This is a genomic window from Escherichia sp. MR, from assembly GCF_005280595.1.
Taxonomy (GTDB): Bacteria; Pseudomonadota; Gammaproteobacteria; order Enterobacterales; family Enterobacteriaceae; genus Escherichia; species Escherichia ruysiae.
Genome location: NZ_SZVK01000009.1, coordinates 56,798 through 114,468, shown reverse-complemented (window position 1 = coordinate 114,468; position 57,671 = coordinate 56,798). Strand labels below are relative to the sequence as shown.

General features: G+C 50.1%; 47 protein-coding genes (2 of these 47 running past the window's edge). 39 read left to right on the top strand and 8 right to left on the bottom strand.

Annotated elements, in window-relative coordinates; genetic code table 11:
• The 5 genes in view from baeS to mdtA are tightly spaced (each overlapping or abutting the next) and all read right to left on the bottom strand, a layout consistent with a single transcriptional unit that may run on beyond the window.
• A protein-coding gene (gene baeS, locus FC814_RS06390; RefSeq protein ID WP_000675167.1) for a two-component system sensor histidine kinase BaeS crosses the window boundary here: on the bottom strand, positions 1-685 show its beginning. The gene continues 719 nt to the left of window position 1, outside the view; the window shows 685 of its 1,404 coding nt (coding positions 1-685); the start codon lies at positions 683-685; its stop codon lies off the left edge, out of view.
• Complete coding sequence (locus tag FC814_RS06385; RefSeq protein WP_032225638.1) at positions 682-2,097, bottom strand: MFS transporter; 1,416 nt, start codon at positions 2,095-2,097, stop codon at positions 682-684. The genes baeS and FC814_RS06385 overlap by 4 nt, the downstream gene beginning before the upstream one ends.
• Positions 2,098-5,175 carry a multidrug efflux RND transporter permease subunit MdtC gene (gene mdtC / locus FC814_RS06380; RefSeq protein ID WP_137325678.1) on the bottom strand — a complete coding sequence of 1,026 codons (3,078 nt, stop codon included), beginning with the start codon at positions 5,173-5,175 and terminating at the stop codon, positions 2,098-2,100.
• The gene (mdtB, locus tag FC814_RS06375; protein ID WP_137325677.1) at positions 5,176-8,298 is read right to left on the bottom strand and encodes a multidrug efflux RND transporter permease subunit MdtB; all 3,123 of its coding nucleotides are present in this window, start codon (positions 8,296-8,298) and stop codon (positions 5,176-5,178) included.
• Entirely contained in the window at positions 8,298-9,545 is a 1,248-nt protein-coding gene (gene mdtA, locus FC814_RS06370) for a multidrug efflux RND transporter subunit MdtA (protein ID WP_137325676.1), read from the bottom strand. The genes mdtB and mdtA overlap by 1 nt, the downstream gene beginning before the upstream one ends.
• A 278-nt stretch (positions 9,546-9,823) precedes the next feature.
• On the opposite strand from mdtA, the gene FC814_RS06365 reads away from it, so the two are divergent.
• The 4 genes from FC814_RS06365 to FC814_RS06350 all read left to right on the top strand — a co-directional run bounded on the left by FC814_RS06365 (position 9,824) and on the right by FC814_RS06350 (position 13,452).
• Positions 9,824-9,880: a type I toxin-antitoxin system Ibs family toxin gene (locus FC814_RS06365; protein ID WP_100733667.1), complete on the top strand. Its 57-nt coding sequence runs from the start codon at positions 9,824-9,826 to the stop codon at positions 9,878-9,880.
• 217 nt (positions 9,881-10,097) lie between these two features.
• Positions 10,098-10,757, top strand: a complete 660-nt coding sequence (locus FC814_RS06360) for a VWA domain-containing protein (RefSeq protein ID WP_137325675.1) — start codon at positions 10,098-10,100, stop codon at positions 10,755-10,757.
• Positions 10,754-11,515, top strand: coding sequence for a PP2C family serine/threonine-protein phosphatase (locus FC814_RS06355; protein WP_000119109.1), 762 nt, complete (start codon positions 10,754-10,756; stop codon positions 11,513-11,515). Before FC814_RS06360 ends, FC814_RS06355 begins: the two co-directional genes overlap by 4 nt.
• The gene (locus FC814_RS06350) at positions 11,512-13,452 is read left to right on the top strand and encodes a helix-hairpin-helix domain-containing protein (protein WP_137325674.1); all 1,941 of its coding nucleotides are present in this window, start codon (positions 11,512-11,514) and stop codon (positions 13,450-13,452) included. The genes FC814_RS06355 and FC814_RS06350 overlap by 4 nt, the downstream gene beginning before the upstream one ends.
• A 12-nt stretch (positions 13,453-13,464) precedes the next feature.
• Here the strand turns inward: FC814_RS06350 and yegD are convergent, their stop codons facing one another.
• Positions 13,465-14,817 (bottom strand): molecular chaperone, encoded by a 1,353-nt coding sequence (gene yegD / locus FC814_RS06345; RefSeq protein ID WP_137325673.1) that lies wholly within the window; start codon positions 14,815-14,817, stop codon positions 13,465-13,467.
• A gap of 133 nt (positions 14,818-14,950) precedes the next feature.
• Between yegD and alkA the strand changes: the two genes are divergently transcribed.
• The gene (alkA, locus tag FC814_RS06340) at positions 14,951-15,799 is read left to right on the top strand and encodes a DNA-3-methyladenine glycosylase 2 (RefSeq protein WP_024165192.1); all 849 of its coding nucleotides are present in this window, start codon (positions 14,951-14,953) and stop codon (positions 15,797-15,799) included.
• Between the two features lie 79 nt (positions 15,800-15,878).
• On the opposite strand, the gene FC814_RS06335 is transcribed toward alkA, so the two are convergent.
• Entirely contained in the window at positions 15,879-19,196 is a 3,318-nt protein-coding gene (locus FC814_RS06335) for a diguanylate cyclase (RefSeq protein WP_137325672.1), read from the bottom strand.
• Positions 19,197-19,514: 318 nt separating this feature from the next.
• Here FC814_RS06335 and udk point away from each other — a divergent pair, with 318 nt between their 5' ends.
• The 3 genes from udk (at position 19,515) to asmA (ending at position 22,704) form a co-directional block, all read left to right on the top strand.
• On the top strand, positions 19,515-20,156 hold the full coding sequence (gene udk / locus FC814_RS06330) for a uridine kinase (RefSeq protein ID WP_000132077.1): 642 nt from the start codon (positions 19,515-19,517) through the stop codon (positions 20,154-20,156).
• Positions 20,157-20,247: 91 nt separating this feature from the next.
• Entirely contained in the window at positions 20,248-20,829 is a 582-nt protein-coding gene (gene dcd / locus FC814_RS06325; protein WP_001234767.1) for a dCTP deaminase, read from the top strand.
• Between the two features lie 21 nt (positions 20,830-20,850).
• Entirely contained in the window at positions 20,851-22,704 is a 1,854-nt protein-coding gene (gene asmA / locus FC814_RS06320) for an outer membrane assembly protein AsmA (RefSeq protein WP_001252250.1), read from the top strand.
• A 67-nt stretch (positions 22,705-22,771) separates the two neighbouring features.
• On the opposite strand, the gene FC814_RS06315 is transcribed toward asmA, so the two are convergent.
• Positions 22,772-24,355 carry a TerC family protein gene (locus FC814_RS06315; protein ID WP_137325680.1) on the bottom strand — a complete coding sequence of 528 codons (1,584 nt, stop codon included), beginning with the start codon at positions 24,353-24,355 and terminating at the stop codon, positions 22,772-22,774.
• Positions 24,356-25,005: 650 nt separating this feature from the next.
• Between FC814_RS06315 and wza the strand changes: the two genes are divergently transcribed.
• From wza to gmd (FC814_RS06160), 31 genes are all read left to right on the top strand, one after another.
• The gene (gene wza, locus FC814_RS06310) at positions 25,006-26,145 is read left to right on the top strand and encodes a polysaccharide export protein Wza (RefSeq protein ID WP_000978081.1); all 1,140 of its coding nucleotides are present in this window, start codon (positions 25,006-25,008) and stop codon (positions 26,143-26,145) included.
• A 5-nt stretch (positions 26,146-26,150) separates the two neighbouring features.
• The gene (gene wzb, locus FC814_RS06305) at positions 26,151-26,594 is read left to right on the top strand and encodes a low molecular weight protein-tyrosine-phosphatase Wzb (RefSeq protein ID WP_105280182.1); all 444 of its coding nucleotides are present in this window, start codon (positions 26,151-26,153) and stop codon (positions 26,592-26,594) included.
• A gap of 2 nt (positions 26,595-26,596) precedes the next feature.
• A complete protein-coding gene (gene wzc, locus FC814_RS06300) occupies positions 26,597-28,759 on the top strand; it encodes a tyrosine-protein kinase Wzc (protein ID WP_137325671.1) in 2,163 nt (720 codons plus the stop codon).
• A gap of 92 nt (positions 28,760-28,851) precedes the next feature.
• Entirely contained in the window at positions 28,852-29,691 is an 840-nt protein-coding gene (gene wcaA / locus FC814_RS06295) for a colanic acid biosynthesis glycosyltransferase WcaA (RefSeq protein WP_000654494.1), read from the top strand.
• A 2-nt stretch (positions 29,692-29,693) separates the two neighbouring features.
• Complete coding sequence (gene wcaB / locus FC814_RS06290) at positions 29,694-30,182, top strand: colanic acid biosynthesis acetyltransferase WcaB (RefSeq protein WP_000888740.1); 489 nt, start codon at positions 29,694-29,696, stop codon at positions 30,180-30,182.
• Positions 30,179-31,396 carry a colanic acid biosynthesis glycosyltransferase WcaC gene (wcaC, locus tag FC814_RS06285; protein WP_137325670.1) on the top strand — a complete coding sequence of 406 codons (1,218 nt, stop codon included), beginning with the start codon at positions 30,179-30,181 and terminating at the stop codon, positions 31,394-31,396. Before wcaB ends, wcaC begins: the two co-directional genes overlap by 4 nt.
• The gene (wcaD, locus tag FC814_RS06280) at positions 31,371-32,588 is read left to right on the top strand and encodes a colanic acid polymerase WcaD (protein WP_000107803.1); all 1,218 of its coding nucleotides are present in this window, start codon (positions 31,371-31,373) and stop codon (positions 32,586-32,588) included. Before wcaC ends, wcaD begins: the two co-directional genes overlap by 26 nt.
• A gap of 10 nt (positions 32,589-32,598) precedes the next feature.
• Complete coding sequence (wcaE, locus tag FC814_RS06275; RefSeq protein WP_137325669.1) at positions 32,599-33,345, top strand: colanic acid biosynthesis glycosyltransferase WcaE; 747 nt, start codon at positions 32,599-32,601, stop codon at positions 33,343-33,345.
• A gap of 15 nt (positions 33,346-33,360) precedes the next feature.
• Positions 33,361-33,909 carry a colanic acid biosynthesis acetyltransferase WcaF gene (gene wcaF, locus FC814_RS06270; protein WP_137325668.1) on the top strand — a complete coding sequence of 183 codons (549 nt, stop codon included), beginning with the start codon at positions 33,361-33,363 and terminating at the stop codon, positions 33,907-33,909.
• Between the two features lie 26 nt (positions 33,910-33,935).
• A complete protein-coding gene (gmd, locus tag FC814_RS06265) occupies positions 33,936-35,057 on the top strand; it encodes a GDP-mannose 4,6-dehydratase (protein ID WP_000048207.1) in 1,122 nt (373 codons plus the stop codon).
• Between the two features lie 2 nt (positions 35,058-35,059).
• On the top strand, positions 35,060-36,025 hold the full coding sequence (fcl, locus tag FC814_RS06260; protein ID WP_000043606.1) for a GDP-L-fucose synthase: 966 nt from the start codon (positions 35,060-35,062) through the stop codon (positions 36,023-36,025).
• Positions 36,026-36,027: 2 nt separating this feature from the next.
• A complete protein-coding gene (gmm, locus tag FC814_RS06255; RefSeq protein ID WP_137325679.1) occupies positions 36,028-36,507 on the top strand; it encodes a GDP-mannose mannosyl hydrolase in 480 nt (159 codons plus the stop codon).
• Positions 36,504-37,727, top strand: a complete 1,224-nt coding sequence (gene wcaI / locus FC814_RS06250) for a colanic acid biosynthesis fucosyltransferase WcaI (protein ID WP_137325667.1) — start codon at positions 36,504-36,506, stop codon at positions 37,725-37,727. Before gmm ends, wcaI begins: the two co-directional genes overlap by 4 nt.
• A gap of 2 nt (positions 37,728-37,729) precedes the next feature.
• Positions 37,730-39,166, top strand: a complete 1,437-nt coding sequence (gene cpsB / locus FC814_RS06245; RefSeq protein WP_000079280.1) for a mannose-1-phosphate guanyltransferase — start codon at positions 37,730-37,732, stop codon at positions 39,164-39,166.
• 155 nt (positions 39,167-39,321) lie between these two features.
• Positions 39,322-40,659, top strand: a complete 1,338-nt coding sequence (gene cpsG / locus FC814_RS06240) for a colanic acid biosynthesis phosphomannomutase CpsG (RefSeq protein WP_137325666.1) — start codon at positions 39,322-39,324, stop codon at positions 40,657-40,659.
• 127 nt (positions 40,660-40,786) lie between these two features.
• A complete protein-coding gene (wcaJ, locus tag FC814_RS06235) occupies positions 40,787-42,181 on the top strand; it encodes an undecaprenyl-phosphate glucose phosphotransferase (RefSeq protein WP_137325665.1) in 1,395 nt (464 codons plus the stop codon).
• A 1-nt stretch (position 42,182) separates the two neighbouring features.
• On the top strand, positions 42,183-43,661 hold the full coding sequence (wzxC, locus tag FC814_RS06230) for a colanic acid undecaprenyl disphosphate flippase WzxC (RefSeq protein WP_137325664.1): 1,479 nt from the start codon (positions 42,183-42,185) through the stop codon (positions 43,659-43,661).
• Positions 43,662-43,732: 71 nt separating this feature from the next.
• Positions 43,733-45,013 (top strand): colanic acid biosynthesis pyruvyl transferase WcaK, encoded by a 1,281-nt coding sequence (wcaK, locus tag FC814_RS06225; protein ID WP_137325663.1) that lies wholly within the window; start codon positions 43,733-43,735, stop codon positions 45,011-45,013.
• The gene (gene wcaL / locus FC814_RS06220) at positions 45,010-46,230 is read left to right on the top strand and encodes a colanic acid biosynthesis glycosyltransferase WcaL (protein ID WP_105289995.1); all 1,221 of its coding nucleotides are present in this window, start codon (positions 45,010-45,012) and stop codon (positions 46,228-46,230) included. The genes wcaK and wcaL overlap by 4 nt, the downstream gene beginning before the upstream one ends.
• A gap of 10 nt (positions 46,231-46,240) precedes the next feature.
• On the top strand, positions 46,241-47,635 hold the full coding sequence (gene wcaM, locus FC814_RS06215) for a colanic acid biosynthesis protein WcaM (protein ID WP_137325662.1): 1,395 nt from the start codon (positions 46,241-46,243) through the stop codon (positions 47,633-47,635).
• Positions 47,636-47,809: 174 nt separating this feature from the next.
• Entirely contained in the window at positions 47,810-48,703 is an 894-nt protein-coding gene (gene galF / locus FC814_RS06210; protein WP_000183032.1) for a UTP--glucose-1-phosphate uridylyltransferase GalF, read from the top strand.
• A gap of 371 nt (positions 48,704-49,074) precedes the next feature.
• Complete coding sequence (gene rfbB / locus FC814_RS06205) at positions 49,075-50,160, top strand: dTDP-glucose 4,6-dehydratase (protein WP_105289997.1); 1,086 nt, start codon at positions 49,075-49,077, stop codon at positions 50,158-50,160.
• On the top strand, positions 50,160-51,059 hold the full coding sequence (gene rfbD / locus FC814_RS06200) for a dTDP-4-dehydrorhamnose reductase (protein ID WP_032225613.1): 900 nt from the start codon (positions 50,160-50,162) through the stop codon (positions 51,057-51,059). Before rfbB ends, rfbD begins: the two co-directional genes overlap by 1 nt.
• A gap of 58 nt (positions 51,060-51,117) precedes the next feature.
• Positions 51,118-51,996, top strand: coding sequence for a glucose-1-phosphate thymidylyltransferase RfbA (gene rfbA, locus FC814_RS06195; RefSeq protein WP_137325661.1), 879 nt, complete (start codon positions 51,118-51,120; stop codon positions 51,994-51,996).
• A gap of 4 nt (positions 51,997-52,000) precedes the next feature.
• Positions 52,001-52,543: a dTDP-4-dehydrorhamnose 3,5-epimerase gene (gene rfbC, locus FC814_RS06190; protein ID WP_001100714.1), complete on the top strand. Its 543-nt coding sequence runs from the start codon at positions 52,001-52,003 to the stop codon at positions 52,541-52,543.
• Between the two features lie 15 nt (positions 52,544-52,558).
• The gene (locus FC814_RS06185; protein WP_000023341.1) at positions 52,559-53,803 is read left to right on the top strand and encodes a flippase; all 1,245 of its coding nucleotides are present in this window, start codon (positions 52,559-52,561) and stop codon (positions 53,801-53,803) included.
• Positions 53,800-54,510, top strand: coding sequence for a hypothetical protein (locus FC814_RS06180; protein ID WP_000701379.1), 711 nt, complete (start codon positions 53,800-53,802; stop codon positions 54,508-54,510). The genes FC814_RS06185 and FC814_RS06180 overlap by 4 nt, the downstream gene beginning before the upstream one ends.
• A 6-nt stretch (positions 54,511-54,516) precedes the next feature.
• Positions 54,517-55,326 carry a glycosyltransferase family 2 protein gene (locus FC814_RS06175; protein WP_001087210.1) on the top strand — a complete coding sequence of 270 codons (810 nt, stop codon included), beginning with the start codon at positions 54,517-54,519 and terminating at the stop codon, positions 55,324-55,326.
• An 8-nt stretch (positions 55,327-55,334) separates the two neighbouring features.
• A complete protein-coding gene (locus FC814_RS06170) occupies positions 55,335-56,591 on the top strand; it encodes an O-antigen polymerase (protein WP_137325660.1) in 1,257 nt (418 codons plus the stop codon).
• Positions 56,591-57,616: a glycosyltransferase family 1 protein gene (locus FC814_RS06165; protein ID WP_000256236.1), complete on the top strand. Its 1,026-nt coding sequence runs from the start codon at positions 56,591-56,593 to the stop codon at positions 57,614-57,616. The genes FC814_RS06170 and FC814_RS06165 overlap by 1 nt, the downstream gene beginning before the upstream one ends.
• Before the next feature lie 18 nt (positions 57,617-57,634).
• Positions 57,635-57,671, top strand: the 5' portion of a protein-coding gene (gene gmd / locus FC814_RS06160; protein ID WP_024165189.1) for a GDP-mannose 4,6-dehydratase. The gene runs 1,088 nt beyond the window's last position; 37 of the gene's 1,125 nt are visible here — the first part of the coding sequence; the start codon lies at positions 57,635-57,637; its stop codon lies beyond the right edge, outside the window.

The following is a 57,671-nucleotide window of genomic DNA, read 5'->3' as shown; positions in this document are numbered from 1 at the left end:
GGTTGAAGTCTTGTGCCAGTTTGCCCAGTTCATCTTCACTGGTGGGCGTCACGCGGGTTGTGAAATCGCCCGCCGCCAGTTTGTGCGTGCCATCCACCAGCCGTTTCACTGGAGCGAGCAAACCGCGCGCCAGTGGGAATGTCGCCAGCGCCGCCAGTAAGGTAGATAAAGCGACAATCAGCCAACTGGTTTGCCGCTGTTGTTTATCGAAATTGATATCGGTATTGCGGGTTAACCGTTCAACGGGTGAGGCGATCACCGCGCCAACTTCAACACCATTGACCAGAATAGGGCGCCTTGTACCGTCCGGTGGAATGGGAGAGCGTGGGCCAACCAGCACTTTGTTGTTTTGATCGACCACCCAGAACTGAGTACGCCAGCCGTGTGGCGGCATACCGGGCCCCGGTTTGTCTTCATTATTATCATGTTCAAATGAGCGCAGTATCTGAAATACAAAACGATCGTTATTACGCAGAAAGCGCCAGTTACCGTGCTGGGCGTACTGCTCGCCAAGTGCATCTCCGAGCATTTGCAGCCGCTGTTCATTACCATGCTTAATGTAATCGATAAAGCCGCGCTCAAAACTGATCCGTACCGCCCAGTGCATCGTTATCAATAACACAATGCAGGTGGCGAAGATCGCCAGAAACAGTTTGCCGGTAATGCCGGGTCGCCAGAACTTCATTGCGCGCTCCTTTTTCTCCGCGAAATAGCCACGTTTTGATGCGTATCGTTCGGAACTCTGGCAAAGATGAACGCCGGAAGGGCGATGAGAAACGCCATGCTAAGCCAGGTGTACATAAAGACGGTTTGTGTGGTGCCGCTGTCAACGCTGACATGTTGGGAGCCAAAAAGACCCAGCAGCAGCCCGGCGATGGTCACACCGATACTCATCGACAATTGCATAATCATCGACAGCAGGCTGTTGCCGCTGCTCGCCAGATTGTCTGGTAGATCTTTCAGCGTCAGGGTGTTCATGGAGGAGAAACGCGTTGAGTTGACCATTCCTTGTAAAAACAGAACGAATGGCAAAACGTAGTACCAGCCAAGCATCGCGGTGGCCATAAACAGCAATGTGACCAGCGACAGACCCAGCGTGGTTGCCACCAGCACCCGACGATAACCAAAGCGGTTAACCACCTGCACCACAATACGTTTCATTCCCATGCTGCCGAGCACCATGGGGATCATCATCAGTCCGGCATGGAACGGCGAAAAACCGAGGCCGATTTGCAGGAAAACCGGCGTCATAAAGGGCAACATACCGCTGCCAATACGTCCGGCAAAACTTCCCGCCAGACCCAGCGAAAAGGTGCGGGTGTGGAACAGTTTCAGACTGAAAAGGGCGCGGTTGTTATTTCTGGCGTGCAGCAGATAAAGCACCAGTGCCACTACGCCAACCGCCACCAGGCCGACAATCGCCAGCGGCGAAAGTCCTGTGCCTTTACTGCCATCCAGCGCCAGCGTTAACACTGCCATGCCAACCGCCAGCAACAGAAAGCCGGAGAGATCGAAGCGCCGCGTCTGCATGGTGTAGTTTGGCATTAACATTAGCGTGGCGATCGCACCGATAATCCCCACCGGAATGTTGATCAAAAAGATCCAGTGCCACGACGCGTACTCCACCAGCAGACCGCCAAGCGCCGGACCGAGCAGCGGGCCGACCTGACCGGGCAGCGTGACAAAGGTCATCGCCGCCATATATTGCTCGCGCGGAACAATTTTCATCACCGTTAGCCTGCCGACCGGCACCATCATCGCACCGCCTACGCCCTGTAACGCACGTGCCAGCAACAGTTCATTAAGGGTGCCGGAAAGCGCGCAAAACAGCGAACCGAGGGTAAACAGCACGATAGCGGTAAAGAAAATATTGCGCACGCCGACTTTGTCCGCCAGCCAGCCGCTGGCAGGCAGCATCACCGCCACGGTCAGCACATAAGAGACAATGACCATGTGCATATGCAGCGGGCTTTCCCCCAGGCTTTGCGCCATTGAGGGAAGGGCGGTGTTGACGATGGTGGTGTCCAGCGACTGCATAAAGAAGCCGAAAGCCACAATCCACAATTGCCAGCGGGTGCTGTCAGGAAGATCTGTCATTTACTCGGTTACCGTTTCTTTAGATTTTCGCGAAAAACGCAGCCGCAGACGGTCGAAAAAAAGATACACCACCGGCGTGGTATACAGCGTCAGGAGCTGACTCATTACCAGACCGCCGACAATGGTGATCCCTAATGGTTGACGCAGTTCCGAGCCGTCGCCGCCAGATAACACCAGCGGCAGCGCACCAAACAGCGCCGCCAGGGTAGTCATCATAATCGGACGAAAACGCAGCAGACAGGCCTGGAAAATGGCTTCCTGCGGCGTCAGATTTCCATTCCTTTGAGCTTCGAGCGCAAAATCGACCATCATGATGGCGTTTTTCTTCACAATGCCGATTAATAACATGATCCCTATCAGGGCGATTAGGCTGAACGGGGCATTGAACAGCTCCAGCGCCAGCAGCGCCCCAACGCCCGCCGAGGGTAGGGTGGAGAGAATCGTCAACGGATGTACGTAACTCTCGTAAAGGATACCCAGCACGATATACACCGTGGCGATCGCCGCGATAATCAGGATCACCTGCGAGTTCATTGTCTCCTGGAACACCTGCGCCGTTCCGGCAAAACTGCCGCGCACCGTCGAAGGCACGCCAAGCTGCGTCATCGCACGATCGATTGCCGCACTGGCGTCCGAAAGCGATTTCCCGGTCGGCAGGTTGAACGAGATGGTCGAGGCCGCCGATAATCCCTGATGATTCACCGACAGCGGCGCGTTTGCCGGTTGCCATTTGGCGAAATACGACAACGGGATCGCTTTGCCTTCGTTATTAATGACGAACATTTTTTCCAGCGCGCTGATGTCCTGGGTATAGCGCGGATCCACTTCCATCACCACTTTATACTGGTTCATTGGCTGGTAAATGGTCGAGATTTGCCGCTGACCAAAGGCGTTATTCAGCAGGCTGTTGGCGGCCTGCACATCGATCCCCAGCCGCGCCATCGTGTCGCGATCGTAAACCAGGTTCATCTCCGCGCCGTTATCCTGCTGGTCGGAGTTAACGTCCGCCAGTTCCGGCAACGTTGCCAGTTTTTTGCGGATTTTCGGCTCCCATTCGCGCAGCGCCGCCAGGTCGTCGGATAACAACGTGTACTGGTAGCTGGCGTTCGACTGACGCCCACCAACGCGAATATCCTGCACTGCCATCAGGAACAGATTCGCCCCCGGTTCTTTCGCCAGTTTTACGCGCAGACGGTCGATAATTTGCTGCGCCGTTTCGCTGCGTTCGTCGCGTGGCTTGAGGGTGATAAACATCATTCCGCTGTTAACCCGCGAACCACCGGTAAAGCCGGTGACATTATCCACTGCCGGATCGTCACGGATAATTTTCATAAAATCCTGCAACTTACCGCGCATTGCCTGAAACGAAATACTCTGATCCGCCTGTATCCCGCCCATCAACACGCCGGTGTCCTGCTCCGGGAAGAAGGTTTTCGGGATCGAGATATACAGCCAGATATTGAGCGCAATGGTGCCAAGCAGCACCACGCCCACCAGACGGGTGTGATTGAGTACCCATTTCAGCGACTTACCGTAGCCTTGTTGCAGCGCAACCAGCATCCGGCCAAAACCACGTAACCGTGTTTGTTCACGCGGCTTGCTGGCTTTCAGCATCCAGCCGCACATCATCGGCGTTAGCGTCAGAGAAACCAACAGCGAAATGCCAATGGCGACTGAAAGCGTCACGGCAAATTCGCGCAATAAGCGCCCCGGCAATCCACCCATCAACAGTAGCGGCAGGAACACCGCCACCAGTGACAGACTCATCGACAGCACCGTAAAGCCGACTTCGCGAGTACCTTGCAGTGCGGCCTGTAGCGGTTTCATCCCCGCTTCCAGATGACGGGCGATGTTTTCCAGCACCACGATGGCGTCATCCACGACAAAGCCTGTGGCGATGGTGAGCGCCATCAGCGACAGGTTATTGAGACTGAATCCGCACAGATACATCGCCGCAAACGTACCAATCAGCGAAACGGGCACCGCAACGGCGGGAATAATGGTGGCGCGACCTGAGCGCAGGAACAAAAAGACCACCAGAATCACCAGCGCCACCGAGATAATCAGCGTTTGCTCGACTTCCTCCAGTGAGGCGCGAATGGTGGGGGAGCGATCCTGGGCAATTTGCAGATCAATCGCCGCCGGAATGGTCTCCTGCAACTCTGGTAATTTTGCCCGGATGCTGTCAACCGTCTGGATAATATTGGCTTCCGGCAGCTTGCGGATCATCAGCAAAATAGCCGGTTTGGCGTTGGTCATCCCGGCGTTGCGCACATCTTGTACAGAGTCGGTCACCGTCGCCACATCGCCCAGACGAACCGCGCCGCCGTTGTTGTAATGAATAATCAGCGGCTGATATTCAGCGGCGGTTTTCAGTTCATCGTTGGTCTGGATCTGCCAGCGGTGAGTACCATCCTCCAGCGCCCCCTGCGGTTTACGCACGTTGGCATTGCTGATGGCGGTGCGCACATCGTCCAGCGATACGCCCTGATTAAACAGCGCCTGCGGATTCAGCCCGACGCGCACGGCGGGCAGCGAGCTGCCGCCGACATCGACATCACCGACGCCGTCGATTTGCGCAATCGTCGGCGCCAGCTGCGTCGAGGCGAAATCGTACAGTTCACCCTGGGAATAAGTATCGGACGTCAGCGTCAGGATCATAATTGGCGCATCCGACGGGTTTGCTTTGCGATAGGTCGGGCGGCTGGGCATCCCGCTGGGCAGCAAACTTTGTGCGGCGTTGATCGCCGCCTGCACATCGCGCGCCGCGCCGTTGATATCCCGGTCAAAATCAAACTGCAAAATAATGCGCGTGCTGCCGAGCGAACTGCTGGAGGTCATTTCACTGACCCCGGCAATACGCCCAAGCGAGCGTTCCAGCGGCGTGGCAACGGAAGACGCCATTGTCTCTGGCGACGCACCGGGCAGCGAGGCGCTGACCATAATCACCGGAAAATCGACCTGCGGCAGCGGGGCGACCGGCAGCATACGGAAGCCCAGTATGCCGCACAGGGTAATGGCAACCGACAGTAAAATCGTCGCCACCGGGCGGTAAATGAAGAGGGCAAAAAACTTCACTTACGCCTCCTCTTCATGGCGGGCAAAGCGGCTTTTTGCCCACAATGCCAGACGGTCGAACAGCAGATAAATCACCGGCGTGGTAAACAGTGTCAGCACCTGGCTGACAACCAGACCACCGACCATGCCGATGCCTAACGGACGGCGCAGTTCCGCGCCGACTCCGGTACTTAACATCAGCGGCAGCGCGCCAAGCAGTGCCGCCAGAGTGGTCATCAGGATCGGACGAAAACGCAACAGACAAGCCTGGTAGATTGCATCGCGCGGCGACATGCCTTGCTCACGCTCAGCAGCCAGCGCGAAGTCGATCATCATGATGGCGTTCTTCTTCACGATACCGATCAGCAAAATAATGCCGATAATCGCAATCACATCCAGTTCGCTACCGGCAATCATTAATGCCAGCAGCGCGCCGACCCCTGCGGTGGGTAGCGTCGAGAGAATGGTGATCGGGTGAATAAAACTCTCGTACAGAATGCCGAGCACGATATACATCGCCACCACCGCCGCGACAATCAGCCAGACAGTGCTGCCAAGCGCCGACTGGAAGGCGAGGGTGCTGCCCTGGAACTGCGTGGTGATATCCACCGGTAGATTCAGCGTCTTTTCGGTGTCCATAATCGCCTGCACCGCATCGCCCAGCGAATAGTTATCCGGCACGTTAAAGGAGATGGTCGTTACCGGGAACTGATCCAGATGGTTGATGGAGAGCGGCGCAAAACGCTGCTCAATTTTGGCAATTGAGCTTAACGGCACCACGCCACCGTCGCTGCTGGTCAGGCGAATGGTATCCAGCGCCGCGAGGCCTGGGGTATTTTCGGTGTTGTGTTCCAGCACCACGCGATACTGGTTAGCCTGAGTATAAATAGTGGAAATCAGTCGCTGACCAAACGCGTTGTACAGGGCGTTATCGACATCCGCCATGCTGATACCCAGACGGCTGGCGCTGTCGCGATCAACATTGACATACGCCACCAGCCCTTTGTCCTGCCAGTCGCTGGAGACATCAGAAAGCTGTGGAAGCTGCTGGAGTTTTTCCATCAACTGTGGCACCCAAGTGCTGAGCGCATCCAGCGACGTTGCCTGCAAGGTAAACTGGTACTGGGTGCGGCTGACCTGAGTATCGATGGTCAGGTCCTGCGCTGGTTGCAAGAAGAGATCGACGCCCGGCACTTTATCCACCGCCGTTTGCAGACGGGTGATGACTTTTTGCACCCGATCATCACGTTCATCCAACGGTTTGAGGTTGATCTGTAAACGCGCACTGTTCAGCGACGGGTTAGTGCCATCAACGCCAACAAATGAGGTCAAACTTTGCACTGCCGGATCCTGCAAAATCACGTCCGCGACCTGGCGTTGCCGCTGGGCCATATTGGCAAAGGAGCTGGATTGCGGTGCCTGCAAAGTGCCCTGAATAATGCCGTTGTCCTGCACCGGGAAGAAGCCTTTCGGAATGAACACCCACAGCAGTACGCTAAGCAGCAGCGTGCTGAGCGCCACGCTTAAGGTCAGCCACGGATGATTCAGCACCTTCGCAAGCCCCCGACCATAGGCGGCGATTATCCTGTCGAATATTTTCTCCGAGGCACGGGAGAATCGGTTTTGTTTACGCAGCGACTCCTGGCTGAGCATCCGCGCGCACATCATCGGCGTCAGGGTCAGCGACACCACGGCTGAGATCAAAATTGCTACCGCTAGGGTAATGGCAAACTCGCGGAACAGTCGCCCGACGATATCGCCCATAAACAGTAGCGGGATCAGCACTGCAATCAGCGAGAAGGTCAGCGAGATAATGGTAAAACCGATTTCACCTGCGCCTTTGAGCGCCGCCGCCAGCGGTTTTTCGCCTTTTTCGATATAGCGCGAAATGTTCTCGATCACCACGATGGCGTCATCGACCACGAATCCGGTGGCGATAGTTAACGCCATCAGCGTCAGGTTGTTGATCGAAAAATCGAGAAACACCATGACTGCGAAGGTGCCGATTAATGACAGCGGCACCGCAACGCCGGGAATGATGGTCGCCGGAATGTTGCGCAAAAACAGGTAGATAATCATGACTACCAGCGCGATAGCCATCATCAATTCAAACTGAGTATCATCGACGGATGCGCGGATATTGGTGGTGCGATCGGAAAGCACCGTTACTTTTACCGATTTCGGCAAACTTTCGGTGAGTTGTGGCAGCATCTGCCGGATGCTGTCGGCGGTAGAGATAATGTTAGCACCGGGCTGGCGCTGAACATTCATCACTATGGCCTGTTCTTTGTTCGCCCACGCGCCGAGCCAGCTGTTTTCTGCACCTTGCTCTACAGTTGCGACATCGCCCAGACGAATCGGCGCGCCGTTCTGGTAGGCGATGATTAGCTGGCGATACTCTTCTGCGGATTGCATCTGGTCGTTCGCCGACAGCGTGACCGCGCGGGAAGGGCCGTCGAGGCTACCTTTGGCTGAGTTAACGTTAGCGCCAGTAATGGCGGTGCGCACGGTTTCGCTGGTTAGTCCAAGAGCGGCAATCGCCTGGGCGTTAAGTTTGACACGAACAGCCGGACGCTGACCGCCGGAAAGCGTCACCAGCCCGACGCCGGAAATCTGCGAGATTTTCTGCGCGACGCGGGTTTCCACCATATCTTCCACCTGCGTCATCGGCATGGCGGTTGAGGTGACAGCGAGTGTCATGATTGGCGGATCTGCCGGGTTCACTTTGCTGTAAACCGGCGGGTTAGGCAGGTCGCTCGGCAACAGGTTAGTGGCGGCGTTAATCGCGGCCTGCACTTCCTGCTCGGCGACATCTAGCGGTAATGTTAGCTGGAACTGCAAGGTGATAACTGACGCGCCGCCGGAACTCTGCGATGACATCTGTTTCAGGCCAGACATCTGCCCAAACTGGCGTTCGAGCGGCGCGGTAACGGCAGAGGTCATGACATCCGGGCTGGCGCCGGGGTAGAGCGTGACCACCTGAATAGTCGGGTAGTCCACTTCCGGCAGCGCCGAAACGGGCAGGGCGCGATAGCCGATAATCCCGGCGAGTAAGATCGCCACCATCAGCAGCGTGGTGGCGACAGGGCGCATAATAAACAGGCGCGACGGGCCGCCTGTGCTGCTCGGAGGTAACACCTGCATCAGGAGCGCACTCCTTTTTTCGCGTATTCACGGCTGGTGGCTTTCTCTTCCGGCGAGGTGGCGATCTGGGCTTCCACCACTTCCACTTTCGCTCCTTCAGTCAGGCGATCAATGCCGTCTGTTACTACGCGATCGCCTGCGGAAATACCCGCGCGGATCACCACTTTCTGACTGTCCTGAATGCCCGGCGTCACCAGATGTTTGCTGACTTTGTTTTCGCTATTCAGCACCCAGACAAAATGGCCTTCGTTGCCCATTTGCAGGGCGGCGGTGGGGATCACCACGGCGTTTTGTTCGGTGTCCACTAACATGCGTGCGTTAACAAACTGATTGGGAAACAGCGCATCATCCTGATTATTGAAGCGCGCTTTCACTTTAATGGTGCCAGTAGTGGCATCGATTTGGTTATCGAGACTTAACAGCGTGCCTTCACTTAACTTCTTCGAGTTGGTGCGATCCCAGGCTTCAACAACCAGCGGTTTTCCGGCTTTTTGTGCCTGCACAACGGTGGCGATATCGCTTTCCGGCAGGGTGAAGAGCAAATCGATAGGATGCGTCTGGGTGATCACCACAATCCCGCTGGTATCACCACTGGAGATTTGGTTACCGACATCAACCTGCTTCAGGCCAACGCGACCATCGACTGGCGCAGTAATCCGGCTCCAGTCGAGTTGCAGTTGTGCGCTGGCGACGCTCGCTTCATCGGCTTTAATGGTGCCTTCGGTTTCACTGACCAGCGCCTGTTGGGCGTCCAGTTCCTGACGGGAAACGAGATTGGTTTTTGCCAGTTGTTGATAACGCGCCAAATCACGGCGCGCGTTGGCAAGTGTGGCTTTATCTTTTGCCAGTTGCCCCTGGGCTTGTGCTAATGCGACTTTGAACTGGCTGGGGTCAATCTCTGCCAGTAAATCGCCTGCTTTGACCTGCTGGCCTTCCTGGAAATGCAACGCCATCAGTTGACCGTCCACGCGGCTGCGCACCGTAACAGTATTAGCGGCGGTAATAGTGCCAAGCCCGGTGAGATAACGTGGAACGGCCTGTTCAATGGCGGTTGCCGCCTGTACTGGTGCTAAAGGGCCGGAACGCATACCACGGCGACCACCCGCTGGCGGCTGCTGTGCTTGTTTCATCGCACCTGGGGCTGCGCTCTGGGATTCATTGCGGCCTTGCCAGAACCAGAATGCGGCGATGGCGGCGATAACCACCACGATTACGATTACCCAACGGGATTTATAACTGTCTTTCATCGTTAAGAGTTTCTCTTCCTGAAACGTTTCGCGCAATGTTACTAGTGTAGCCAGCCAATAAGGGAGAAAAATGGAGGAATTATGAAACAGTTTCGCGAATAGTCTGAATGGTGGTGCACTTTGCGAGCGCGCATCCAGTAATGACGCAGGAAACTATTTTCTCTGCAAGTTAGCGATAGACTACGTACATGGCGAAAGGAGGTAAGCCGAAGATTTCAGCGGGACGCTGAAACGGGAAAGCCCCTCCCGAGGAAGGGGCCTTAAATAAGGAAAGGGTCATGATGAAGATACTCATCATCGTGGTGCTCTTAGTGATTAGCTTACCGGCTTACTAAGACTACCAGGGCGGGGGAAACCCCGCTCAACCCTCACTCCTGAACTTATGTTACTCCACCCTTATTGTCAATCTGTAAGCCCACGTTCTTGCGAGGCGAATAGCAAACTTATCTGCACCGCCGGGCTTAATTCTGAAAGTATCTTCGCTTGCTCTAAATTTATTATTGCTCTCGGTATGATACCGAACCTCAATAATTCTCTAAGAAAGGATTTCTTATGAGCGAACAAATTACGTTTGCCACCAGCGATTTTGCCAGTAACCCGGAACCACGTTGCCCTTGTATTTTGCTGCTGGATGTTTCTGGCTCTATGAGCGGTAGACCCATTAACGAACTTAACGCAGGATTGGTGACCTTTCGCGATGAACTGCTTGCCGATCCGCTGGCCTTAAAAAGAGTGGAACTCGGCATTGTGACTTTCGGCCCGGTGCATGTGGAACAACCATTTACCAGCGCCGCTAACTTTTTCCCGCCCATCTTGTTTGCTCAGGGCAATACGCCAATGGGCGCTGCAATTACCAAAGCCCTGAATATGGTTGAGGAGCGGAAACGTGAGTACCGTGCAAATGGTATTTCGTATTATCGCCCGTGGATTTTCTTGATCACCGATGGCGCGCCAACCGATGAGTGGCAGGCTGCTGCCAGTAAAGTGTTTCAGGGAGAAGAAGATAAGAAGTTTGCCTTCTTTACCATCGATGTTCAGGGGGCTGATATGAATACTCTGGCACAAATCAGCGTCCGTCAGCCTTTGCCGTTGCAGGGATTACAATTCCGTGAACTGTTTAGCTGGTTATCCAGTTCGCTACGTTCGGTTTCCCGCTCCACGCCGGGAACGGAAGTTGTACTGGAAGCGCCAAAAGGCTGGACGTCAGTGTGAGCTGGCGTCTGGTCTATTCATCAGCCGTCGGAACGTCGCATATCAGCGCGGACTTACCTTGCCAGGATGCCTGCCAGATGCAGGTTGTCTGGCTAAACGACCAGCAACCGTTACTGGTGATGTTCCTTGCTGATGGTGCAGGTAGCGTTTCGCAGGGTGGCGAAGGCGCGACGCTCGCCGTCAATGAAGCGATGGCGTTTATGATGCAAAAAGTACAGGGTGGTGAATGTGGTCTGAATGATGTGCTTGCGACAGATATTGTGCTGGCAATTCGCCACCGTATTACTGCCCGTGCACAAGCTGAAGAACTGGCGGTTCGTGATTTTTCCTGTACTTTTCTGGGCGTTATATCATCAGCGACCGGCACGTTGATTATGCAGATTGGCGATGGTGGCGTGGTGGTGGATTTTGGTGAAGGGCTACAGCTACCACTAACGCCGATGAATGGCGAATATGCCAATATGACCTATTTCATTACTGATGAAGATGCTGTCACGCGCCTTGAGACTTACAGTTGCGATGCGCAGGTGATAAAAGTGGCTGCATTTACGGACGGTATTCAGCGGCTGGCGTTAAATATGCTGGATAATTCTCCCCATGTGCCTTTCTTTGCGCCATTTTTCAATGGACTGGCGTCAGCAACGTCGGAACAACGCGATATATTGCCAGATTTGCTAAAGCAATTTTTGTCCTGCCCCGCAGTGAATGAACGCACCGATGATGATAAAACGCTGGCGCTGGCCATGTGGTTGCCGTGAAATCAACTATATATACCGCAGCTGGCGATTGCGTGACGCCAGGTCATGAATTAGGCAAAGGCGGCGAAGGCGCGGTTTATGATATCAATGAGTTTGTCGATAGCGTCGCCAAGATTTATCACACGCCGCCACCCGCCTTAAAACGGGACAAACTTGCCTTTATGGCTGCGACAGCTGACGCACAGTTGCTCAATTATGTCGCCTGGCCGCAGTCAACGCTTCACGCTGGACGAGGCGGAAAAGTTATCGGTTTTATGATGCCGAAAGTCTCCGGCAAAGAACCTATTCATATGATCTATAGCCCGGCACATCGTCGTCAACGTTACCCTCATTGTGCATGGGATTTTCTACTCTATGTTGCGCGCAATATTGCTTCATCTTTTGCTACGGTTCACGAGCACGGGCATGTCGTGGGTGACGTAAACCAGAACAGCTTTATGGTAGGCCGTGACAGCAAAGTGGTGTTGATCGACAGCGACTCCTTTCAGATTAACGCTAATGGCACGCTGCATTTATGCGAAGTCGGCGTGTCGCATTTTACGCCGCCAGAGCTGCAAACCTTGCCGTCATTTGTTGGATTTGAGCGCACCGTAAATCACGATAATTTTGGCCTTGCGTTGCTGATTTTTCACGTCTTGTTTGGTGGTCGGCATCCTTATTCCGGTGTACCGCTTATTGCCGAAGCGGGTAATGCGCTGGAGAAGGATATTGCCCATTTCCGTTATGCCTATGCATCAGACAATCAGCGACGTGGCTTAAAACCGCCGCCACGATCTATTCCGCTATCAATGTTACCGGGTGATGTTGAAGGCATGTTTCAGCAGGCATTCACCGAAAGTGGCGTGGCAACCGCGCGTCCGACGGCAAAAGCGTGGGTAGCGGCACTGGATTCTCTACGCCAACAGTTAAAGAAATGTACTGCTTCGGTAATGCATGTTTACCCCGGTCATTTGACCGACTGCCCGTGGTGTGCTCTGGATAATCAAGGCGTTATCTATTTTATTGATCTCGGCGAAGAGGTTGTTACCACCGGCGGGGATTTTGTGCTGGCGAAAGTCTGGGCGATGGTGATGGCATCAGTAGCACCGCCAGCATTGCAACTGCCATTACCCGATCACTTCCAACCGACTGGCAGGCCGCTTCCTTTCGGCCTGTTACGGAGTGAATACATCATTCTGATTGAGATCGTACTGTCAGCGTTATCGCTGTTGCTTTGCGGCCTTCAGGCAGAACCGCGTTATATTATTTTAGTTCCTGTGCTGGCGGCTATCTGGATTATTGGCAGCCTGACAAGCAAAGCGTACAAAGCAGAAATCCAGCAACGCCGTGAGGCGTTTAATCGTGCAAAAATGGACTATGACCATTTAGTTAACCAGATCCAGCAGGTGGGTGGGCTGGAAGGTTTTATCGCCAAACGGACGATGCTTGAAAAAATGAAGGACGAGCTTTTGGGATTGCCGGAAGACGAAAAACGCGAGTTGACAGCACTTCACAACACCGCAAGGGAACGCCAGAAGCAGAAGTTTCTGGAGGGATTTTTTATTGATGTTGCCTCTATTCCCGGTGTTGGTCCCGCGCGTAAAGCGGCGTTACGGTCCTTTGGTATCGAAACAGCGGCAGATGTGAACCGCCGTGGAGTTAAACAAGTGAAAGGATTTGGCGACCATCTGACTCAGGCGGTTATTGACTGGAAAGCGAGTTGCGAACGCCGTTTTGTTTTCAGGCCGAACGAAGCGGTAACGCCAGCAGACAGACAAGCGGTAATGGCGAAAATGACCGCCAAACGTCATCGGCTGGAAGCCGCATTGACAGAGGGCGCGGCAGAGTTACAGCGATTTCGCCTTCATGCTCCCGCACGAACCATGCCGTTGATGGCGCCGTTACATCAGGCGGCAGGAAAACTGGCTCAGGCGCAGGCAGATTTAAGCCGCTGCTGAGCCATTTCTTATTTAACGAAATACTACTTCTGCCCAGCGCGCCAGCCCGGCGGTGACGGAGCCAAAGTCGTCGCCACCTGCAATCGGGATGCCCGGCAGCTGTTCCGCCAGTGCCTTTTTAATCAGCGGCGATCGGGCGCTACCACCTGTCAGATAGATGACGTCTGGTTTTTCCTGGGCGTTATCCAGCGCCAGTTGCACCTGTTCCAGAATCCGCGCCAGCGGCTGGTTGAGGGCGCTTTCCAGTCCATGCTGGCTAATCAACGTTGCCAGTTTGTCACCGATAAACGGCAGCGACGCGCAGGTTTCCGCTGCGCTTGAAAGGGCAATTTTGCACTCTTCCGCTCTGCGCACCAGACGATAACTTAAACGTTGCCGCCAGACTTTCTGTAACAGGGCGACTTTCTCTGGCTCGCGGGCGTCGCGTACCAGGTCGTTAAGCAGGCGACCGTTGGCGCTACTGTAGAAATCACTCTGCGCAGGTACGTCGTTGATGGCAACCGCATTCCACCACGGTAGGATCGGCAGGGCGATACCTTTTTCGGTTTCGCCCCCCATGCCCAGCAGCGGCATCAGATGTTTAAATGCCAGCGCGATATCCAGATCGTTACCACCAATACGGCAACCACTGTGACCCAGTAGGCTGGATTCACGATCGAGACGCGAACGCCACTGCGGCCCCATCAGCAACAATGAACAGTCAGTAGTACCACCGCCGATATCCACCACCAGTACGCGTTTTTCTTCCTGCAAGGTTGCTTCGTAATCCAGCCCTGCCGCCACCGGCTCGTACTGGAATACCACATCCTTGAATCCGGCACGCTTCGCCGCACGTTCCAGAATCCCTTGCGCCTGGGCGTTTGCTTCATCGCCGCCCAATCCCTGGAAGTTGATTGGACGACCAATGACTGCCTGGGTAATTGTTTCTGGCAGTTGCGCCTGCGCTTGTTGGCGAATGTGCAACATCATTGCGCAGACCAGATCCTCAAACAGCGCCACCTGCTGTGGTTTTAACCCGCTGGCACCGAGGAACGATTTCGGTGATTTCACAAACCACACTTCTTCCGGATCATCAATATACTGCGCCAGTGAGGAAAGACCGAACTGCACGCTTTTCGCCGTGACGTCGATATCTTCTTCGCGGTTATAACGAAGCGCCCGACGTAACAGCGCCTGCGTTTCATCATCGTTTGCCGGAACATCATGATGGCGGTACAGCCACTCGCTTACTGCTTCACGCGTTGGTGCGCAAAGCATTGAAGGCAGCAGTGTGCTGTCATTTTCCATTTTCAACATCTGCGGTTTACCGTCGCGCATCACCGCCACTGAACAGTTTGCTGTACCGTAATCAAAACCAATAAACACGAAATAATCCCCATGCCGGTGAAGAAGGGGCGTGACTTTAGCGAAATGTTGCCGTCGCGACAACCGGAATATGAAAGCAAAGCGCAGCGTCTGAATAACGTTTATGCTGAAAGCGGATAAAAAAGGAGATGCGATGTATACCCTGAACTGGCAGCCGCCGTATGACTGGTCGTGGATGTTGGGATTTCTTGCCGTCCGTGCGGTGAGTGGTGTAGAAACAGTCACGGACAATTATTATGCCCGTAGTCTGGCGGTGGGCGAACATCGCGGCGTGATAAAGGCGGTTCCTGATGTCGAAACTAATACGTTGCAAGTGAATGTAAGTTCGGGATTAGAAGCGGTAGCGACCGAGTGCCTGGCGAAAATGAGCCGCCTGTTTGATCTGCAATGTAATCCGCAGATTGTTAACGGTGCATTGGGCGAGTTAGGCGCTGCGCGGCCAGGGCTACGTCTGCCCGGGAGTGTTGATGCTTTTGAGCAGGGCGTGCGCGCGATTTTAGGCCAACTGGTGAGCGTGGCGATGGCGGCAAAATTGACTGCCAAAGTAGCGCAGCTTTATGGCGAACGGCTGGATGATTTCCCTGAATATGTCTGCTTTCCCACGCCCCAACGACTGGCTGCAGCCGACCCGCAGGCACTAAAAGGGTTGGGGATGCCGTTGAAACGGGCAGAGGCGCTGATTCATTTAGCCAATGCGGCACTGGATGGCTCCTTGCCGATGAAAATGCCGGGCGACGTTGAGCAAGCGATGAAAACGCTGCAAACATTTCCTGGAATTGGGCGCTGGACGGCGAATTATTTCGCCTTGCGTGGCTGGCAAGCGAAAGATGTTTTCCTGCCGGATGATTATTTGATTAAACAGCGATTTCCAGGAATGACGCCGGCACAAATCCGCCGTTATGCCGAACGCTGGAAACCCTGGCGTTCTTATGCGCTGTTGCATATCTGGTATACGGAAGGCTGGCAACCAGAAGAAGTATGATGCTGGTCGTCTTATCCAGTCTGGGGAATGAGCGAATTGTAGACCTGATAAGACGCGTCAGCGTCGCATCAGGCAATACTCAGTTAATCGCGAAATAACTGCTATTAATCAGCAAATCCAGAGGCTGAGCGTCGGCAATGACATCGCCATAAATCAGATCAACACCCATGCCGGAAAGCGTATCCATCACCAGCGGCAACGCTACTGGCCCCGCGATGGTCTTCACCCCCAGCCGATGGGCATGACCCTGAATGATCGATATCAGCATCTCATCCATCAAATTACCCTGTACGCTGGCGCATAACTCACCGTCGAGCAGCAGATAATCCGCCATATTTGCTTTCAGTGTGTTGAAGAGCTGCAGATCGCGCCCCACCTGACTGAGCACGATCCGGCAGCCTGCCAGCCGCAATTTATGCATATTTTCTGCGTGGTCGAAAATCGCTTCAGCCGGAATAATCAGATGTAATAACCGTGACGGTAGGGAACTGCTTTCCAGTTGCTCAAGCAGTTTATCCACCAGCGGGGCGCTGCTTAACCCGGCAACGGAAAGGGGGAGGGCGATGCTTAAGCCTTTACTGGCAACCGCTTTTGCTGTCTGCTGGAAAAACTCATGTAATATCCGACGATCAAGGGCGTGATTGAGCGCCGGATCGCTGAAACTACGACGAAATGCCAGTTCATCAATAGTCTCACCTTCACTACTCCAGAGCTTAAGCGAAATCAGCCACAAATTACGCGTAGCCGGGATTCGTGGTGAAGCGACGCCGTGGGCGATCATCATCAGTTGATTCTCTTTGATCATCCGCCACTGTTCATCGAGTGACATCATCGCCTGTTCGCTATGTTTGGCAGTTTGCTGTGGTTCGTAAATCGTCACCCGACCACGCCCACCATTTTTCGAAGCATAACAGGCGATATCGGCCTGCGACATCACGTCTGCCGCCTGATGATTGCTGTCATCAATAAGGGTAATCCCTGCGCTGGCACCTACCCGATGCACGCGGCCTTCCCACATAAAGTGATAGTCATTAATCGCACTGATAATGCGTGTGGCGATAAAGCGGGCACTTTCAACATTACAGTCCGGTAGCAACAGACCAAATTCATCACCGCCGAGTCGCGCCAGCACGTCGCTGGAGCGCAGCATACTCAGCATCAACGAGGCCAGTTCACGCAGTAAAGCATCGCCCGCCGCGTGCCCGGCGCTGTCATTCACCGCTTTAAAATGATCAAGATCGATAAACACCAGTGCATGTCGATGATGCGTGCTGCTTACCGTTTGCAGCAGTATTCGCAGTTGTTTTTCAAAACTGGCACAGTTAGTGAGATGCGTCAGGGCATCATGGGAGGCGCTATAACTAAGCTGGCGCAGCATTTTACGTGACTCAGTCACATCCTGAATGACCAGTACCGAACCAATATTGCTGCCATCCAGCGTACTTAACGGCGTAATGCTGTAATGGACGTCGTAGCTTCCGCCGTTGCGGCAGTGGAGAACGACATCTTGTTCAATAGCGGAACGCGACGTGTCGGCACTGTAAATGTTCTCCATTAACGGCCCATTGTCGCCAAATGTAATTTGCAACGCTGTTAATAGTGGAACGCCCAACGCCTCTTCTTGTGTCCAGCCGCTCATCTTCTCTGCAACCGGATTCATAAAGGTAATTTTCATCGCCATATCAATACAGACCACGGCTTCGCCGATGGAATCCAGCGTAATGTGCAGGCGCTCTTTTTCCTGAAACAGCGCCTCGTTCAGCTGTTTCACTTCGGTCATATCAATGTTAATACCGAGCAATCGTTCGACTTCGCCTTCTTTATTCAGCACCCGATTGGCGAGGGCGCGGATATGACGAATACCGTCTTTCACGGTGATGCGAAATTCCAGCTTAAAAGGCAAGCGAGCCTGTAATGAATCACGAATCACTTTTTCGGCGTGTTGGCGATCTTCCGGCAGCACACAGTCATACCACACCTGCCAGTTCGGTTTGATATGTGGCGAAATTTCATATAGCTCGAACATCCGCTTATCCCAACTAAAAATATCCGGCTTCAGTTCCCACTCCCAGATGCCAATCCCACCCGCTTCATTAGCCAGCGTTATCCGTTCCATCAGGCGTTTGTTAATCTGTTCGGTGCGTTTAAGATCGTTTATGTCTTCAATCTGCGCAATAAAGTAGAGCGGCGTGCCATCGGTGTGGCGTACCAGCGAGACGGCAAGCAGCGCCCAGACAACGTCGCCATTACGATTGTAATAACGTTTCTCCATCGAGTAGGTATTTATTTCACCGCTAATTAGCTTCTCAACGTGTTGCAGATCTTTATTGAGATCTTCCGGCCAGGTAAGTTGCTGGAAGGTGAGGGCGCGCAACTCTTCCTGGCTGTAACCGAGAAACTGGCATAACGCTTTGTTGGATTGCAGCCATTGCCCCTCGGTGCCCACTAATGCCATGCCGATGGCGGAATATTCCATAGCGTTACGAAAGCGGGTTTCGCTTTCTGAAATATGCTTGCGTTCAGCGCGAAAGGCGTACATCACCATGGTCATGATGTTGGCGGGCAGCAGGATCAGCAAAAATGGTAGCCACGGTACGTGACTCATCAAGTAGGTTCGCGGCGTGGCAAGTAAAGTCGGATCGGCCGCCATCATCAGCGACACCATCATCACTGTAGTGAGGAAGATCAAAAAGGCTTCCATCCGTGGCAGGCGCACGGCACTCCACATCAGTAGCACAATAATGAAAGTAAAAGGCCACGGTAGATATAGCATCGAGAGCCAGCTTAACGTCAGCGTGATGGCTAATGTTAGTAGTGTTTCAAACAACAGCCGTGGATCACGGTGACGGAGCAGGTAATGTGGCTTAAATAACAATCCTAGCGGTACTAGCGCCAGTGCGCCGATTGATTCGGAAAGTACCCAGATTAGAAATGCTCTAAGCGGATCGTCGTCTGATACCAGCAGGATAACCAGCACGCCACCCAATACTGGCGGCACGATGGCGCTGCCAAATGCGAGACGTAGCCAGTCAGCCAGATTTTGCAGTGGGTTATACCACGGCAGCAATTTCCGCAGCAGCATTGCCCCCACGACGGCCTCAACAATGTTGATTGCCGTCCACGTCATATTCAGCGAACTGGTAGAGAAGAGCAGTACGGATGCGGCGATATTCCCCAGCGAGCAGGCCAATGCGATTCCCGGCCACATCCGTCCGGCATGGCGGTAAAATGCCACCATCATAATGGACGTGGGGAACCAGAGTGGCGCAAGTTGCGTACCGAACTGTGAAAGCTCAAGCGAGAAAAGGGTAAAGATGAATGAGACTAAACCTAAACTGACGAGGTGAAGCAGGGGATGAGGCAGGGTAATTAAAACACGTTGTGATGGTTTACTCATTACCGCTCTATCCGTATGACCAGGTCGTCAGTATTAGTATCTGTGTTTATGCTAGTACAAAAGTTTTACATTTTATATGCGGATTGTTCATAAAGTGACGTGGTGGCAGATAATTTGTGCAACTTTACACAACATTTTTTACCTTGCGTTAAAACCGAACAATTAAATTTGCGTCAGGGAATTGATCGTCAACAATTAACTCTAAGTGTGCGGCAACGCTATTCGACTGGTATCAGGCGGATGAAATCCCTATAATTGCCGCGTTTGGCGCTTCGGCGCCCCCTTCCTAACATCCAGGTTAATCAGGTCGCTAAATTTATGACTGATCAGTCTCATCAGTGCGTCATTATCGGTATTGCTGGCGCATCGGCTTCCGGCAAGAGTCTCATTGCCAGTACCCTTTATCGTGAATTACGTGAACAAGTGGGTGATGAACACATCGGCGTTATTCCGGAAGATTGTTACTACAAAGATCAAAGCCATCTGTCGATGGAAGAACGCGTTAAGACCAACTATGACCATCCGAGCGCGATGGATCACAGTCTGTTGCTTGAACATTTACAAGCGTTGAAACGCGGCTCGGCTATCGACCTGCCGGTTTACAGCTACGTTGAACATACGCGTATGAAAGAAACGGTGAAGGTTGAGCCGAAGAAAGTCATTATTCTCGAAGGCATCTTGCTGCTGACGGATGCGCGTTTGCGTGACGAACTTAACTTCTCAATTTTCGTTGATACCCCACTGGACATCTGCCTGATGCGCCGCATCAAGCGCGACGTTAACGAGCGTGGGCGTTCGATGGATTCTGTAATGGCACAATATCAAAAAACGGTGCGTCCGATGTTCCTGCAATTCATTGAACCTTCCAAACAATATGCGGACATTATCGTGCCGCGCGGCGGTAAAAACCGCATCGCGATCGATATATTGAAAGCGAAAATAAGTCAGTTCTTTGAATAAGCTTGATAAATTGTGTACCGTTCAGTGATAACCTGGTATGCCCTTGACGTAATTGGCGTTAAGGGAGTGATGCGCGAAAGGAGAAAATGCCATGCGTCTGTGTGACCGAGATATTGAAGCCTGGCTTGATGAAGGCCGTTTGTCGATCAACCCACGTCCGCCGGTGGAGCGTATTAATGGCGCGACGGTAGATGTGCGCCTGGGCAATAAGTTTCGTACCTTCCGTGGTCACACGGCAGCGTTTATCGATCTGAGCGGTCCCAAAGATGAAGTGAGCGCCGCGCTCGATCGGGTGATGAGCGATGAAATCGTGCTCGACGAGGGCGAGGCGTTTTATCTCCATCCGGGAGAACTGGCGCTGGCGGTGACGCTGGAGTCGGTCACGCTGCCTGCCGATCTTGTGGGCTGGCTGGATGGGCGCTCCTCACTGGCGCGTCTGGGGTTGATGGTTCACGTTACCGCTCACCGTATCGATCCAGGCTGGTCTGGCTGCATCGTGCTTGAGTTTTACAACTCCGGTAAATTGCCGCTGGCGCTGCGTCCGGGCATGTTAATTGGCGCGTTAAGTTTTGAGCCGCTTTCCGGCCCGGCGGCGCGACCATACAACCGTCGTGAAGATGCGAAATATCGCAACCAGCAGGGCGCGGTTGCCAGCCGAATCGATAAAGACTAATTCAGGCTCATTGAGGATACCATGAGACGATTTCTGACGACCCTGATGATAATCCTGGTCGTGCTGGTGGCCGGATTATCTGCGTTAGTGTTGCTGGTGAATCCGAATGATTTCCGCGACTATATGGTCAAGCAGGTCGCTGCACGTAGTGGTTATCAATTGCAGTTGGATGGGCCGCTGCGTTGGCACGTCTGGCCGCAGCTTAGTATCCTCTCCGGGCGAATGTCCCTCACCGCCCAGGGCGCGAGCCAGCCACTGGTGCGCGCCGATAATATGCGCCTTGATGTGGCGTTATTGCCGTTATTGAGTCATCAACTGAGCGTTAAGCAGGTGATGCTGAAAGGCGCGGTAATTCAACTTACGCCACAGTCGGAAGCGGTTCGTCGTGACGATGCCCCTGTTGCGCCGCGCGACAATACGTTGCCGGAACTGTCAGAAAATCGCGGCTGGTCGTTTGATATCTCCAGTCTGAAAGTGGCGGACAGTCTGCTGGTGTTCCAGCATGAAGATGACGAGCAGGTGACGATTCGCAACATCCGTCTGCAAATGGAACAAGATCCACAGCATCGCGGTTCGTTTGAGTTCTCCGGGCGGGTTAACCGCGATCAGCGCGATCTCACGTTATCTCTCAAGGGCACGGTGGATGCTTCTGATTATCCGCATGATTTAACCGCAGCCATTGAGCAAATTAGCTGGCAGCTGCAAGGCGCAGATCTGCCACAGCAAGGTATTCAGGGGCAGGGGAGCTTCCAGGCTCAGTGGCAAGAGCCACATAAACGCCTTTCATTTAATCAAATCAATTTGACCGCGAATGACAGCGCGCTTAGTGGACAAGCGCAGGTCACGCTGACTGAAAAGCCCGAATGGTTGTTAAGATTGCAGTTTTCGCAACTGAATCTTGATAATCTCATACCGCTTAATGAAGCCGTTAACAGTGAAAACGGAACCACGCAACAGGGGCAGAACCAGCCAATGCTGCCGCGTCCGGTCATTTCCTCGCGTATTGATGAGCCGGCCTATCAAGGGTTGAAAGGTTTTGCGGCTGATATTTTGTTGCAGGCCAGTAACGTGCGTTGGCGCGGGATGAATTTTACTGATGTTGCTACGCAAATGACCAATAAGTCGGGTTTGCTGGAAATCACCCAACTGCAAGGCAAACTCAACGGTGGACAGGTATCGCTGCCGGGGACGCTGGACGCGACATCAACAAATCCACGTATAAGCTTCCAGCCACGGCTGGAGAACGTTGAGATTGGCACCATTCTGAAGGCATTTAACTATCCGATTTCGTTAACCGGAAAAATGTCTCTGGCTGGCGACTTCTCTGGCGCTGATATTGATGCCGACGCATTCCGCCACAACTGGCAAGGGCAAGCGCATGTTGAAATGACCGACACGCGCATGGAAGGGATGAACTTCCAGCAGATGATTCAGCAAGCGGTAGAACGTAACGGCGGTGATGTGAAGGCCGCTGAAAACTTCGATAATGTGACTCGTCTCGACCGCTTTACGACCGATCTCACGCTACATAATGGCCTCGTGACGTTAAACGACATGCAAGGTCAATCGCCGGTGTTGGCACTGACAGGGGAAGGCACGTTGAATCTGGCAGAGCAGACCTGCGATACCCAGTTTGACATTCGCGTCATTGGCGGCTGGAACGGAGAAAGCAAACTGATTGATTTCCTCAAAGAAACGCCAGTACCGCTGCGGGTTTACGGCAACTGGCAGCAACTCAATTACAGCCTGCAAGTGGATCAGTTACTGCGCAAACACTTACAGGATGAAGCCAAACGTCGCCTGCACGACTGGGCTGAGCGCAATAAAGATTCCCGCAATGGCAAAGATGTGAAGAAGTTGCTGGAGAAGATGTAAGTTTCCAGATGACATATGCTGTAGGCCTGATGCGACGCTTTACGCGTCTTATCAGGCCTACATACCATCACACCTCGTACTCCAACTCGCCATCCTTATGCAGCGGAATAATCTGCACCTTCTGCACGCGATGGCTTTCCACCTGCAACGTTTTAAGCAAATAATCCCCCACCTGAACTTCTTCGCCAGGTTTTGGAATACGCTGTAAATATTCCATCAGCAGCCCGGCGATGGTGTGATATTCACGTTTTTCATCCAGCGGCAGCGGCACATATTGCACCAGATCTTCCAGTGGCATATGACCATTCGCCGTCCAGGAACCGTCGGTGTTTTTCTGAATATCATGGCGGGCGTCGATCTCTTCCACTTCGTTCGGCAAGTTACCGGCAATAGTTTCAGTGACGTCACTTAATGTCACAATCCCTTCCACCGAGCCAAACTCATCCACCACAAATGCAAAGTGCGTGCGGGCGTTGCGGAACTGCTCCAGGGCAGGTAACAGCGGCAAGGTTTCCGGGAAAACCAGCGGCTGGCGAATCAACACCCGCAGATTGAGCGGTTCGCCGCGCAGCGACTGTTGTAGCAGATCGATAACGTGAACAACACCAAGCAAATCTTCCGCGTCATCGCCATCGGTAACGACCAGACGCGTATGTTGATTTCGCTCCAGCAACTGGCGGATCTCGTCTTCCGGCGCGTTGAGATCGATATGCTCGATATCGTGGCGCGAGGTCATGATGCTGCTGACGGTACGCTGGTTAAGATTAAGCACCCGCTCGATCATCCGCCGCTCCTGCGGATTAAAGATTTGCTGATTATCATGATCCACCAGCATTGATGCGGTTTCGGCGTCCAGTTCCGCATCTTCTTTTTGCCCGCTTAACAGGCGCATTACCGCTTCGGTGGTGCGCTGGCGCAGGGTCTGGTTAGCGGAAAGAAAACGTCGCCGGTTAAAGATGGCTAACTGATTGAGCGCCTCGATCATCACCGAGAAACCAATCGCAGCGTACAGATAGCCTTTCGGAATGACGAAGCCGAAACCTTCCGCCACCAGGCTAAAGCCAATCATCAACAGGAAACTTAAGCAGAGAATAACGATCGTCGGGTGACTGTTAACAAATTGCGTTAACGGTTTACTTGCCATCAGCATCAGGCTGATAGCGATAACGACGGCAGCCATCATGACCAGCAAATGGTCGACCATCCCGACGGCGGTAATCACTGAGTCGAGTGAGAAGATGGCGTCCAGCACCACAATTTGCGTCACCACACCCCAGAACTTCGCACCTTTGCGTTGCGTGGGGTTATTGCTGTCTTTCCCTTCCAGTCGCTCGTTCAGCTCCATCGTGGCTTTGAACAACAGGAAGAAACCACCAAACAGCATGATTAAGTCGCGGGCGCTAAAGGTAAATGAGCGGAAGCTGAACAGTGGTTGAGTCAGGGTGACCAGCCAGGAGATTGACGCCAGCAGTAACAGGCGCATTAACATTGCCAGCAGCAGCCCGGTAACCCGTGCGCGGTCGCGCTGCTTCGGCGGTAGTTTTTCGGCGAGGATGGCAATAAAGACCAGGTTATCAATGCCGAGGACCAGTTCGAGCACAATCAGCGTGATTAACCCGGCCCAGATAGACGGATCGGCAATCCATTCCATAGTAAGTACAAAACCTATTCGTTGTATGACAAATGTCACAATTCGATCATGGATAATTCAGGGCAAAAATGCAATGTTGCAGCACTATTTATCTGACTTTATTTGAGAACTATAACATTGCATTATCCCTGAATTAAAAGGGGTAATAATAAAATATTATTTAAGAAATATCGCATATAGAGATGCTATATTAAATATTGTCAACCTAAAGAAACTCCTAAAAAACACCACAAATTACACTTACTATAATTCTTAAAAATAGCCCATTGTCGAATTGTTACCTTGCCTGCTATTCCGTTAGCTGTAACACTTCCTCCTGCATTATTGGAGAGCCAATATTCAATTACCATAATGCTACCTTATATTCGGAAGTTAATTTCTTGAATAACCCTTTCTCATAAACGACTGTATGCTGAGAGGGTTTTAAAAACCAAACTAAATCAGTGTATTGGTAGCTAAAAAGCCAGGGGCGGTAGCGTGTCTGGATGCCTGAAAGACCAGTCTGAATTATTCTGTCAATAGCCTGCGGATGAAATCAATTTTTTTAGGACTGATGCCAGTTAAATTCTTATTCAATTAGCTGCAAGGTAAATGTGTATGTCGATAAATAATGCACAGGATAATTACTCTGCCAAAGTGATAAATAAACAATGATGAAATCCAAAATGAAATTGATGCCATTATTGGTGTCAGTAACCTTGATAAGCGGTTGCACAGTACTTCCGGGCAGTAATATGTCTACGCTGGGTAAAGACGTCATCAAACAGCAGGACGCTGATTTCGACCTCGACAAAATGGTGAATGTTTATCCGCTGACCCCGCGCCTGATTGATCAATTACGCCCACGCCCGAACGTGGCGCGCCCCAATATGACGCTGGAAAGCGAGATTGCTAATTACCAGTATCGCGTCGGGCCGGGCGACGTTCTTAATGTCACCGTCTGGGATCACCCGGAACTCACTACGCCAGCCGGTCAGTACCGCAGCTCCAGCGACACTGGCAACTGGGTACAGCCTGACGGCACCATGTTCTACCCGTATATCGGCAAGGTTCACGTGGTGGGGAAAACGCTCGCTGAAATCCGTAGTGATATTACCAGCCGCTTAGCGACGTACATCGCTGACCCGCAGGTGGACGTTAATATCGCCGCCTTCCGCTCACAAAAAGCCTATATCTCAGGTCAGGTGAATAAATCCGGTCAGCAGGCCATCACCAACGTACCACTGACCATTCTCGACGCCATTAATGCCGCAGGTGGCCTGACCGACACAGCCGACTGGCGCAATGTGGTGCTGACACACAATGGTCGTGAAGAACGCATTTCTTTGCAGGCGCTGATGCAAAACGGCGACCTCAATCAGAACCGACTGCTTTACCCCGGCGATATTCTCTACGTGCCGCGTAATGATGATCTGAAAGTGTTTGTGATGGGTGAAGTGAAGAAACAGAGCACCCTGAAAATGGACTTTAGCGGCATGACCCTGACTGAAGCGTTAGGCAATGCCGAAGGTATCGACATGACCACCTCCAACGCCAGCGGCATCTTTGTCATTCGTCCGCTGAAAGGCGAGGGCGGGCGTAACGGCAAGATTGCCAATATCTACCAGCTGGATATGTCCGATGCCACGTCGCTGGTGATGGCGACGGAATTCCGCCTGCAACCTTATGACGTGGTGTATGTCACCACAGCCCCGGTTTCCCGCTGGAACCGTCTGATCAATCAGTTGCTGCCAACTATTAGCGGTGTCCGTTACATGACGGATACAGCCAGCGACATTCATAACTGGTAATCGTCATGTTTAACAACATCTTAGTTGTCTGTGTCGGCAATATTTGCCGTTCCCCGACGGCGGAACGCTTACTGCAACGTTATCACCCGGAGCTGAATGTGGCATCCGCCGGACTCGGCGCGCTGGTCGGTAAGGGCGCTGATCCTACCGCCATCAGCGTCGCCGCCGAGCATCAACTGTCTCTGGAAGGTCACTGTGCGCGGCAAATCAGCCGCCGCCTGTGTCGCAACTACGACCTGATTTTGACCATGGAAAAGCGTCATATCGAACGCTTATGCGAGATGGCGCCGGAGATGCGCGGCAAAGTGATGCTGTTTGGTCACTGGGATAACGAATGTGAAATCCCCGATCCGTATCGCAAAAGTCGGGAAACGTTTGCAGCGGTGTACACATTACTTGAACGGTCTGCCCGCCAGTGGGCGCAGGCATTGAACGCAGAGCAGGTATAAGAATGACAGAAAAAGTAAAACAACATGCCGCTCCGGTAACGGGCAGTGATGAAATCGATATCGGTCGCCTGGTCGGCACCGTCATTGAAGCGCGCTGGTGGGTGATTGGCATCACCGCCGTGTTCGCCCTCTGTGCTGTGATTTACACCTTCTTCGCCACGCCGATTTATAGCGCCGACGCGCTGGTACAAATCGAACAAAGCGGCGGCAATTCGCTGGTGCAGGACATTGGTTCGGCGTTAGCCAACAAACCGCCAGCCTCGGACGCTGAGATCCAGTTGATTCGTTCGCGTCTGGTACTCGGTAAAACGGTAGACGATCTTGACCTCGATATCGCGGTGAGCAAAAACACCTTCCCGATTTTCGGCGCGGGCTGGGAGCGCCTGATGGGACGCCAGAACGAGACGGTGAAAGTGACCACCTTTAACCGCCCGAAAGAGATGGCGGATCAGGTGTTTACGCTTAATGTGCTGGACAACAAAAACTACACTTTGAGCAGTGATGGCGGCTTTAGCGCCCGTGGGCAAGCGGGCCAGATGCTGAAAAAAGAAGGCGTCACGCTGATGGTTGAAGCCATTCACGCCAGCCCGGGGAGTGAGTTTACCGTCACCAAATACTCCACGCTGGGGATGATCAATCAACTGCAAAACAGTCTGACGGTAACGGAGAACGGCAAAGACGCTGGCGTTTTGAGCCTGACTTATACCGGTGAAGATCGCGAACAGATCCGCGATATTCTTAACAGCATCGCCCGTAACTATCAGGAACAAAATATTGAGCGCAAATCGGCGGAAGCGTCGAAAAGCCTCGCTTTCCTCGCGCAACAATTGCCGGAAGTGCGCAGCCGCCTTGATGTCGCCGAAAACAAACTGAATGCCTTCCGTCAGGATAAAGATTCTGTGGATCTGCCGCTGGAAGCGAAAGCGGTGCTCGATTCGATGGTGAACATCGACGCGCAGCTGAACGAACTGACCTTTAAAGAGGCGGAAATTTCTAAGCTGTTCACCAAAGTTCACCCGGCGTACCGTACTTTGCTGGAGAAACGTCAGGCGCTGGAAGACGAAAAAGCCAAACTTAACGGTCGCGTAACGGCGATGCCGAAAACTCAGCAGGAGATTGTACGCCTGACGCGTGATGTCGAGTCTGGTCAGCAGGTCTATATGCAACTGCTGAATAAAGAGCAGGAGCTGAAAATCACCGAAGCCAGCACCGTTGGCGATGTGCGCATTGTTGACCCGGCAATCACCCAGCCTGGTGTGCTGAAACCGAAGAAAGGGTTGATTATTCTCGGTGCGATTATTCTTGGCCTGATGCTCTCCATTGTTGGTGTGCTGCTGCGCTCGCTGTTTAATCGCGGCATCGAAAGTCCACAAGTGCTGGAAGAACACGGTATTAGCGTCTATGCCAGCATCCCGCTGTCGGAATGGCAGAAAGCGCGCGATAGCGTCAAAACCATCAAAGGGGTTAAACGCTATAAACAGAGCCAGCTACTGGCGGTGGGGAATCCAACCGACCTGGCGATTGAAGCCATCCGCAGTCTGCGTACCAGTTTGCACTTTGCGATGATGCAGGCGCAGAACAATGTGTTGATGATGACCGGGGTTAGCCCGTCAATTGGTAAAACCTTTGTCTGTGCCAACCTGGCGGCGGTGATCAGTCAGACCAATAAACGGGTGTTGTTGATCGACTGCGATATGCGCAAAGGCTATACCCACGAGCTGTTGGGCACCAATAACGTCAATGGCCTGTCGGAAATTCTGATTGGTCAGGGCGATATTACTACCGCTGCTAAACCCACTTCGATTCCCAAATTTGACCTGATCCCGCGCGGTCAGGTGCCGCCAAATCCTTCTGAACTATTGATGAGCGAACGCTTTGCCGAACTGGTGAACTGGGCGAGTAAAAACTACGACCTGGTGTTGATTGATACGCCGCCGATTCTGGCGGTAACCGATGCAGCGATTGTTGGTCGTCACGCCGGAACCACGTTGATGGTAGCGCGTTATGCAGTCAACACCTTAAAAGAAGTGGAAACCAGCCTGAGCCGCTTTGAGCAAAACGGTATTCCGGTGAAAGGGGTGATTCTGAACTCCATCTTCCGCCGCGCCAGCGCGTATCAGGATTATGGCTATTACGAATACGAATATAAGTCGGATGCGAAATAACGACACCTGTATTCGCACCGCCCCGTAGGCCGGATAAGGCGCTCACGCCGCATCCGGCAAGCAAACCAGCTCATAAGTCGGGAGAACAACCTATGAAAGACAATCCGCTGATCTCAATCTATATGCCGACCTGGAACCGCCAACAACTGGCGATTCGGGCGATAAAATCGGTCCTGCGCCAGGACTACAGTAACTGGGAGATGATCATCGTGGATGATTGCTCCACCTCCTGGGAACAGCTGCAACAGTACGTCAGCGCCCTCAACGATCCGCGTATCACCTACATTCACAACGATATTAACAGCGGGGCGTGCGCGGTACGTAACCAGGCAATTATGCTGGCGCAAGGGGAATATATCACCGGGATCGATGATGATGATGAATGGACACCCAACCGCCTGAGCGTCTTCCTCGCCCATAAACAGCAACTGGTCACTCATGCGTTCTTGTATGCCAACGACTACGTTTGCCAGGGCGAAGTTTATTCCCAACCGGCAAGCCTGCCGCTGTATCCCAAATCACCCTATTCACGTCGCCTGTTCTACAAACGCAATATCATTGGCAATCAGGTCTTTACCTGGGCGTGGCGTTTCAAAGAGTGTTTGTTCGATACCGAACTGAAAGCAGCACAGGATTACGACATCTTCCTGCGGATGGTGGTGGAGTACGGCGAACCGTGGAAAGTGGAAGAGGCGACGCAGATCCTGCATATCAATCACGGTGAAATGCAGATCACCTCGTCACCGAAAAAATTCTCCGGATACTTCCACTTTTACCGCAAGCACAAAGACAAATTTGACCGCGCCAGCAAAAAATATCAATTGTTTACCCTCTACCAGATCCGCAATAAACGCATGACCTGGCGGACTTTGTTGACGCTACTGTCGGTGCGTAACGGCAAACGTCTGGCTGATGGAATACGGGGGCGTTAAGGATGCTGGAAGATCTGCGCGCCAACAGCTGGAGTTTACGCCCGTGCTGCATGGTTCTTGCCTATCGCGTTGCTCATTTTTGTTCGGTGTGGCGCAAAAAGAACGTCCTCAACAATCTGTGGGCGGCCCCGCTGCTGGTGCTGTATCGCATTATCACCGAATGCTTTTTCGGTTATGAAATCCAGGCCGCCGCGACCATTGGCCGACGCTTTACTATCCATCACGGTTACGCCGTAGTGATCAATAAAAACGTGGTCGCGGGGGATGATTTCACCATTCGCCACGGCGTCACTATCGGCAATCGGGGTGCCGATAACATGGCATGTCCACACATTGGTAACGGTGTCGAACTCGGTGCCAACGTCATTATTCTTGGTGATATCACGCTTGGTAACAACGTCACCGTGGGCGCGGGCAGCGTGGTGCTCGACTCTGTCCCGGACAACGCGCTGGTGGTGGGAGAAAAAGCGCGAGTGAAGGTAATTAAATGAATATTCTGCAATTTAATGTGCGACTGGCGGAAGGCGGGGCGGCAGGTGTGGCGTTAGATCTCCACCAGCGCGCGCTGCAACAGGGGCTGGCGTCACATTTTGTCTACGGCTACGGCAAAGGCGGCAAAGAGAGCGTCAGCCATCAGAACTACCCGCAGGTCATCAAACATACGCCGCGGATGACCGCGATGGCGAACATTGCGTTGTTTCGTCTGTTTAATCGCGATCTGTTCGGTAATTTCAATGAGTTATATCGCACCATTACTCGCACACCGGGTCCGCTGGTTCTGCATTTTCATGTGCTGCACAGCTATTGGTTGAATCTTAAGAGCGTGGTGCGCTTTTGCGAAAAAGTGAAAAACCACAAACCAGACATCACTCTGGTCTGGACGCTGCATGATCACTGGAGCGTTACCGGGCGCTGCGCCTTTACCGACGGTTGCGAAGGCTGGAAAACGGGCTGCCAGAAATGCCCGACCTTAAATAACTATCCTCCGGTGAAGATTGATCGCGCGCACCAGTTGGTGGCGGGTAAACGCCAGTTGTTCCGCGAGATGCTGGCGCTGGGCTGTCAGTTTATTTCCCCCAGCCAGCATGTGGCTGACGCTTTCAATAGCCTGTACGGGCCAGGGCGTTGCCGGATTATCAATAACGGTATTGATATGGCAACCGAAGCGATTCTGGCGGATTTGCCTCCGGTGCGCGAAACCCAGGGCAAGCCGAAAATCGCGGTGGTGGCGCATGACCTGCGTTACGACGGCAAAACTAACCAGCAACTGGTGCGCGAGATGATGGCGCTGGGAGACAAAATCGAACTGCATACCTTCGGTAAGTTCTCGCCGTTCACCGCTGGTAATGTGGTCAATCACGGCTTTGAAACCGACAAACGTAAGCTGATGAGCGCGCTCAATCAAATGGACGCGCTGGTCTTCAGTTCTGGTGTCGATAACTACCCGCTGATTTTGTGTGAGGCGCTATCGATTGGTGTGCCGGTGATTGCTACCCATAGCGACGCAGCGCGGGAAGTACTGCAAAAATCCGGCGGTACAACCGTCAGCGAAGAAGACGTGCTGCAACTGGTGCAGTTAAGCAAACCGGAAATCGCGCAGGCGATATTTGGTACTACGTTGGCTGAGTTCAGCCAACGTAGCCGCGCCGCCTACAGTGGACAACAGATGCTGGAGGAGTATGTCAACGTCTATCAGAATCTGTAGCTACCTGTTGCTGCCGCTGATTTACCTGCTGGTTAACGTCAAAATTGCCCAACTTGGCGAAAGTTTTCCCATCACCATCGTCACTTTTTTACCTGTCTTGCTGCTGCTGTTTTTAGAGCGCATCAGCGTTAAAAAATTGATGATTGCCTTAGGAATCGGCGCGGGGCTCACGGCGTTTAACTATTTGTTTGGTCAGTCTTTGGATGCCAGTAAATACGTCACTTCAACCATGCTGTTTGTCTATATCGTGATCATTATTGGCATGGTGTGGAGCATTCGCTTTAAAACGATCTCGCCACACAACCATCGCAAGATATTACGTTTCTTTTATCTGGTGGTTGGGCTGGTGGTGGCGCTGGCGGCGGTGGAGATGGCGCAAATTATTCTCACCGGCGGCAGCAGTATTATGGAGTCGATTTCGAAATATCTGATTTACAGCAACAGCTATGTACTGAATTTCATTAAATTCGGCGGTAAGCGAACTACGGCACTTTATTTCGAACCGGCATTTTTCGCTCTGGCGTTAATCTCAATTTGGCTCAGTATCAAACAGTTTGGTATCAAAACGCCTAAAACTGATGCTATGATTCTCGCAGGAATAATATTATCCGGATCGTTTTCAGGTGTTATGACCTTTATCCTGTTTTATTTGCTGGAGTGGGCATTTCAGTATCTGAATAAAGAAGCGATTAAGAAAAAGTTACCGTTAGCATTGATTTCTCTGGCTGTATTCCTGATTGGTGTGGTAATCGCGTTTCCTTATATTTCCACCCGTCTGGGAGATTTAGGCACAGAAGGGTCGTCATCGTATTATCGTATTGTCGGCCCGCTGGTGATGGTCGGTTATTCTTTGACCCATATTGACGGTGTAGTCAGATTTGGCTCACTTTATGAATATGTCGCATCATTCGGAATATTTAACGGTGCGGATGTCGGAAAAACCATAGACAATGGTTTGTATCTGCTGATTATTTATTTTTCCTGGTTCGCGGTGTTTTTATCTCTGTGGTACATGGGGAAAGTGATAAAAATGATGCTCAACGCTTTTGGCGATAATCGTAATTTTCGCGTGCAGCTTTATCTTTTTACGCCGGTATCGCTGTTTTTTACCGGTTCGATATTTAGCCCGGAATATGCTTTTTTAATCGTCTGTCCGTTTATTTTGCGAAAAGCGTTAAATATTACGAGGTAAGAATAAGAACATGTTGCTTAGCATAATCACTGTCGCGTTTCGTAACCTCGAAGGGATAGTCAAAACACATGCCTCGCTGGCGCATCTGGCGCAGGCTGACGATATCAGCTTCGAATGGATTGTTGTCGATGGCGGTTCCAACGACGGCACCCGTGAGTATCTGGAAAACCTCAATGGTATCTATAACCTACGCTTTGTCAGCGAGCCAGATAACGGTATCTACGACGCCATGAACAAGGGCATTGCGATGGCACAAGGCAAGTTCGCGTTGTTTCTCAACTCGGGCGATATTTTTCATCAGGATGCCGCAATTTTTGTCCGTAAGTTAAAAATGCAAAAAGATAACGTGATGATCACCGGCGATGCGCTGCTGGATTTTGGCGACGGGCATAAAATTAAACGTAGCGCCAAACCGGGCTGGTATATTTATCACAGCCTGCCCGCCAGTCATCAGGCGATATTTTTCCCGGTATCCGGTTTGAAAAAATGGCGTTATGACCTGGAATATAAAGTTTCTTCCGATTACGCCCTGGCAGCCAAAATGTATAAAGCCGGTTATGCATTTAAAAAACTCAATGGTCTGGTGTCTGAATTTTCTATGGGTGGGGTATCTACCACTAATAATATGGAATTGTGTGCCGACGCGAAAAAAGTCCAACGGCAGATATTACATGTGCCTGGCTTCTGGGTAGAATTATCCTGGCATTTACGCCAGCGCACGACGGGTAAGACTAAAGCCTTATATAACAAACTTTGAATATAAGGAATACCAATGCAAGATTTAAGCGGTTTCTCGGTGCCGAAAGGGTTCCGGGGCAGCAATGCTATTAAAGTGCAATTATGGTGGGCGGTACAGGCAACATTATTTACCTGGTCGCCGCAAATATTCTATCGCTGGCGGGCTTTTTTATTACGTTTATTCGGCGCAAAAATAGGAAAAAACGTAGTTATTCGTCCGTCAGTAAAAATTACCTATCCGTGGAAATTAACCTTAGGTGATTACGCGTGGGTCGGCGATGAGGTCAATTTATATACCCTCGGTGAAATAACCATTGGCGCAAATTCGGTGATATCGCAAAAAAGTTATTTATGCACCGGTAGCCACGACCATGCAAGTAGTCATTTCACCATTAACGCCACGCCCATTGTGATTGGTGAGAAATGCTGGCTGGCAACCGATGTCTTTGTTGCCCCTGGCGTCACGATCGGCGATGGCACCGTCGTGGGTGCGCGAAGCAGTGTTTTTAAATCGCTTCCGGCAAATGCCATTTGCCGGGGGAATCCCGCAGTGGTGATACGCGAACGCGTTGAAACTGAATAAATTCAAAAAATACAGAGGAATAAGACATGTCAAAAGTCGCTCTCATCACCGGTGTAACCGGACAGGATGGTTCTTACCTGGCAGAATTGCTGCTGGAGAAAGGTTACGAAGTGCATGGCATTAAGCGTCGTGCATCGTCATTCAACACCGAGCGCGTGGATCATATTTATCAGGATCCACACACCTGCAACCCGAAATTCCATCTGCATTATGGCGACCTGAGTGATACCTCCAACCTGACGCGCATTTTGCGTGAAGTACAGCCGGACGAAGTATACAACCTGGGTGCGATGAGCCACGTTGCGGTTTCTTTTGAATCCCCTGAATACACCGCAGACGTTGATGCGATGGGCACGCTGCGTCTGCTGGAGGCGATCCGTTTTCTCGGTCTGGAAAAGAAAACCCGTTTCTATCAAGCCTCCACTTCTGAACTTTACGGTCTGGTGCAGGAAATCCCGCAGAAAGAGACCACGCCGTTCTACCCGCGATCTCCGTATGCGGTCGCCAAACTGTACGCCTACTGGATCACCGTTAACTACCGTGAATCCTACGGCATGTACGCCTGCAACGGCATTCTGTTTAACCATGAATCTCCGCGCCGTGGCGAAACCTTCGTCACCCGCAAAATCACCCGCGCAATCGCCAACATCGCCCAGGGGCTGGAGTCGTGCCTGTACCTCGGCAATATGGATTCCCTGCGTGACTGGGGCCATGCCAAAGACTACGTAAAAATGCAGTGGATGATGCTGCAACAGGAACAACCGGAAGATTTCGTAATTGCTACCGGCGTTCAGTACTCCGTGCGTCAGTTCGTGGAAATGGCGGCGGCACAACTGGGTATCAAACTGCGCTTTGAAGGTACGGGCGTTGAAGAGAAGGGCATTGTGGTTTCCGTCACCGGGCATGACGCGCCGGGCGTTAAACCGGGCGATGTGATTATCGCCGTTGACCCGCGTTACTTCCGTCCTGCTGAAGTAGAGACGCTGCTCGGCGACCCGACCAAAGCGCACGAAAAACTGGGCTGGAAACCAGAAATCACCCTCAGAGAGATGGTGTCTGAAATGGTGGCTAATGACCTCGAAGCGGCGAAAAAACACTCTCTGCTGAAATCTCACGGCTACGACGTGGCGATTGCGCTGGAGTCATAAGCATGAGTAAACAACGCATTTTTATCGCTGGCCATCGCGGGATGGTCGGTTCCGCCATCAGGCGGCAGCTCGAACAGCGCGGTGATGTGGAACTGGTATTACGCACCCGCGACGAGCTGAACCTTCTGGATAGCCGTGCGGTGCATGATTTCTTTGCCAGCGAGCGCATTGACCAGGTCTATCTGGCGGCAGCGAAAGTGGGCGGCATTGTCGCCAACAACACCTATCCGGCGGATTTCATCTACCAGAACATGATGATTGAGAGCAACATCATTCACGCCGCGCATCAGAACGACGTGAACAAACTGCTGTTTCTCGGATCGTCCTGTATCTACCCGAAACTGGCAAAACAGCCGATGGCAGAAAGCGAGTTATTGCAGGGTACGCTGGAGCCGACCAACGAGCCTTATGCCATTGCCAAAATTGCCGGGATCAAACTGTGCGAATCTTACAACCGCCAGTATGGACGCGATTACCGCTCGGTTATGCCGACTAACCTGTACGGGCCGCACGACAACTTCCATCCGAGTAACTCGCACGTGATCCCGGCATTGCTGCGCCGCTTCCACGAGGCGACGGCACAGAATGCGCCGGACGTGGTGGTGTGGGGCAGCGGTACACCGATGCGTGAATTTCTGCATGTCGATGATATGGCGGCAGCAAGCATTCACGTGATGGAGCTGGCGCACGAAGTCTGGCTGGAAAATACCCAGCCGATGCTGTCGCACATTAACGTCGGCACCGGCGTTGACTGCACCATTCGCGAACTGGCGCAAACCATCGCCAAAGTGGTGGGTTACAAAGGTCGGGTGGTTTTTGATGCCAGCAAACCGGACGGTACGCCGCGCAAACTGCTGGATGTGACGCGCCTGCATCAGCTTGGCTGGTATCACGAAATCTCACTGGAAGCGGGGCTTGCCAGCACTTACCAGTGGTTCCTTGAGAATCAAGACCGCTTTCGGGGGTAATGATGTTTTTACGTCAGGAAGACTTTGCCACGGTAGTGCGCTCCACACCGCTTGTCTCTCTCGACTTTATTGTCGAGAACAGTCGCGGCGAGTTTCTGCTTGGCAAAAGAACCAACCGCCCGGCGCAGGGTTACTGGTTTGTGCCGGGAGGGCGCGTGCAGAAAGACGAAACGCTGGAAGCCGCATTTGAGCGGCTGACGATGGCGGAACTGGGGCTGCGTCTGCCGATAACAGCAGGCCAGTTTTACGGCGTCTGGCAGCACTTTTATGACGATAACTTCTCTGGCACGGATTTCACCACTCACTATGTGGTGCTCGGTTTTCGCTTCAGGGTAGCGGAAGAAGAGCTGTTACTGCCGGATGAGCAGCATGACGATTACCTCTGGTTGACGCCGGACGCGTTGCTCGCCAGTGACAATGTTCACGCTAACAGCCGCGCCTATTTTCTCGCTGAGAAGCGTACCGGAGTACCCGGATTATGAAAATACTGGTCTACGGCATTAACTACTCGCCGGAGTTAACAGGTATCGGCAAATATACCGGTGAGATGGTCGAATGGCTGGCGGCGCAAGGTCATGAGGTGCGGGTCATTACCGCGCCGCCTTACTACCCGCAGTGGCAGGTGGGGGAGAACTATTCTGCCTGGCGTTACAAACGAGAAGAGGGCGTGGCTACGGTGTGGCGCTGCCCGCTGTATGTGCCAAAACAGCCGAGCACCCTGAAACGCTTGTTGCATCTCGGCAGTTTTGCCGCCAGCAGTTTTTTCCCGTTGATGGCGCAACGTCGCTGGAAGCCGGATCGCATTATCGGCGTGGTGCCAACGCTGTTTTGCACACCGGGAATGCGCCTGCTGGCGAAACTCTCTGGCGCGCGTACCGTGCTGCATATTCAGGATTACGAAGTGGATGCCATGCTGGGACTGGGTCTTGCCGGAAAAGGCAAAGGCGGCAAAGTGGCACAGCTGGCAACGGCGTTCGAACGTAGCGGACTGCATAACGTCGATAACGTCTCCACCATTTCGCGCTCAATGATGAATAAAGCTGTCGAAAAAGGCGTGGCGGCGGAAAAGGTCATCTTCTTCCCCAACTGGTCGGAAATCGCCCGTTTTCAACATGTCGCAGAGGCTGATGTTGACGCCCTTCGTAACCAGCTTGGCCTGCCGGATAACAAAAAAATCATTCTTTATTCCGGCAATATTGGTGAAAAGCAGGGGCTGGAAAACGTTATTGAAGCCGCCGATCGCCTGCGCGATGAACCGCTGATTTTTGCCATTGTCGGGCAGGGCGGCGGCAAAGCGCGGCTGGAAAAAATGGCGCAGCAGCGTGGACTGACCAATTTGCAGTTTTTCCCGCTGCAATCGTATGACGCTTTACCCGCACTGCTGAAGATGGGCGATTGCCATCTGGTAGTGCAAAAACGCGGCGCGGCAGATGCCGTATTGCCGTCGAAACTGACCAATATTCTGGCGGTAGGCGGTAACGCGGTGATTACCGCAGAAGCCCATACAGAACTGGGGCAGCTTTGCGAAACCTTTCCGGGAATTGCGGTTTGCGTAGAACCGGAATCGGTCGAGGCGCTGGTGACGGGGATTTGTCAGGCGCTCCTGCTGCCCAAACACAACACGGTGGCACGTGAATATGCCGAACGCACGCTCGATAAAGAGAACGTGTTACGTCAATTTATAAATGATATTCGGGGATAATTATGGCGCAGTCGAAACTCTATCCAGTCGTGATGGCAGGTGGCTCCGGTAGCCGCTTATGGCCGCTTTCCCGCGTACTTTATCCCAAGCAGTTTTTATGCCTGAAAGGCGATCTCACCATGCTGCAAACCACCATCTGCCGCCTGAACGGCGTGGAGTGCGAAAGCCCGGTGGTGATTTGCAATGAGCAGCACCGCTTTATTGTTGCGGAGCAGCTGCGTCAACTGAACAAACTTACCGAGAACATTATTCTCGAACCGGCAGGGCGTAACACTGCACCGGCCATTGCGCTAGCGGCGCTGGCGGCAAAACGTCATAGCCCGGAGAGCGACCCGTTAATGCTGGTATTGGCGGCGGATCATGTGATTGCCGATGAAGACGCGTTCCGCGCCGCCGTGCGTAACGCCATGCCGTATGCTGAAGCAGGCAAACTGGTGACTTTCGGCATTGTGCCGGATCTACCTGAAACCGGATATGGCTATATTCGTCGCGGTGAAGTATCGGCGGGTGAGCAGGATACTGTGGCCTTTGAAGTGGCGCAGTTTGTCGAAAAACCGAATCTGGAAACCGCGCAGGCCTATGTGGCAAGCGGCGAATATTACTGGAACAGCGGCATGTTCCTGTTCCGCGCCGGACGTTATCTCGAAGAACTGAAAAAATATCGCCCGGATATTCTCGATGCCTGTGAAAAAGCGATGAGCGCCATCGATCCGGATCTCGATTTTATACGGGTGGATGAAGAAGCGTTTCTCGCCTGCCCGGAAGAGTCGGTGGATTACGCGGTCATGGAACGCACGGCAGACGCCGTTGTGGTGCCGATGGATGCGGGCTGGAGCGATGTCGGCTCCTGGTCTTCATTATGGGAGATCAGCGCCCACACCGCCGAGGGCAACGTTTGCCACGGCGATGTGATTAATCACAAAACTGAAAACAGCTACGTGTATGCCGAATCTGGCCTGGTCACCACCGTCGGGGTGAAAGATCTGGTGGTAGTGCAGACCAAAGATGCGGTGCTGATTGCCGACCGTAACGCGGTGCAGGATGTGAAAAAAGTGGTCGAGCAGATCAAAGCCGATGGCCGCCATGAGCATCGGGTACATCGCGAAGTGTATCGCCCGTGGGGCAAATATGACTCTATCGACGCAGGCGACCGCTACCAGGTAAAACGCATCACCGTGAAACCCGGTGAGGGCTTGTCGGTACAGATGCACCATCACCGCGCGGAACACTGGGTGGTGGTCGCGGGAACGGCAAAAGTCACCATTGACGGTGATATCAAACTGCTAGGTGAAAACGAGTCCATTTATATTCCCCTGGGGGCGACGCACTGCCTGGAAAACCCGGGGAAAATTCCGCTCGATTTAATTGAAGTGCGCTCCGGCTCTTATCTCGAAGAGGATGATGTGGTGCGCTTCGCGGATCGCTACGGACGGGTGTAAACGCCTTATCCGACCTACGGTTCGGATTTGTAGGCCTGATAAGACGCGGCAGCGTCGCATCAGGCAATGAATGCCGAACCGCGATGTAAATAACGACAAAAACAAAATTGGCCGCTTCGGTCAGGGTCAACTATTGCCTGAAAAAGGGTAACGACATGAAAAAATTAACCTGCTTTAAAGCCTATGATATTCGCGGAAAATTAGGTGAAGAACTGAATGAAGATATCGCCTGGCGCATTGGTCGTGCCTATGGCGAATTTCTTAAACCGAAAACCATTGTATTAGGCGGTGATGTCCGCCTCACCAGCGAAACCTTAAAACTGGCGCTGGCAAAAGGTTTACAGGATGCGGGCGTCGATGTGCTGGATATCGGCATGTCCGGCACTGAAGAGATCTATTTCGCCACGTTCCATCTCGGCGTGGCTGGCGGCATTGAAGTTACCGCCAGCCATAACCCGATGGATTACAACGGCATGAAACTGGTGCGCGAAGGGGCTCGCCCTATCAGCGGTGATACCGGACTGCGCGACGTCCAGCGTCTGGCAGAAGCCAACGACTTTCCTCCCGTTGATGAAACAAAACGCGGTCGCTATCAGCAAATCAATCTGCGTGACGCTTACGTTGATCACCTGTTCGGTTATATCAACGTCAAAAACCTCACGCCGCTCAAGCTGGTAATCAACTCCGGGAACGGCGCAGCGGGTCCGGTGGTGGACGCTATCGAAGCCCGCTTTAAAGCCCTCGGCGCACCGGTGGAATTGATCAAAGTGCACAACACGCCGGACGGCAATTTCCCCAACGGTATTCCTAATCCTTTGCTGCCGGAATGCCGCGACGACACCCGCAATGCGGTCATCAAACACGGCGCGGATATGGGCATTGCCTTTGATGGCGATTTTGACCGCTGTTTCCTGTTTGACGAAAAAGGGCAGTTTATTGAGGGCTACTACATTGTCGGCATGCTGGCAGAAGCGTTCCTCGAAAAAAATCCCGGCGCGAAGATCATCCACGATCCACGTCTCTCCTGGAACACCGTTGATGTGGTGACTGCCGCAGGCGGCACACCGGTGATGTCGAAAACCGGACACGCCTTTATTAAAGAACGTATGCGCAAGGAAGACGCCATCTACGGTGGCGAAATGAGCGCGCACCATTACTTCCGTGATTTCGCTTACTGTGACAGCGGCATGATCCCGTGGCTGCTGGTCGCCGAACTGGTGCGCGACCGGATGGCGGCATTCCCGGCAAGCGGTGAAATCAACAGCAAACTGGCGCAACCCGTTGAGGCTATTGACCGTGTGGAACAGCATTTTATCCGTGAGGCGCTGGCGGTGGATCGCACCGATGGCATCAGCATGACCTTTGCCGACTGGCGCTTCAACCTGCGCTCCTCCAACACCGAACCGGTGGTGCGGTTGAATGTGGAATCGCGCGGTGATGTGCCGTTGATGGAAGCGCGAACGCGAACTCTGCTGACGTTGCTGAACGAGTAATGTCATTACTTTCCCCCTCCCCCTGACGCTCTACTGCCTGCGGAGAGAAGAGAGCACGGAACTTTCTTCTCCCCTCGCCCCTTTGGGGAGAGGGCCGGGGTGAGGCGACAATAGAACAGGAACAACGATGACAAATCTAAAAAAGCGCGAGCGAGCGAAAACCAATGCATCGTTAATCTCTATGGTGCAACGCTTTTCAGATATCACCATCATGTTTGCCGGGTTATGGCTGGTTTGCGAAGTCAGCGGACTGTCATTCTTCTACATGCACCTGTTGGTGGCGCTGATTACGCTGGTGGTATTCCAGATGCTGGGCGGCATCACCGATTTTTATCGCTCATGGCGCGGTGTTCGGGCAGCGACAGAATTTGCCCTGTTGCTACAAAACTGGACGTTAAGCGTGATTTTCAGCGCCGGACTGGTGGCGTTCAACAATGATTTCGACACGCAACTGAAAATCTGGCTAGCGTGGTATACGCTGACCAGCATCGGACTGGTGGTTTGCCGTTCGTGCATTCGTATTGGTGCGGGCTGGTTGCGTAATCATGGCTATAACAAGCGGATGGTCGCGGTGGCGGGGGATTTAGCTGCCGGACAAATGCTGATGGATAGTTTCCGTAATCAGCCGTGGTTAGGGTTTGAAGTGGTGGGCGTTTACCACGACCCGAAACCGGGCGGCGTTTCTAACGACTGGGCGGGTAACCTGCAACAGCTGGTCGAGGATGCGAAAGCGGGCAAGATTCATAACGTCTATATCGCGATGCAGATGTGCGACGGCGCGCGAGTGAAAAAACTGGTTCATCAACTGGCGGACACCACCTGTTCGGTGCTGCTGATCCCCGATGTTTTTACCTTCAACATTCTCCATTCCCGTATCGAAGAGATGAACGGCGTACCGGTGGTGCCGCTGTATGACACGCCGCTTTCCGGGGTTAACCGCCTGCTAAAACGTGCGGAAGACATTGTGCTGGCGACGCTGATCTTGCTGCTGATCTCCCCGGTGCTGTGCTGCATTGCGCTGGCGGTGAAACTCAGTTCACCGGGGCCGATTATCTTCCGCCAGACTCGCTACGGCATGGACGGCAAGCCGATCAAAGTGTGGAAGTTTCGCTCCATGAAAGTGATGGAGAACGACAAAGTCGTGACTCAGGCGACGCAGAACGATCCGCGCGTCACCAAAGTGGGGAACTTTCTGCGCCGCACCTCGCTGGATGAACTGCCGCAGTTTATCAATGTGCTGACTGGGGGGATGTCGATTGTCGGTCCACGTCCGCACGCAGTGGCGCATAACGAGCAGTATCGCCAGCTTATTGAAGGCTACATGCTGCGCCATAAAGTGAAACCGGGCATTACCGGTTGGGCGCAGATCAACGGCTGGCGCGGCGAAACCGACACGCTGGAGAAAATGGAAAAACGCGTCGAGTTCGACCTTGAGTACATCCGCGAATGGAGCGTCTGGTTCGATATCAAAATCGTTTTCCTGACGGTATTCAAAGGCTTCGTTAACAAAGCGGCATATTGATATGAGCTTACGTGAAAAAACCATCAGCGGCGCGAAGTGGTCGGCGATTGCCACGGTGATCATCATTAGCCTCGGGCTGGTACAGATGACCGTGCTGGCGCGGATTATCAATAACCACCAGTTCGGCCTACTTACCGTGTCGCTGGTGATTATCGCGCTGGCAGATACGCTTTCTGACTTCGGTATCGCTAACTCGATTATTCAGCGAAAAGAAATCAGCCATCTTGAACTCACTACGCTGTACTGGTTGAACGTCGGGCTGGGGATCGTGGTGTGCGTGGCAGTGTTTTTGTTGAGTGATGTCATCGGCGACGTGCTGAATAATCCGGATCTGGCACCGTTGATTAAAACATTGTCGCTGGCGTTTGTGGTGATCCCCCACGGGCAACAGTTCCGCGCGTTGATGCAAAAGGAGCTGGAGTTCAACAAAATCGGCATGATCGAAACTAGCGCGGTGCTGGCGGGCTTTACTTTTACGGTGGTTAGCGCCCATTTCTGGCCGCTGGCGATGACCGCGATCCTCGGTTATCTGGTCAATAGTGCGGTGAGAACGCTGCTGTTTGGCTACTTTGGTCGCAAAATTTATCGTCCCGGTCTGCATTTCTCGCTGGCGTCGGTGGCACCGAACTTACGCTTTGGTGCCTGGCTGACGGCGGACAGCATCATCAACTATCTCAATACTAACCTTTCGACGCTGGTGCTGGCGCGTATTCTCGGCGCGGGCGTGGCGGGGGGCTACAACCTGGCCTATAACGTGGCCGTTGTACCGCCGATGAAGCTGAACCCGATCATCACCCGCGTGCTGTTTCCAGCGTTTGCCAAAATTCAGGACGATACCGAAAAGCTGCGCGTGAACTTCTACAAGCTGCTGTCGGTAGTGGGAATTATCAACTTCCCGGCGCTGCTGGGGCTGATGGTAGTGTCGAATAATTTTGTGCCGCTGGTCTTTGGCGAAAAGTGGAACAGCATTATTCCGGTGCTGCAATTGCTGTGTGTGGTGGGGCTGCTGCGTTCGGTGGGTAACCCGATTGGTTCGCTGCTGATGGCGAAAGCGCGGGTGGATATTAGCTTTAAATTCAACGTATTCAAAACTTTTCTGTTTATTCCGGCGATTGTTATCGGTGGGCAGATGGCGGGCGCGATCGGCGTCACGCTCGGCTTCCTGCTGGTGCAGATTATCAACACCATTCTGAGCTACTTCGTGATGATTAAACCGGTGCTCGGTTCCAGCTATCGGCAGTACATCCTGAGTTTGTGGCTACCGTTTTATCTCTCGCTTCCGACGCTGGTGGTCAGTTATGCACTGGGCATTGTACTGAAAGGGCAACTGGCGCTGGGGATGCTGCTGGCGGTGCAAATAGCCGCGGGCGTGCTGGCGTTTGTGGTGATGATTGTGCTGTCGCGCCATCCGTTGGTGGTGGAAGTGAAGCGTCAGTTTTGTCGTAGCGAAAAAATGAAAATGCTTTTACGGGCGGGGTGAATGGTTGTTTTAGGCTCCGGCAATAAAAACAACAACATAATCTTACCTGGCATCAAATTTATGAGGAAAAAATGAAATTACTTATTCTGGGCAACCACACTTGCGGCAATCGTGGCGACAGCGCCATCCTGCGCGGCTTACTTGATGCCATCAATATCCTCAATCCACATGCCGAAGTGGACGTCATGAGCCGCTATCCGGTCAGTTCTTCCTGGCTGCTCAACCGCCCGGTAATGGGCGACCCGCTGTTCCTGCAAATGAAACAACACAACAGCGCAGCGGGCGTTGTCGGGCGCGTTAAAAAAGTCCTCCGTCGCCGCTACCAGCATCAGGTATTGCTCTCACGCGTCACCGACACTGGCAAGTTGCGTAATATCGCCATCGCCCAGGGATTCACTGACTTCGTGCGCCTGCTGTCAGGTTACGACGCCATTATTCAGGTCGGCGGATCGTTTTTTGTCGATCTCTACGGCGTGCCGCAGTTTGAACACGCGCTTTGCACGTTTATGGCGAAAAAGCCGCTGTTTATGATTGGTCACAGCGTCGGCCCGTTCCAGAATGAGCAATTCAACCAACTGGCGAACTACGTTTTCGGTCACTGCGACGCGTTGATCCTGCGCGAATCGGTCAGCCTCGATCTGATGAAACGCAGCAATATCACTACCGCAAAAGTCGAACATGGCGTCGATACCGCCTGGCTGGTCGATCATCACACCGAAGATTTCACCGCCAGCTATGCCGTTCAACACTGGCTGAATATTGCCGCACAACAGAAAACGGTGGCAATTACCCTGCGCGAGCTGGCGCCGTTCGACAAACGTCTCGGCACCACTCAACAAGCGTATGAGCAAGCCTTTGCCGGGGTGGTCAATCGCATTCTCGATGAAGGGTATCAGGTGATTGCGCTCTCCACCTGCACGGGCATCGATAGCTATAACAAAGACGACCGTATGGTGGCGCTCAATCTGCGCCAGCACATCAGCGATCCTGCCCGTTACCACGTAGTGATGGATGAACTTAATGATCTGGAAATGGGCAAAATTCTGGGAGCCTGTGAACTCACCGTCGGTACGCGCCTGCACTCTGCCATTATCTCGATGAACTTTGCCACTCCGGCAATTGCCATCAACTACGAACATAAATCCGCCGGGATTATGCAGCAGTTGGGACTGCCAGAGATGGCAATTGATATCCGTCATTTATTAGACGGCAGCCTGCAAGCGATGGTTGCGGATACCTTAGGCCAGCTTCCGGCGCTGAACGCACGACTTAACGAAGCCGTCAGTCGCGAACGTCAGACGGGAATGCAGATGGTGCAGTCAGTGCTGGAACGCATCGGGGAGGTGAAATGAAGGTCGGCTTCTTTTTACTGAAATTTCCGCTGTCGTCGGAAACCTTCGTCCTCAACCAAATTACCGCGTTTATTGATATGGGCTTTGAGGTGGAGATTGTCGCGCTACAAAAAGGTGACACCCAGAATACCCACGCGGCATGGACGAAATATAACCTTGCCGCCAGAACCCGCTGGTTGCAGGACGAACCACAAGGCAAAGTAGCGAAACTGCGCCACCGTGCCAGCCAGACCTTACGCGGCATTCATCGTAAAAATACCTGGCAGGCGCTTAACCTCAAACGCTATGGTGCCGAGTCGCGGAACCTGATTTTGTCTGCCATTTGCGGCCAGGTCGCAACACCGTTTCATGCCGATGTGTTCATCGCTCATTTTGGCCCTGCGGGGGTAACCGCAGCAAAATTACGCGAACTGGGTGTCATTCGCGGCAAAATCGCTACCATTTTCCATGGTATTGATATCTCCAGTCGGGAAGTGCTCAATCATTACACTCCCGAATATCAACAACTGTTTCGCCGTGGCGACCTGATGTTGCCAATAAGCGATCTGTGGGCAGGGAGATTGCAAAAGATGGGCTGCCCGACGGAAAAAATCGCTGTATCGCGCATGGGGGTGGACATGAATCGCTTTAGCCCTCGTCCGGTTAAAATGCCAGGAACACCGCTAGAGATTATTTCCGTTGCTCGTTTAACCGAGAAAAAAGGCCTGCATGTGGCGATCGAAGCCTGCCGTCAGCTCAAAGAGCAGGGCGTGGCATTTCGCTATCGCATTCTCGGCATCGGCCCGTGGGAGCGGCGTTTACGCACGCTCATCGAACAGTATCAACTGGAAGATGTGGTGGAGATGCCAGGCTTTAAACCGAGCCACGAAGTTAAGGCGATGCTCGACGACGCGGATGTCTTTCTGCTGCCTTCAGTCACGGGCGCGGATGGCGATATGGAAGGGATACCCGTGGCATTGATGGAAGCGATGGCGGTCGGCATTCCGGTCGTTTCTACTCTGCATAGCGGCATTCCGGAACTGGTGGAGGCCGATAAATCGGGTTGGCTGGTGCCTGAGAACGATGCTCGCGCACTGGCGCAACGGCTGGCGGCGTTTAGCCAACTGGATACCGACGAACTGGCTCCGGTTGTCAAACGTGCTCGCGAAAAAGTCGAAAATGATTTTAACCAGCAGGTGATCAATCGAGAGTTAGCCAGCTTGCTGCAAGCTTTATAGAGGAGAACGCATGTCATTTAAAACAATCTCCCGACGCACCTTCCTGACGGCAAGCTCCGCGCTTGCCTGCCTCCATACCCCTTTCGCCCGTGCACTTCCCGCCCGACAAAGCGTAAATATCAACGACTACAATCCACACGACTGGATCGCCTCATTTAAACAAGCCTTTAGCGAAGGGCAAACGGTCATCGTGCCTGCCGGATTTGTTTGCGACAACATCAACACCGGCATCTTCATCCCTCCTGGCAAAACCTTACACATTCTCGGTAGCCTGCGCGGCAACGGCAGAGGGCGATTTGTCTTACAGGACGGCAGCCAGGTGACAGGGGAGGAGGGCGGCAGTATGCATAACATCACACTGGATGTGCGTGGCTCTGACTGCACCATCAAAGGGCTGGCGATGAGCGGATTTGGCCCGGTAACGCAGATTTATATCGGCGGCAAAAATAAACGGGTTATGCGCAACCTGACCATCGATAACCTGACCGTGAGCCATGCTAATTACGCCATCTTACGCCAGGGATTTCATAACCAGATTATCGGTGCCAACATCACCAATTGTAAGTTCAGCGACTTACAGGGCGACGCCATCGAATGGAACGTGGCAATCAACGACCGCGATATTTTAATTTCCGACCACGTAATAGAACGTATCAACTGTACTAATGGCAAAATCAACTGGGGCATCGGCATAGGCCTTGCGGGAAGTACCTACGATAATAACTATCCAGAAGACCAGGCGGTGAAAAACTTTGTCGTGGCGAATATTACAGGATCGGATTGTCGACAGCTGATTCATGTTGAAAATGGTAAACATTTCATTATCCGTAATATCAAAGCGCGCAATATTACGCCTGATTTCAGCAAGAAAGCCGGTATTGATAACGCCACTGTAGCGATATATGGATGTGATAACTTTGTTATTGACAATATAGAAATGGTTAATAGTGCCGGGATGTTAATCGGCTACGGCGTCATTAAAGGCAGGTATCTCTCCATACCGCAAAACTTCAGACTGAATAATATTCACCTTGATAATACTGACCTTGCCAGGAAATTGCGCGGGATACAAATTTCAGCAGGTAACGCTGTCTCCTTTGTTGCACTGACCAATATTGAGATGAAACGTGCTTCTCTGGAGCTACACAACAAACCGCAGCACCTTTTTATGCGTAATATCAATGTGATGCAAGAATCTTCGGTTGGCCCGGCATTGACCATGAACTTTGACTTGCGTAAGGATGTCCGTGGGACATTTATGGCAAAGAACGAGACGCTACTGTCACTGGTAAATGTTCATGCGGTGAATGAAAAAGGACAAAGCTCTGTCGATATCGACAGGATTAATCACCATATCGTTAATGTGGAAAAGATAAACTTCAGGCTACCGAAACGGGAACGATAGATTTGCGACCATTCCTGGAAAAATGGCACCATACTTAAGAATAACGCTACTGCAATCCTGGACAAAGCGGCGTAACATCGGAAGGAAATCAGTAATCAATTCAGGGTAATTGATGCTGGCGAAAAAAATCGAACAAGCTATAATTCAGCAACCATTTTACAGGTGGATGAAATAATGACGAATTTAAAAGCAGTTATTCCTGTAGCGGGTCTTGGGATGCATATGTTGCCTGCCACTAAGGCGATTCCTAAAGAGATGCTACCCATCGTCGATAAGCCAATGATTCAGTACATTGTTGACGAGATTGTGGCTGCAGGAATCAAAGAAATCCTCCTGGTAACTCATGCGTCTAAAAACGCGGTCGAAAACCACTTCGACACCTCTTATGAATTAGAATCTCTCCTTGAGCTGCGCGTGAAGCGACAGCTGCTGGCAGAAGTGCAGTCCATCTGCCCACCGGGTGTGACCATTATGAACGTGCGTCAGGGCGAACCATTAGGTTTAGGCCACTCCATTTTGTGTGCCCGGCCGGCTATTGGTGATAATCCATTTGTCGTCGTACTACCCGATGTGGTTATTGATGATGCCAGCGCCGATCCGTTGCGTTACAACCTTGCAGCAATGATTGCGCGCTTCAATGAAACTGGTCGCAGTCAGGTATTGGCAAAACGTATGCCGGGTGACCTCTCTGAATACTCCGTCATCCAGACTAAAGAGCCGCTGGATCGCGAAGGTAAAGTCAGCCGCATCGTTGAATTTATCGAAAAACCCGATCAGCCGCAGACGCTGGACTCAGACATTATGGCCGTAGGTCGTTATGTGCTTTCTGCCGATATTTGGCCGGAACTGGAGCGCACTCAGCCAGGTGCATGGGGACGTATTCAGCTAACAGATGCCATTGCTGAACTGGCGAAAAAACAGTCCGTTGACGCAATGCTGATGACTGGTGACAGTTACGATTGTGGTAAGAAAATGGGCTATATGCAGGCGTTTGTAAAATATGGGCTGCGCAACCTGAAAGAAGGGGCGAAGTTCCGCAAAGGCATTGAGAAGTTGTTAAGCGAATAACGAAAATCTGACAGGAAGTGTCGGTCAGTAAGAAATTAAAAACGGCAGTGAAGATTCATAGCATAAGTTTTGCGCATTGAATTTTCCTGCCGTTGTTTTTTATGAATTTCAATAATAACAATGAGTTAGCAAGCAGCTTCGCGTCAAACTTTTCCAGGATTTTCCTTGTTTCTATGGCTGTTTGGTAAGACAATTAGCGTTTGAATTTTTCGGATTTGGCACGAGCGAGTTAGGTTCGTCATATCGTAGTCATGCACGCAGTGCTCTGGTAGCTGTTAAGCCAGGGGCGGTAGCGTGCACTAATGCCTCTATTAATCAATTCTGGAGCAGTCTATTTCACAGCATGCTCTATAGCTATATGGAATAAAAAAGTGAAGATACTTGTAACTGGTGGCGCAGGGTTTATTGGCTCTGCTGTAGTTCGTCACATTATAAATAATACGCAGGACAGTGTTGTTAATGTCGATAAATTGACTTACGCCGGAAACCTGGAATCGCTCGCTGAAGTTTCTGATTCTGAACGTTATTCATTTGAGCATGCAGATATCTGCGATGCCGTAGCTATGGCGCGTATTTTCGCACAGCACCAGCCAGACGCGGTGATGCACCTGGCGGCAGAGAGCCACGTTGACCGTTCAATAACTGGCCCTGCGGCATTTATTGAAACCAATATTGTGGGTACTTATGTTCTTTTAGAAGCAGCGCGCAATTACTGGTCTGCTCTGAATGATGAAAAGAAAAAAAGTTTCCGCTTTCATCATATTTCTACTGATGAAGTGTATGGTGATTTACCCCATCCGGATGAAGTAAATAATAACGAAGCGTTACCGCTATTTACGGAAACGACAGCCTACGCGCCAAGTAGCCCGTATTCTGCTTCTAAAGCTTCCAGCGATCATTTGGTACGCGCATGGAAGCGAACTTATGGTTTACCGACTATTGTGACTAATTGCTCTAACAATTATGGTCCTTATCATTTCCCGGAAAAACTTATTCCATTGGTTATTCTGAATGCTCTGGAAGGTAAGGCATTACCTATTTATGGCAATGGGGATCAAATTCGCGACTGGTTGTATGTAGAGGATCATGCTCGTGCGTTATATACCGTCGTAACCGAAGGTAAAGCGGGTGAAACGTATAACATTGGTGGACACAACGAAAAGAAAAACATCGATGTAGTGCTCACAATTTGTGATTTGCTGGATGAGATTGTACCGAAAGAGAAATCTTATCGTGAGCAAATTACTTATGTTGCCGATCGCCCAGGGCATGATCGCCGTTATGCAATTGATGCCGATAAAATTAGCCGCGAATTGGGCTGGAAACCGCAAGAAACGTTTGAGAGCGGTATTCGTAAAACGGTGGAATGGTATCTGGCTAATACAAATTGGGTTGAGAATGTGAAAAGCGGTGCTTATCAGTCGTGGATTGAACAAAACTATGAGGGCCGCCAGTAATGAATATCCTGCTTTTCGGCAAAACAGGGCAGGTGGGTTGGGAACTGCAACGTGCTCTGGCACCGCTAGGTAATCTGATTGCTCTTGATGTTCACTCCACTGATTATTGTGGCGATTTCAGCAACCCCGAAGGTGTGGCTGAAACTGTCAAAAAAATTCGCCCTGATGTTATTGTTAATGCGGCTGCTCACACTGCAGTAGACAAAGCGGAATCAGAACCGGATTTCGCACAATTACTTAACGCGACAAGCGTCGAAGCGATTGCAAAAGCCGCTAATGAAGTCGGAGCCTGGGTAATTCATTACTCAACTGACTACGTCTTCCCTGGAACTGGTGACATGCCATGGCTGGAGACTGATGCAACAGCACCGCTAAATGTCTACGGTGAAACCAAGCTAGCTGGGGAAAAAGCGTTACAAGAACATTGCGCAAAGCATCTTATTTTCCGTACCAGCTGGGTATACGCTGGTAAAGGAAATAACTTTGCCAAAACAATGTTACGTCTGGCAAAAGAACGCGAAGAGTTGGCTGTAATAAACGATCAATTTGGCGCACCAACGGGTGCTGAATTGCTGGCTGATTGCACTGCTCATGCCATTCGTGTGGCAGTAAACAAACCCGAAGTTGCTGGTTTGTACCATCTGGTTGCTGGTGGCACAACAACCTGGCACGATTATGCCGCTCTGGTATTTGAAGAAGCGCGCAAAGCGGGGATCAACCTTGCTCTTAACAAACTCAACGCCGTGCCAACAACGGCCTATCCCACACCAGCCCGTCGACCCCATAACTCTCGCCTCAATACAGAAAAGTTTCAGCAGAACTTTGCGCTTGTCTTACCTGACTGGCAGGTGGGCGTGAAACGTATGCTCAACGAATTATTTACGACTACGGCAATTTAACAAATTTTTGCATCTCGCTCATGATGCCAGAGCGGGATGAATTAAAAGGAATGGTGAAATGAAAACGCGTAAAGGTATTATTTTGGCGGGTGGGTCTGGTACTCGTCTTTATCCTGTGACGATGGCAGTAAGTAAACAACTGCTGCCGATTTATGATAAGCCGATGATTTATTATCCGCTTTCAACGCTTATGTTGGCGGGTATTCGCGATATTCTTATTATCAGTACGCCACAGGATACGCCGCGTTTCCAACAATTGTTGGGGGACGGGAGCCAGTGGGGGCTTAATTTACAGTATAAAGTACAACCGAGTCCGGATGGCCTGGCGCAAGCGTTTATCATTGGTGAAGACTTTATTGGCGGTGATGATTGTGCACTCGTGCTTGGCGATAATATCTTCTATGGACACGACTTGCCGAAATTAATGGAAGCGGCTGTTAACAAAGAAAGCGGTGCAACGGTATTTGCTTATCACGTTAATGATCCTGAACGTTATGGTGTCGTGGAGTTTGATAAGAGCGGAACAGCCATTAGTCTTGAAGAAAAACCATTAGAGCCAAAAAGCAATTATGCTGTAACCGGACTTTATTTCTATGACAATGACGTTGTAGAAATGGCGAAAAACCTTAAGCCTTCTGCCCGTGGTGAACTGGAAATTACCGATATTAACCGTATTTATATGGAACAAGGACGTTTGTCTGTCGCTATGATGGGGCGTGGTTATGCATGGCTGGATACAGGGACGCATCAAAGCCTTATTGAAGCAAGCAACTTCATTGCAACGATTGAAGAGCGTCAGGGATTAAAGGTATCTTGCCCGGAAGAGATTGCTTACCGTAAAGGGTTTATTGATGCTGAGCAAGTAAAGGTATTAGCCGAGCCGCTGAAGAAAAATGCTTATGGTAAGTATCTGCTAAAAATGATTAAAGGTTATTAATAAAATGAACGTAATTGAAACTGAAATTCCTGATGTGCTAATTTTTGAACCAAAAGTATTTGGTGATGAACGTGGTTTCTTTTTTGAGAGCTTTAACCAAAAAGTATTTGAAGAAGCTGTAGGGCGGAAGGTTGAATTTGTTCAGGATAACCATTCTAAATCCAGCAAAGGCGTATTACGCGGGCTTCATTACCAGCTAGAACCTTATGCCCAAGGAAAACTGGTACGCTGTGTTGTCGGTGAAGTTTTTGATGTTGCGGTTGATATTCGCAAATCGTCACCTACGTTTGGCAAGTGGGTTGGTGTGAATTTATCTGCTGAGAATAAGCGCCAGTTGTGGATCCCTGAGGGGTTTGCTCATGGGTTTTATTCAAAAGAAGAAGGAACAGAAATATTGTATAAAACAAATAATTTTTACTCAAAAAATCATGAGAGATGTATTATGTGGAATGATGTTGTATTAAACATAGATTGGCAATTAGATAACGAACCTCTTTTGTCACCAAAGGATTGTTTGGGTACTCCATTTATAAAAATTGATTATTAATAAAAGACATTAATAATGAGCATTAAAATAAATAGTTTAATAAATTTGGCTGGATATGCAATCCCAACTTTATTGTCAATACCTGCGATGGGTTATTTGGCAAGGGCTTTGGGAATAACAGACTTTGGCTTTTTTTTAATGTTTTTTACAATAGTAGGATACGCTAGCATATTTGACCTTGGGCTTTCGCGAGCAGTTGTGCGCGAGATATCGTTAAATAAAAATGATATAAAAGCAACTAGTCAAGTAATCACAACATCAGTATTTTTAACTATATTTATTGGGATTGTTGTTTCCGTTATTTTCTATTACAGTGATCATAAAATAGCATCCTTAATTAGTGGGCCTGAACAAACTGAGAATGTAGCATACGCTATAGGTGTTTTATCTTATTGTCTACCGTTCTACCTTCTGAATTTGGTTTGTTGGGGGATATTAGAGGGATATGAAAAATTCAAATTATTAAATATACAAAAAACAATCACAGGTATTTTAACTGCAATACTACCTATTATTCTTATTCATGAAAATATTAGTTTGCTTAATGCTACTTGGGGGCTGGTCATTGCGAGAATAACTGGAGCTCTTTTAAGTGTGTTATTTGTTTTTAGAAATAACAAAGTCACAATGGATCTTAGTTTAAATAAGACAAAAGCACTATTAAGTTTTGGCGGATGGGCAAGTATTAGTAGTATAATTAACCCATTGCTTACAAATATTGACCGGTTTATATTGTCAAATGCAGTTGGTCCTGCTAAAGCATCGTTATATATTGCCCCTGCAGATGCGATATCAAAGTTACTTATATTGCCAACAACAATCGCAAGGACAATTTTTCCTGCACTATGTAAGAATAATACAAAAGGTGAGAGAAAAAAAATAATAAAAGAGGCTACACTATTAATTGGTGTAAGTAGCATAATTATAGCTATTATATTTTCTTTTAAAGCTGGTGATATCATAACTTTATGGCTTGGGAAACAATATAGCACAGAGAGTCCTTATATATTTCAAATATTATTGATAGGTTTTGTATTCAATTCTTTTGCTCAGGTTCCGTTTGCTCAAATCCAATCGAAAGGATATGCAAAAATTACGGGGGTCATTCATCTTATTGAATGTATTCCATACCTGCTAGTTTTATATTTCTCGATTATGTATTTTTCTGTTGCCGGTGTTGCTTATGCTTGGAGCGCAAGAGTTACCGTCGATTATTTTATTTTAATGCTTATTTCGTTGAGGCTGGAAAAGAAAAAATGAAAATCCCGGTATTAGTGACTTCTTGTATCTCACCTAATGCTCCGCTTACAAATCTTTCTGATGAAAATGCAAGATTATCACTTACATTGAAGGCGATAAGGGAGTTGTCAAAAAATGCAGATTCACTCGTAATATGTGATGGTAGTGATTATGATCTAACTAAAGATATCTATAATGATAAAGAAATAATTAATAAGGATTCAATCGAAATATTACATTTTAAAAACGATGTGGAGAGTGTTAAATCTTATGGCAAAGGTTACGGAGAAGGTGAGATAGTTGAATATGCATTAATGAATAGCCACTATTTATCTGGGGCAGAACATTTCGCAAAAATCACCTCAAAACTATATGTTGATAATTATAGGCAATGCATAAAAGCGTTCAATGGAAAGGCTTTTTTTATTCCAGTGCCTTTTTTGAAGGAGAATATGATTGACACAAGGTTTTATGTGGTAAATAAAAAATTATATCATGACTTCTTTGCTGATTCTTATAAAAATGTTCGAGACCTTGATGGGGTTTATTTAGAACATGTTTTTTTTGAACAGATTGAAAAAAATAAATTAACAGGAGTTATTGGAACAATAATACCAAAAATAAGAGGTTTTTCTGGCACATTTAATATCGAGTATTGTACTGATAGTAAAGTTAAGAGCTTGATTAAAGAATTAAGGTTGAAATATATTGCTATGAAAAATAAGTGAGTAGAGATGAATAGCTTAAGGATCACTATAATAACATCAACGTACAATTGTGGATATGATTTTTGCAAGACAGCGGAATCTATTAAAAATCAAACTTATGATAATATCCAATGGATTGTAATTGATGGTAACTCTAATAAGTCAACACTAAAGCATATACAAAAATATACCGACATCATCGATTATTTTTTATGCGAGTCTGATCAAGGTATATACGACGCTTGGAATAAAGCTCTACCTCACATAACGGGCGATTGGGTTATTTTTATGGGTGCCGGCGATACCTTTTATGAAAATAATACGCTTATAAAAATAATCAATGCTATGCGTGAAAATGAGAATGCAACAACTATATATGGTGATGTGTATTTTGGTGAAAAAGATAACATAGTTGGGATTTATGGGGAAATAAAGAAAAAATGGGAATGTGGTCGACCCGCGCTCCCTCCTCATCAGGGGACTTTTCAGCACTCAAGTCTTTTTAAAGATAATGTTAATTGCTTTGATACAAAATTAAAAATAGCGGCTGATAGTGATTTTTTGATACGAACAATTGATCCGGATAAAATACATTATGTTAATTTTCCTGTATCAATTATGGATGCTTCCGGTATAAGTTCAAATGAGTCTAATAAAGAATTGGTTAAGGAGGAAATCGCATATATTCTTGCTAAAAATAAAATTTCCATGCCTCTATCATACAAGGTGAAATTTATTTTTTATAATATCTTGCAGGATTTATTTAAAAAAATTGTTCCACAAAAATTATATCAGAAAACAAAATCAATTAAGCGCAAATTATTCGGTCTAAGATAGGGGGGGGTGTGGTCATAATTTATTGTTTAAATATTACAATAGCTATAGTATTATATTTCTCTTTTTCTTTATTAGCTACGAAAACACTAAGGCTTAAAATTGCCAATCCATTTACAATTTATGCGATTATTTTATTTCCGGTTTTTTTATTAGAAAATATCTTAGCTCCTCTTTTTTATGGTGCGGATTTTGCTTTAAATGAATATTATAATGAAGCTTTATTTATATATAACATCTATTCTTTTACGGGTATTTTGTCTATAATTTTCTTTTATTTGGTGTTCAATACAGTATTTAAAAAAAGTGAAATTTCCTTCAACCATGTGATTTCAAAAGGTAAATTAAAAAGAATATCCAACATTACATTAATTCTATTTGTCGCTTTATTTGTTCTTCTTTCTTCAAAGTCAGAAATAGGTATTTCCGGATGGTTAATGAATCCAAGGGACGGTTATCAAAACTATCGAGAAGGTAATGGATTTTTATATGCTTTTTCTTTAAGTACGCTTTCAGCATCTTATTTTACTAGAGCGTTAGCTTTACGCTCAGAAATGAAATTATTTATATGTGCTATATTATATTGTGTCTTGGTGTTTTTTCTAGGCTCAAAAACTTTTATTCTTTCATTCGCGATTTTTTATCTTGCAGTGTTAAGCCTCAATCAATCTAAGTTTTTAAAATTTGGACTCATTTTAGTTACGCCTCTGGCAGCATGTGCCATTCTTTATAATTTGTTTTTAGCTATTGGTAATATGAATGTTGATGTCGTGTTGTCTTATTTTGATCAATATCAAAATAGTATTTATTTGCTTCAGGATCTTGATAAAGGCGTAGTTAAATTATTTAATGGTACAGTTTATTTCAGTCAATTTTGGTCTTATATACCGAGAAGTTTGTTTCCAGAGAAACCATTTGTGTATGGCTTCCTTCATGTAAATGAAATATATTATCCAGGTGCTGCGGAATCTGGTCATACTCCAGCCTTTTCAAAGGGGATGGATAATTTTGTTGATTATGGATATGTAGGGTTGGTAATTTTAACATTCCTGACACCTATGAATATATTTTATGGCTATATTTTTGCTAAACTCAAAGTTTTCAATAAAAACGTAATAACAAACTCTGCTTCGTATCTGCTACTTTCTTTAATTCTTATTTCACCTTCATTTGGCACGTATTTTACTGGGCCTGCATATGTGTTGTTACTAATCTTCTTTATGATATTGTTCGTTCTAATCGAACGTATTACCTTACGGGGGCGATAATGGTAACTATTGATGGAATTATTTATAACCTCCAATCATTTGGTGGAATAAGTGTATATTTTAATGAGTTGATCCAGGGAATGGCGAAGTCAAACTACCAGGCTGAAATTTTGTTGTATAAAAATAAAGAGTTTGAGTTCGATACAAATAACTTAAAGTTACAATATCGTACACCAAGAGTTTTAGAAAGATATAAAAATGTTTCTGATGTTAAAGGTGGCGTTTTTCACTCAAGTTATTATCGAGTACATAAAAATCCTTATTTAAATGTAAAAAATGTTACAACTGTTCATGATTTCACATATGAAAAATATAGAGGAGGAATGTCAAAATTCATTCATACACTTCAAAAATATCATGCTATCAAAAATAGTGATATCGTAATTTGTATTTCAAACAACACAGCCAGGGATTTACTCAAGTACTGCCCAATTAGTGAAGACAAAATTAGAGTGATTTATAATGGTGTATCTTCATCATATAAACATCTATCCAACCTATTGGATATAAGAGTCAATAACTCAGTCTTATTTGTCGGTGCTAGAGAAGGTTATAAAAATTTTGTTCTTGCAGTTAAAGCTGTGGGAAAGTTACATGACTTAAAGCTTACGATAGTAGGTGGAGGAGCACTCAAAAAATATGAAAAAGAACTCCTTGAGAAATATTTGAAAAATAGATATGAACATTTTTCTTTTTTGAGTAATGAAGATTTAAATATACAATATAATACTGCATATGCTCTTGTTTATCCCTCCAGTTATGAGGGCTTTGGAATACCTGTCATAGAAGCTATGCAGGCCGGATGTCCAGTTATTTGTGCGAATACATCTTCATTGCCAGAAGTAGGAGGAGATGCGCCTATTTATATTGATGATATTAATGAGTTCACTTTAAAAGAAGCTTTAGAATTAGTTAATTTAAAAAGAAATGATATGGTCGATAGAGGTTTACTTCAGGCGCGAAAATTTTCATGGTCAAAATGTGTTAACGAAACAATTAATGTTTATAACGAATTAAATATTTAGGAATATAAGATGATTAAAATGAAGAAAAAAGTTGCATTTATCACTGGCGTAACTG

Coding starts and splice junctions, on each gene's coding strand:
- FC814_RS06385 (WP_032225638.1), bottom strand. CDS start 2,097: ATGACAGATCTTCCTGACAGCACCCGCTGGCAATTGTGGATTGTGGCT.
- mdtB (WP_137325677.1), bottom strand. CDS start 8,298: ATGCAGGTGTTACCTCCGAGCAGCACAGGCGGCCCGTCGCGCCTGTTT.
- mdtA (WP_137325676.1), bottom strand. CDS start 9,545: ATGAAAGACAGTTATAAATCCCGTTGGGTAATCGTAATCGTGGTGGTT.
- FC814_RS06360 (WP_137325675.1), top strand. CDS start 10,098: ATGAGCGAACAAATTACGTTTGCCACCAGCGATTTTGCCAGTAACCCG.
- alkA (WP_024165192.1), top strand. CDS start 14,951: ATGTATACCCTGAACTGGCAGCCGCCGTATGACTGGTCGTGGATGTTG.
- FC814_RS06335 (WP_137325672.1), bottom strand. CDS start 19,196: ATGAGTAAACCATCACAACGTGTTTTAATTACCCTGCCTCATCCCCTG.
- udk (WP_000132077.1), top strand. CDS start 19,515: ATGACTGATCAGTCTCATCAGTGCGTCATTATCGGTATTGCTGGCGCA.
- dcd (WP_001234767.1), top strand. CDS start 20,248: ATGCGTCTGTGTGACCGAGATATTGAAGCCTGGCTTGATGAAGGCCGT.
- asmA (WP_001252250.1), top strand. CDS start 20,851: ATGAGACGATTTCTGACGACCCTGATGATAATCCTGGTCGTGCTGGTG.
- FC814_RS06315 (WP_137325680.1), bottom strand. CDS start 24,355: ATGGAATGGATTGCCGATCCGTCTATCTGGGCCGGGTTAATCACGCTG.
- wza (WP_000978081.1), top strand. CDS start 25,006: ATGATGAAATCCAAAATGAAATTGATGCCATTATTGGTGTCAGTAACC.
- wzb (WP_105280182.1), top strand. CDS start 26,151: ATGTTTAACAACATCTTAGTTGTCTGTGTCGGCAATATTTGCCGTTCC.
- wzc (WP_137325671.1), top strand. CDS start 26,597: ATGACAGAAAAAGTAAAACAACATGCCGCTCCGGTAACGGGCAGTGAT.
- wcaA (WP_000654494.1), top strand. CDS start 28,852: ATGAAAGACAATCCGCTGATCTCAATCTATATGCCGACCTGGAACCGC.
- wcaB (WP_000888740.1), top strand. CDS start 29,694: ATGCTGGAAGATCTGCGCGCCAACAGCTGGAGTTTACGCCCGTGCTGC.
- wcaC (WP_137325670.1), top strand. CDS start 30,179: ATGAATATTCTGCAATTTAATGTGCGACTGGCGGAAGGCGGGGCGGCA.
- wcaD (WP_000107803.1), top strand. CDS start 31,371: ATGTCAACGTCTATCAGAATCTGTAGCTACCTGTTGCTGCCGCTGATT.
- wcaE (WP_137325669.1), top strand. CDS start 32,599: ATGTTGCTTAGCATAATCACTGTCGCGTTTCGTAACCTCGAAGGGATA.
- wcaF (WP_137325668.1), top strand. CDS start 33,361: ATGCAAGATTTAAGCGGTTTCTCGGTGCCGAAAGGGTTCCGGGGCAGC.
- gmd (WP_000048207.1), top strand. CDS start 33,936: ATGTCAAAAGTCGCTCTCATCACCGGTGTAACCGGACAGGATGGTTCT.
- fcl (WP_000043606.1), top strand. CDS start 35,060: ATGAGTAAACAACGCATTTTTATCGCTGGCCATCGCGGGATGGTCGGT.
- gmm (WP_137325679.1), top strand. CDS start 36,028: ATGTTTTTACGTCAGGAAGACTTTGCCACGGTAGTGCGCTCCACACCG.
- wcaI (WP_137325667.1), top strand. CDS start 36,504: ATGAAAATACTGGTCTACGGCATTAACTACTCGCCGGAGTTAACAGGT.
- cpsB (WP_000079280.1), top strand. CDS start 37,730: ATGGCGCAGTCGAAACTCTATCCAGTCGTGATGGCAGGTGGCTCCGGT.
- cpsG (WP_137325666.1), top strand. CDS start 39,322: ATGAAAAAATTAACCTGCTTTAAAGCCTATGATATTCGCGGAAAATTA.
- wcaJ (WP_137325665.1), top strand. CDS start 40,787: ATGACAAATCTAAAAAAGCGCGAGCGAGCGAAAACCAATGCATCGTTA.
- wzxC (WP_137325664.1), top strand. CDS start 42,183: ATGAGCTTACGTGAAAAAACCATCAGCGGCGCGAAGTGGTCGGCGATT.
- wcaK (WP_137325663.1), top strand. CDS start 43,733: ATGAAATTACTTATTCTGGGCAACCACACTTGCGGCAATCGTGGCGAC.
- wcaL (WP_105289995.1), top strand. CDS start 45,010: ATGAAGGTCGGCTTCTTTTTACTGAAATTTCCGCTGTCGTCGGAAACC.
- wcaM (WP_137325662.1), top strand. CDS start 46,241: ATGTCATTTAAAACAATCTCCCGACGCACCTTCCTGACGGCAAGCTCC.
- galF (WP_000183032.1), top strand. CDS start 47,810: ATGACGAATTTAAAAGCAGTTATTCCTGTAGCGGGTCTTGGGATGCAT.
- rfbD (WP_032225613.1), top strand. CDS start 50,160: ATGAATATCCTGCTTTTCGGCAAAACAGGGCAGGTGGGTTGGGAACTG.
- rfbA (WP_137325661.1), top strand. CDS start 51,118: ATGAAAACGCGTAAAGGTATTATTTTGGCGGGTGGGTCTGGTACTCGT.
- rfbC (WP_001100714.1), top strand. CDS start 52,001: ATGAACGTAATTGAAACTGAAATTCCTGATGTGCTAATTTTTGAACCA.
- FC814_RS06185 (WP_000023341.1), top strand. CDS start 52,559: ATGAGCATTAAAATAAATAGTTTAATAAATTTGGCTGGATATGCAATC.
- FC814_RS06180 (WP_000701379.1), top strand. CDS start 53,800: ATGAAAATCCCGGTATTAGTGACTTCTTGTATCTCACCTAATGCTCCG.
- FC814_RS06175 (WP_001087210.1), top strand. CDS start 54,517: ATGAATAGCTTAAGGATCACTATAATAACATCAACGTACAATTGTGGA.
- FC814_RS06165 (WP_000256236.1), top strand. CDS start 56,591: ATGGTAACTATTGATGGAATTATTTATAACCTCCAATCATTTGGTGGA.